Annotated in this window: 46 protein-coding genes, 1 tRNA gene and 4 pseudogenes; 23 read left to right on the top strand and 28 right to left on the bottom strand. The window is 68.6% G+C overall.

Annotation, left to right across the window (positions count from 1 at the left end):
• Positions 1-1,225, bottom strand: a 1,225-nt coding sequence (locus tag JAO81_RS31505; RefSeq protein ID WP_307813916.1) for a BTAD domain-containing putative transcriptional regulator, incomplete at its 3' end; no start/stop codon positions are given.
• A gap of 218 nt (positions 1,226-1,443) precedes the next feature.
• Here JAO81_RS31505 and JAO81_RS31510 point away from each other — a divergent pair.
• Positions 1,444-2,085: a hemerythrin domain-containing protein gene (locus JAO81_RS31510; RefSeq protein WP_199551376.1), complete on the top strand. Its 642-nt coding sequence runs from the start codon at positions 1,444-1,446 to the stop codon at positions 2,083-2,085.
• 59 nt (positions 2,086-2,144) lie between these two features.
• Complete coding sequence (locus tag JAO81_RS31515) at positions 2,145-2,585, top strand: DUF4267 domain-containing protein (RefSeq protein WP_199551377.1); 441 nt, start codon at positions 2,145-2,147, stop codon at positions 2,583-2,585.
• 145 nt (positions 2,586-2,730) lie between these two features.
• On the opposite strand, the gene JAO81_RS31520 is transcribed toward JAO81_RS31515, so the two are convergent.
• Positions 2,731-2,988 carry a hypothetical protein gene (locus JAO81_RS31520; protein ID WP_199551378.1) on the bottom strand — a complete coding sequence of 86 codons (258 nt, stop codon included), beginning with the start codon at positions 2,986-2,988 and terminating at the stop codon, positions 2,731-2,733.
• Between the two features lie 57 nt (positions 2,989-3,045).
• On the opposite strand from JAO81_RS31520, the pseudogene JAO81_RS31525 reads away from it, so the two are divergent.
• Positions 3,046-3,405: pseudogene (locus tag JAO81_RS31525) on the top strand (hypothetical protein); the annotation flags it as partial.
• A gap of 286 nt (positions 3,406-3,691) precedes the next feature.
• A complete protein-coding gene (locus JAO81_RS42940; protein WP_307813918.1) occupies positions 3,692-4,165 on the top strand; it encodes a hypothetical protein in 474 nt (157 codons plus the stop codon).
• 15 nt (positions 4,166-4,180) lie between these two features.
• Here the strand turns inward: JAO81_RS42940 and JAO81_RS44110 are convergent.
• The 13 genes and pseudogenes from JAO81_RS44110 to JAO81_RS31585 all read right to left on the bottom strand — a co-directional run.
• A pseudogene (locus JAO81_RS44110) lies at positions 4,181-4,276 on the bottom strand (AAA family ATPase); the annotation flags it as partial.
• 138 nt (positions 4,277-4,414) lie between these two features.
• On the bottom strand, positions 4,415-4,723 hold the full coding sequence (locus JAO81_RS31530) for a hypothetical protein (protein WP_199551380.1): 309 nt from the start codon (positions 4,721-4,723) through the stop codon (positions 4,415-4,417).
• Between the two features lie 647 nt (positions 4,724-5,370).
• The gene (locus tag JAO81_RS31535) at positions 5,371-5,655 is read right to left on the bottom strand and encodes a hypothetical protein (protein WP_199551381.1); all 285 of its coding nucleotides are present in this window, start codon (positions 5,653-5,655) and stop codon (positions 5,371-5,373) included.
• A gap of 177 nt (positions 5,656-5,832) precedes the next feature.
• Positions 5,833-6,144 carry a hypothetical protein gene (locus tag JAO81_RS42945; RefSeq protein ID WP_233416197.1) on the bottom strand — a complete coding sequence of 104 codons (312 nt, stop codon included), beginning with the start codon at positions 6,142-6,144 and terminating at the stop codon, positions 5,833-5,835.
• A gap of 178 nt (positions 6,145-6,322) precedes the next feature.
• Positions 6,323-7,588 (bottom strand): M48 family metallopeptidase, encoded by a 1,266-nt coding sequence (locus JAO81_RS31545; RefSeq protein ID WP_199551382.1) that lies wholly within the window; start codon positions 7,586-7,588, stop codon positions 6,323-6,325.
• Positions 7,589-7,906: 318 nt separating this feature from the next.
• Positions 7,907-8,443: a GNAT family N-acetyltransferase gene (locus JAO81_RS31550; RefSeq protein WP_199551383.1), complete on the bottom strand. Its 537-nt coding sequence runs from the start codon at positions 8,441-8,443 to the stop codon at positions 7,907-7,909.
• A 158-nt stretch (positions 8,444-8,601) separates the two neighbouring features.
• A tRNA-Tyr gene (locus JAO81_RS31555) sits at positions 8,602-8,681 on the bottom strand.
• Between the two features lie 153 nt (positions 8,682-8,834).
• On the bottom strand, positions 8,835-9,674 hold the full coding sequence (locus tag JAO81_RS31560) for an alpha/beta fold hydrolase (protein ID WP_199551384.1): 840 nt from the start codon (positions 9,672-9,674) through the stop codon (positions 8,835-8,837).
• A 102-nt stretch (positions 9,675-9,776) separates the two neighbouring features.
• Positions 9,777-10,295 (bottom strand): hypothetical protein, encoded by a 519-nt coding sequence (locus tag JAO81_RS31565; protein WP_199551385.1) that lies wholly within the window; start codon positions 10,293-10,295, stop codon positions 9,777-9,779.
• A 327-nt stretch (positions 10,296-10,622) separates the two neighbouring features.
• Positions 10,623-10,895 (bottom strand): annotated as a pseudogene (gvpJ, locus tag JAO81_RS31570) (gas vesicle protein GvpJ); the annotation flags it as partial.
• Positions 10,896-11,157: 262 nt separating this feature from the next.
• Positions 11,158-11,526 carry a low affinity iron permease family protein gene (locus JAO81_RS31575; protein WP_199551387.1) on the bottom strand — a complete coding sequence of 123 codons (369 nt, stop codon included), beginning with the start codon at positions 11,524-11,526 and terminating at the stop codon, positions 11,158-11,160.
• Between the two features lie 17 nt (positions 11,527-11,543).
• On the bottom strand, positions 11,544-11,960 hold the full coding sequence (locus JAO81_RS31580) for a hypothetical protein (RefSeq protein WP_199551388.1): 417 nt from the start codon (positions 11,958-11,960) through the stop codon (positions 11,544-11,546).
• 218 nt (positions 11,961-12,178) lie between these two features.
• A complete protein-coding gene (locus JAO81_RS31585; RefSeq protein ID WP_199551389.1) occupies positions 12,179-12,334 on the bottom strand; it encodes a DUF6131 family protein in 156 nt (51 codons plus the stop codon).
• A 288-nt stretch (positions 12,335-12,622) separates the two neighbouring features.
• On the opposite strand from JAO81_RS31585, the gene JAO81_RS31590 reads away from it, so the two are divergent.
• Positions 12,623-13,393, top strand: a complete 771-nt coding sequence (locus JAO81_RS31590) for a hypothetical protein (protein ID WP_199551390.1) — start codon at positions 12,623-12,625, stop codon at positions 13,391-13,393.
• Between the two features lie 121 nt (positions 13,394-13,514).
• Here JAO81_RS31590 and JAO81_RS31595 read toward each other — a convergent pair whose 3' ends face one another.
• Complete coding sequence (locus JAO81_RS31595; protein ID WP_199551391.1) at positions 13,515-13,688, bottom strand: CsbD family protein; 174 nt, start codon at positions 13,686-13,688, stop codon at positions 13,515-13,517.
• Between the two features lie 234 nt (positions 13,689-13,922).
• Here JAO81_RS31595 and JAO81_RS42950 point away from each other — a divergent pair, with 234 nt between their 5' ends.
• From JAO81_RS42950 to JAO81_RS31615, 5 genes are all read left to right on the top strand, one after another.
• Positions 13,923-14,093 carry a hydrophobic protein gene (locus JAO81_RS42950; protein WP_233416198.1) on the top strand — a complete coding sequence of 57 codons (171 nt, stop codon included), beginning with the start codon at positions 13,923-13,925 and terminating at the stop codon, positions 14,091-14,093.
• 230 nt (positions 14,094-14,323) lie between these two features.
• Complete coding sequence (locus tag JAO81_RS31600) at positions 14,324-16,306, top strand: SpoIIE family protein phosphatase (protein ID WP_199551392.1); 1,983 nt, start codon at positions 14,324-14,326, stop codon at positions 16,304-16,306.
• Between the two features lie 190 nt (positions 16,307-16,496).
• Entirely contained in the window at positions 16,497-17,066 is a 570-nt protein-coding gene (locus tag JAO81_RS31605) for a DUF6328 family protein (protein WP_199551393.1), read from the top strand.
• A 109-nt stretch (positions 17,067-17,175) separates the two neighbouring features.
• On the top strand, positions 17,176-17,469 hold the full coding sequence (locus tag JAO81_RS31610) for a DUF5133 domain-containing protein (RefSeq protein WP_199551394.1): 294 nt from the start codon (positions 17,176-17,178) through the stop codon (positions 17,467-17,469).
• 126 nt (positions 17,470-17,595) lie between these two features.
• Positions 17,596-18,165, top strand: coding sequence for an SMI1/KNR4 family protein (locus JAO81_RS31615; protein WP_199551395.1), 570 nt, complete (start codon positions 17,596-17,598; stop codon positions 18,163-18,165).
• 48 nt (positions 18,166-18,213) lie between these two features.
• Here JAO81_RS31615 and JAO81_RS31620 read toward each other — a convergent pair whose 3' ends face one another.
• The 4 genes from JAO81_RS31620 to JAO81_RS31635 all read right to left on the bottom strand — a co-directional run bounded on the left by JAO81_RS31620 (position 18,214) and on the right by JAO81_RS31635 (position 24,950).
• The gene (locus JAO81_RS31620) at positions 18,214-22,713 is read right to left on the bottom strand and encodes a hypothetical protein (RefSeq protein WP_233416199.1); all 4,500 of its coding nucleotides are present in this window, start codon (positions 22,711-22,713) and stop codon (positions 18,214-18,216) included.
• A 17-nt stretch (positions 22,714-22,730) separates the two neighbouring features.
• Entirely contained in the window at positions 22,731-23,675 is a 945-nt protein-coding gene (locus tag JAO81_RS31625; RefSeq protein WP_233416200.1) for a hypothetical protein, read from the bottom strand.
• Positions 23,676-23,879: 204 nt separating this feature from the next.
• Positions 23,880-24,335 (bottom strand): DUF2690 domain-containing protein, encoded by a 456-nt coding sequence (locus JAO81_RS31630; RefSeq protein ID WP_199551396.1) that lies wholly within the window; start codon positions 24,333-24,335, stop codon positions 23,880-23,882.
• A gap of 81 nt (positions 24,336-24,416) precedes the next feature.
• Positions 24,417-24,950 (bottom strand): hypothetical protein, encoded by a 534-nt coding sequence (locus JAO81_RS31635; RefSeq protein WP_199551397.1) that lies wholly within the window; start codon positions 24,948-24,950, stop codon positions 24,417-24,419.
• Positions 24,951-25,388: 438 nt separating this feature from the next.
• On the opposite strand from JAO81_RS31635, the gene JAO81_RS31640 reads away from it, so the two are divergent.
• From JAO81_RS31640 to JAO81_RS31650, 3 genes are all read left to right on the top strand, one after another.
• Positions 25,389-26,006 (top strand): 2Fe-2S iron-sulfur cluster-binding protein, encoded by a 618-nt coding sequence (locus JAO81_RS31640; protein WP_199551398.1) that lies wholly within the window; start codon positions 25,389-25,391, stop codon positions 26,004-26,006.
• Positions 26,003-27,001 carry a xanthine dehydrogenase family protein subunit M gene (locus JAO81_RS31645; RefSeq protein ID WP_199551399.1) on the top strand — a complete coding sequence of 333 codons (999 nt, stop codon included), beginning with the start codon at positions 26,003-26,005 and terminating at the stop codon, positions 26,999-27,001. Before JAO81_RS31640 ends, JAO81_RS31645 begins: the two co-directional genes overlap by 4 nt.
• 77 nt (positions 27,002-27,078) lie before the next feature.
• On the top strand, positions 27,079-29,184 hold the full coding sequence (locus JAO81_RS31650) for a xanthine dehydrogenase family protein molybdopterin-binding subunit (RefSeq protein WP_199551400.1): 2,106 nt from the start codon (positions 27,079-27,081) through the stop codon (positions 29,182-29,184).
• Positions 29,185-29,231: 47 nt separating this feature from the next.
• Here the strand turns inward: JAO81_RS31650 and JAO81_RS31655 are convergent, their stop codons facing one another.
• Positions 29,232-30,260: a PHP domain-containing protein gene (locus tag JAO81_RS31655; protein WP_199551401.1), complete on the bottom strand. Its 1,029-nt coding sequence runs from the start codon at positions 30,258-30,260 to the stop codon at positions 29,232-29,234.
• 370 nt (positions 30,261-30,630) lie between these two features.
• Here JAO81_RS31655 and JAO81_RS31660 point away from each other — a divergent pair, with 370 nt between their 5' ends.
• A complete protein-coding gene (locus JAO81_RS31660) occupies positions 30,631-33,474 on the top strand; it encodes a PQQ-dependent sugar dehydrogenase (RefSeq protein ID WP_199551419.1) in 2,844 nt (947 codons plus the stop codon).
• Positions 33,475-33,496: 22 nt separating this feature from the next.
• Entirely contained in the window at positions 33,497-35,269 is a 1,773-nt protein-coding gene (locus tag JAO81_RS31665) for a ThuA domain-containing protein (RefSeq protein ID WP_199551402.1), read from the top strand.
• 103 nt (positions 35,270-35,372) lie between these two features.
• On the opposite strand, the gene JAO81_RS31670 is transcribed toward JAO81_RS31665, so the two are convergent.
• Together JAO81_RS31670 and JAO81_RS31675 are read right to left on the bottom strand one after the other, a co-directional pair.
• Entirely contained in the window at positions 35,373-35,999 is a 627-nt protein-coding gene (locus tag JAO81_RS31670; protein ID WP_199551403.1) for a LysE family translocator, read from the bottom strand.
• 156 nt (positions 36,000-36,155) lie between these two features.
• Positions 36,156-36,989 (bottom strand): S1 RNA-binding domain-containing protein, encoded by an 834-nt coding sequence (locus JAO81_RS31675; RefSeq protein WP_199551404.1) that lies wholly within the window; start codon positions 36,987-36,989, stop codon positions 36,156-36,158.
• A 170-nt stretch (positions 36,990-37,159) separates the two neighbouring features.
• On the opposite strand from JAO81_RS31675, the gene JAO81_RS31680 reads away from it, so the two are divergent.
• The 5 genes from JAO81_RS31680 to JAO81_RS31700 all read left to right on the top strand — a co-directional run bounded on the left by JAO81_RS31680 (position 37,160) and on the right by JAO81_RS31700 (position 41,163).
• Positions 37,160-37,453, top strand: a complete 294-nt coding sequence (locus JAO81_RS31680) for a hypothetical protein (RefSeq protein WP_233416201.1) — start codon at positions 37,160-37,162, stop codon at positions 37,451-37,453.
• A 318-nt stretch (positions 37,454-37,771) separates the two neighbouring features.
• A complete protein-coding gene (locus JAO81_RS31685; protein WP_199551406.1) occupies positions 37,772-39,340 on the top strand; it encodes a polysaccharide lyase family 1 protein in 1,569 nt (522 codons plus the stop codon).
• A 162-nt stretch (positions 39,341-39,502) separates the two neighbouring features.
• Entirely contained in the window at positions 39,503-40,174 is a 672-nt protein-coding gene (gene lepB / locus JAO81_RS31690; protein WP_199551407.1) for a signal peptidase I, read from the top strand.
• Between the two features lie 208 nt (positions 40,175-40,382).
• Positions 40,383-40,688 carry a hypothetical protein gene (locus tag JAO81_RS31695; protein ID WP_199551408.1) on the top strand — a complete coding sequence of 102 codons (306 nt, stop codon included), beginning with the start codon at positions 40,383-40,385 and terminating at the stop codon, positions 40,686-40,688.
• A gap of 142 nt (positions 40,689-40,830) precedes the next feature.
• Positions 40,831-41,163, top strand: a complete 333-nt coding sequence (locus JAO81_RS31700; RefSeq protein ID WP_199551409.1) for a hypothetical protein — start codon at positions 40,831-40,833, stop codon at positions 41,161-41,163.
• Between the two features lie 93 nt (positions 41,164-41,256).
• Here the strand turns inward: JAO81_RS31700 and JAO81_RS31705 are convergent, their stop codons facing one another.
• The 3 genes from JAO81_RS31705 to JAO81_RS31710 all read right to left on the bottom strand — a co-directional run bounded on the left by JAO81_RS31705 (position 41,257) and on the right by JAO81_RS31710 (position 42,572).
• Positions 41,257-42,108 carry a hypothetical protein gene (locus JAO81_RS31705; protein WP_199551410.1) on the bottom strand — a complete coding sequence of 284 codons (852 nt, stop codon included), beginning with the start codon at positions 42,106-42,108 and terminating at the stop codon, positions 41,257-41,259.
• Between the two features lie 50 nt (positions 42,109-42,158).
• Complete coding sequence (locus tag JAO81_RS43480) at positions 42,159-42,290, bottom strand: hypothetical protein (protein ID WP_267913087.1); 132 nt, start codon at positions 42,288-42,290, stop codon at positions 42,159-42,161.
• An 84-nt stretch (positions 42,291-42,374) separates the two neighbouring features.
• On the bottom strand, positions 42,375-42,572 hold the full coding sequence (locus JAO81_RS31710; protein ID WP_199551411.1) for a hypothetical protein: 198 nt from the start codon (positions 42,570-42,572) through the stop codon (positions 42,375-42,377).
• Positions 42,573-42,763: 191 nt separating this feature from the next.
• Between JAO81_RS31710 and JAO81_RS31715 the strand changes: the two genes are divergently transcribed.
• Entirely contained in the window at positions 42,764-43,252 is a 489-nt protein-coding gene (locus JAO81_RS31715; RefSeq protein WP_307813923.1) for a MarR family transcriptional regulator, read from the top strand.
• On the top strand, positions 43,249-44,529 hold the full coding sequence (locus JAO81_RS31720) for an MFS transporter (RefSeq protein WP_199551412.1): 1,281 nt from the start codon (positions 43,249-43,251) through the stop codon (positions 44,527-44,529). The genes JAO81_RS31715 and JAO81_RS31720 overlap by 4 nt, the downstream gene beginning before the upstream one ends.
• Before the next feature lie 86 nt (positions 44,530-44,615).
• On the opposite strand, the gene JAO81_RS31725 is transcribed toward JAO81_RS31720, so the two are convergent.
• A complete protein-coding gene (locus JAO81_RS31725) occupies positions 44,616-45,020 on the bottom strand; it encodes a hypothetical protein (RefSeq protein WP_199551413.1) in 405 nt (134 codons plus the stop codon).
• A 306-nt stretch (positions 45,021-45,326) separates the two neighbouring features.
• On the opposite strand from JAO81_RS31725, the gene JAO81_RS31730 reads away from it, so the two are divergent.
• Complete coding sequence (locus tag JAO81_RS31730; RefSeq protein ID WP_199551414.1) at positions 45,327-46,160, top strand: PIG-L family deacetylase; 834 nt, start codon at positions 45,327-45,329, stop codon at positions 46,158-46,160.
• Between the two features lie 131 nt (positions 46,161-46,291).
• Here JAO81_RS31730 and JAO81_RS31735 read toward each other — a convergent pair.
• Positions 46,292-46,426 (bottom strand): annotated as a pseudogene (locus tag JAO81_RS31735) (DNA-directed RNA polymerase subunit alpha); the annotation flags it as partial.

Consider the following 46,426-nt stretch of genomic DNA (forward strand, 5'->3'; position numbering starts at 1 on the left):
CGCCGCGCCGCGGCGGGGAGGCGGAGAGCAGCGGCCCCAGCGCGTCCGCGAACTCCCCGGGAGGAACGCTCGCGGCCCCCTGCCGCAGCGCCCCGACCCACGCCCACGCGGGCGGTGCGCTGTCCACCTCGGGACAGCGCCCGGTGGCCACGAGCCACCCGTCCCGCCCGAGCCGCGCGCCGAGCTGGTCGAGGAGCGACGATTTGCCGAGCCCCGCTTCGCCGGTGACAAGCGCGACGCGTATCCCCTTGGTGGCGGCCTCCCCGGCGGCAGCGCACAGTGCCGCGAGCTCGCTTTCGCGGCCCACGAACGTAGGCTCCCGGCCCGCGAACGCCGTAGCGCCCGGCCCGTTGTCCGCGGCCGGCGGCGTGGTTGTGTCGGGCTGGGGCTGGGGCTGGGGCTGGGGCTGGGGCGCGGGCGGCGGGGGGACGGCCGCGCGCAGGACGTCGGTGCGCTGGGTGAGGATCGCCTGCTCCAAGGCCATCAGGTCCGGGCCGGGATCGAGGCCGAGCTCGTCGGCGAACACGGCGCGGGCGCGACGGAGCGTGGCCAGGGCGTCGGGCTGGCGGGCGCCGCCCCCCCCCGCCGGGGGGGGGAGGGGCCCCCCCCCTTCGCGCAGGGGAGCGTCGCGGGTGAGGCTCTCCGCCTCGGGTACCACCGCCGCGGGGTCGCCGAGCCGCAGTCCCGCCGCCGTGCGCAATTCCCGGGCGACCAAGCGGAGTTCGTCCAGCCGTGCGGTCTCGGCGGCGGCCCAGGGCTCATCGGCGACCTCGGCGAACGCGGGGCCCCGCCACAGTGCGAGCGCCTCGTCGAGACGGGCGTGTGCGATACGGGGATCGGCGCACGTACGGGCCTCGTCGAGCAGATCCTCGAAGCGCCAGGCGTCCACCGCCTCCGGCGGCAGCCGCAGTGCGGAGCCCGGCGAGGCGCTGACCAGCAGGCGTGCCGGGGTCCGCGGGGGGCGGCCGGGGTCCAGGGGGCGCCGCAGGTTCGACACATACGCCTGCAACGAGGCCAGGGCGCGCGACGGCGGTTCGCCTCTCCATAGGTCCTCGACCATCCGGTCGACCGGCACCACCTGCCCGCGCGCCGCAACGAGCAGGGCCAGTACGCCGCGCTGCCGGGGGCCGCCGAGCGGCACGGACCCACCGCCGGCCTCGGCGGCGAACGATCCCAACACCCGTACCAAGACCATGAGGTGGCCCATCGTACGCGCGTTCGTCACACGTTTTCGTCACACGCGTTCGTCACACCCGTTCGTCACATGCGTGCACGCGTTCGTCACACGCGTTCGTCACATGCGTGCACGCGTTCGCCACACGCGTTCCAAGTCGACTCCAAGTGCTCTCCAAGACCCCGGGAGCAGTCTTCAACACATCGAGCGGAAGACGGCCCGGAGCAGACCGACGAAGGCCGCACCAGACGGATGAGGGGCAAGAGCAGATGAGCGTCAACACGCAGGACATGGAGATCGTCCACCGCGCCTTCCGCCGTGAGACGCGGCTGCTGATGGAGCTCGTCGCGGCGGTCGCTCCCGGCGACACCGCCCGCGCCAAGGTGATCGCGGATCACTTCCGCGACTACCGGCTGGGGTTGAAGAACCACCACGAGGGCGAGGACGAGTTGCTGTGGCCGCCGCTGCTGGCCCGGGTCGATCTGGAGGCGGACATCGTCCTGCGCATGGAGGCCCAGCACGAGCGCGTCGAGGCCACCATGACCCGCCTCGACAACGCGTTTCCGACGTGGGAGGCCGAGGCCGGAGCCGGCGAGCGAGACACCCTGGTGGCGGCTCTCGCCGATCACCGGGCGGTCCTGCTGGAGCACCTCGACGACGAAGAGGCCACTCTTCTCCCGCTCGCGGCCAAGCACCTCACCGAGCGGGAGTGGGCCTCCCTGGGGGACCACCTGGTAGCCCACACGCCCAAGCTCACGTTGCTCACGCTCTTCGGCCTCGTTCTGGAGGACGCGAACCAGGCCGAGCGCGCCACGCTCCTGTCCGCTCTCCCCGCACCGGTACGCGGCATCTGGCACGTGATCGGCCGCCCCCGCTACGCCCGCCACATCCGCCGCGTCCGCGCGGCCTGAACCGGCCGATTCCTCCCGGCACTTGTCGCATCCCACCCGAACCTCGCAAGGAGACCACCATGACGCTCAAGACCGTCAACACCGCCGTGACCGCTGCCCTCGTCCTCTTCACCTTCTGGTTCGGCGGACAGTTCATCCTGACCCCCGAGACCGTCGCGCCGACCTTCGGCCTGCCGAGCTGGCCCTCGGGCGACGGTGGCGGCTTCCTGATCCTGAAGGGCATCCGCGATGTCGGGAGCGGCCTGGTCATCGGCGCCCTGCTCCTGACCGGTCACCGCCGCGCCATGGCCTGGGCCCTGCTGGCCGAGTCCCTCATCCCCTTCGGCGACATGAGCAACATCCTCGCCCACCAGGGCTCCACCGCCGCGGCGTTCGGCGTCCACGGCCTGACAGCGGTGGCGATGGTCATCCTCGGCCTCCTGCTCCTGCGCGAAACCCGCAAGCCCACTCCGGCCCCGGCGCCCGTCGAGGCGACCACTCCGGTCCCCGCGCTGCGCTGAACGCAGGAAGCGAAACCCGGTGAACGCCTCGGCCAACTCGGTCGAGGCGTTCACTTGTCGGCCCGGTCGAATCCGCCGGCCGGCAGAACTGCTTCGGACGATCGCGTACGTGGGGTGCGCCTGAACGTCACGCGGAGGGCACGCCCTACTCGTATACGCGAGCGGCGCTGAGCGCGCGGGCGAACAGGGTCCAGTCGCCCTGTGGGGACAGCACCTGATCGAAATTGGCGTGCCAGCCAGGGCACGCCTCGACCCAGGCCGTGAGCGCCGCCAGGAAGCGGTCCAGTGTCTGGTTCTCCCACTCGGATCCGTGCCGCGCATGGTCCTCGCGCAGGCGTGCCAGGAACGCGACCATGGCTTCCCGATCCGGCAGTTGCTCGTCGGCTTTGAGGAGGGCTTCCATGCCGGGCACCGTACAGGGCCCGTACGCTGAGCCGCGTGGAGATGCCGCACGTTTCTCACACTCTATGAGTCCGCTTTGAGGGCTGCGGGCGGGCCGATCTTCGAGTACTACCAGGACATCAAGCATGCGGTCGGTGACGACGAGGATGATTTCGTGTCGATCGCCGGTCCCGACGATCTCTGGCAGCACATCCAGCCCGGCGGTGAAGTTTGGGTTGGGCGGGCCGGCCCCGGCGACGAGGGTGTCTACGTCTCGGTGGAGTGCGAGTGTGCCTGGGATCCTGAGCACGGCCTTCAGATCGTCTTCCGCGGCGGCCGTTCCGTGTCGAAGGTCGGTCAGTGTGACGGGCACCTCACCAACGCGAGTGCCTATGACGACAAGACTCTGGCCGGAGTCGTCTATCACCGCCTTGGCTGACCCGAGGCCCGTGGGTTGTGGATCAGTTGGAAACAGAGGTCCGCGCAGTCTCGATGGGGCAGCCCACCTATTGGTGCGGACTCTTTCCACTGTGTTGGTTCTTGGCCGTGTTGCTATGGAGGGGTCTGCGGGAGGCGTTTGTTGCCGACTCCGGATGGCGGTTCACGGGTCGGGAGGCGTGGGATGTCGGTGAGATTTGAAGTCGCTCGCTTGTGCAGGTGCTCGCGTTGGCGGGGAGCCGTGGAGACATAGAGTGGCTCTTCGGCAACGTGGCAGGGGTAAGGCCGTGGAGATCAGCGTCCAGTGGATCCGGACGACCTGGACGAAAGAGTCCCGGGGAGGGGAAGCCGCGACTCGAAGGAACGCGGCTCCAGTCGGCTTCGCTCTTCCGCACGAGCAGGCCTCGTGGGCGCACGTCGTCCGCATGCATGAGCGGGACGGCTTCGAGCCCTATGACAGCCGGGAAGACCTGAGCAAGGTCGATGTCCAGCTCCGTGAAGCCGATGGTCGGCTGAGGGTGTTCCCCCGAGTGCAGCCCTTGTTTGCTTTGCCGCCCCGGCCGCGACGGCCTCCAGCTGTCCGGCTCGTCCCTGGTCAATGGGTCCGTTGGCAGGTCAACTACCGCTTCAGCAGCGCCCTGGGGATCCGGGGGTGGACGTACTGGCTGGACACGTTCAACATCGCATACGGCCCAGTGGACGCTGATGTGTTCTTGTCCGCGCCCACTGTGTTCATCGACGAGCGTGGATCCCTCCGGTAGCTCGAGGGGCCGTGGTTACGCGTTAGATCGTTCTGCCTGGGCTTTGGTCTGCTGGAGGCGGTAGGAGTAGGTGCCAGTCTCGATGATGTTGTCGCCGAAGGTGAGGCGATCGCCACGGAGTTCTTTTTCCTCCCGCACTCGACAACAAACGCCTCCCCGACTCACGTACGTAGCCAGCCGTGGCTGAATGAGACGGAAACTGAGACGGCTGGCTAAAGGCAGGTACACGATGCGGTGGCCCGTGGTTGCTCAGGTTGCTCCGTCAGGCTCCGGCTTCCGCAGCGCATCCCATAAGTAGGTGGTGAAGCGGCAAAGCACTTCGAAGGGCACTTCCTGCTCGCCATCGAAGCAGACGCTTGGTGGCTTCTCCTCGTCAGGGTCGAACGCCAACACCGTTACGGCTGCGATGCCGGGCAGATGCTCGGATGCCGGCCAGTCGACTGGGGCGGGACGGGCTTCGCTCAGCTCGAAATGCCATGCGCTGGGCGTCCCAGTGCATGTGGAGAGAACGTAGAAGTAGTCGCCCCGGAACTCCCAGCACTCAGTGCGGTCCCTCACTACGTAGACCTCCCTCTTCGTCCCGAAGCAACTCACGCAATCAGAAACTCACTGTTCGGTTGGCGCACCTGCCCAGGGATCCCAGCGCTGAAGGGCATCAGCCTCGCTCAGCCCGAGCCTGCTCGCAGCGATCCGCCGTTCTCGAACCTCGGACCAAGTCCTCGGTCGGTAGCCCGGACCCCCGCAGCCGCACGAGTGGAAGGTGATTCCGGCTCGCAGTGTGGCATCCAGGGCGCGCCATGCCCGCGTGTCCCGACGCGGCGGAATCGCTACGTCGAAACCGGCGTTGATCATCGGTGTGCGGCAGTGAGGGCAGAGGTGCTCACTGTCCGGGTGCAGACTCTGCTTGAACGACAATCGGCAGGCCAAGCACACAAAGTGGCGCTTGTAGGTGGTTGCGTACCGACACATGGCCGCAGAGTAGCGAGAACCTCACAGAGTCGGACATCGATTTGTTGAGTGCCCGCTTTCCACTGTGTTGGTGGGACGTCGGCCTGTGCCCGGGGGTACTCGCCTGCGTTCATAGGCGGCCGATGACGGGATCTGCTGGTGCCTTCGGGCCCGCCTGAATGGCGGTGAACGTTGGTGAATGGGACGGAAACTGAGACGGATGGTGGAGCCGATCGACTGGGGGCGCCCAGGCCTCGCTATGCGTCGGGGGCCAGCCGAGCGAAGCCCTGGGGCCACGCATCCGCATCGAGCTCGTAGCCGTCGATCAGGAAACACTGGGGCTCGTCCCGGAACCCTGGAAGCTGACAGGCCAGCGCCATGCGCTGCTCCGCCCGCTCGCGAGTCGAGTAGATCCCGAGCAACTTCACGTCGTCACCCTCTTGTTCGTCCATGACGACAACCCCGCCTTCATGGTGAAGGATGCCTCCGTCCGGACCGGCTTGGTTCTGGTGAGCAACGTGCCAAAGCGGGAAGACGATCACGTCGACAAGGTACGCCGCTGACTGGCCCGTTGGGAGTGGCTTCTTCGTCCCGAAGCACTTCGGGTGAGTGCTCGAGCTGGGGGTGACGACCCCTCACCTGCTGAGATGGTTCACAGGCGTGCGTGGTTGTCCGGTCCCGCGCGCCCGCGTTGCCACGCAGTTGGTCGCTCACTCTGCTCAGACGGCGCGCATGACCTGGGCCAAGCCGTCCGGGGTGTATTGCACTTCTGGCGGCGGGCCAGGGCTGCCTTGATAGGTGACACCCTCGATGGTGACCTTGCCCGTAGCCTGGGGCAGTGGCAGATGCTCAGTCCGACCGTCGGCGGGTCCTCCGATGAAGACCACCAGAACGGTGATCGAGTTCGGGTCCATCGAAGTAGTCGCGTCCACACGTTTACCGCCCTGGGCGGCCGCGTCCCCTTCCGAGCTGCCGCAACCCGCGAGCGCGACAAGCAAGCAGGAGCAGCTCGCCACCTTGAGTATTCGCACCCACGCGTGCTGACAGGGGCAGGCCGTGCTGCCTACGCCAGAGACGATCTTGTGACCTTGTGGGCAGTGTAGTCCAGCACGAGGTAGTCGTTTGGTGGGGGAGCGGGCGACGGGAATCGAACCCGCGTAGCTAGCTCGGAAGCCTGCTCCGGCGACATGCAGGGCGGAGCAGACGCTCTTACCTCCGCCGCATGTGCAAAGGCCCGCGGGCCGCGACCGCCGAGATGGCGTGGGTCAGTTCGCGGTCGATGGCTTCGGCCTGCTGGCGGGTGCATGCGACGCGCGCCTCGTCGTAGGCGCGCTGTTCGGCCAGGGCCAGGCGCAGGTGGGTCGGTGGGTGGGTGTCGTCCTCGTAGTGCCACTTCAACTGGCTGACCCGCAGCAGGCGTTCGCGCTCGTGGTCGGGCAGGTCGAGGGCTGCGCGGGCCGCCTCGCGCCAGGGCTTGCGACGCCAGTCGAGCAGACCGTCCACGAGCAGTTCGTCGAGCGCCTCGACAGCCCTGTCGGCGTGCAGCAGCCGCTCGGCCAGACCGTACGCGGCTTCGCTGGAGGCGGTGCGGGCGGCGAGTTCGTCGGCGAGGAACTCCGCTCGGGTCGCATCGCGCAGGCTGAGCCGGTCGATCAGCCGCAACAGGCCGTCGGCCGCGTACCACGGCCAGCGCAGCACACCGTGCCCGAACCAGTACCGCAACCGCCCGCCGCGCCACCGGCCCGGATCGAGCCAGTGCCGCCACCAGGCCAGCGTCCCGAGCGCGTTGCCGACGACCATGCCGTGCCGGGTGTCGCCGTTGGTGAAGTGACCGAGCTCGTGACCGAGCAGGGCGACCCGCTGCTGCGGTGTGAGCGTCTCCCAGAGAGTGAGCCCCACGCACAGCACCCGCTGCCGGGGCCGGCGCGAGGTCACGTACGCATTGAAGCCGGGCTCGAGGACCACGAGATCCACACCACGCGTGCCCACCTCCCGCGCCACCTTGTCGAGCAGCGCGAACAGGCGGGGCGCGGCACTCCGGTCGAGCGTCGGCAACTCCGGGTGCAACGGCGGCACCCAGGGGCGCAGCACCGCCGAGAAGAACAGCAACACGAGGCCGAGCGAGAGACTGAGCGGGTTCCACCAGCCCGTGACGAGCAGCGCCACCGCACCACCCGCGAGCGCCACGGACGCTCCGACGACGCCGCAGGACAGGGCGTACGCGGCGATCCGCGCAGCCGTCCAGCGCGAGCGGCGCCCGAAGTCCCCGGTCCTGACCAGCTCCCGGTAGATCTCCTCGGCCCGCTGACCGGCGACCTCGGCGCGCCGCTGCGCGGTGCGGTCGAGGCCGAACACGAACAGCTCGGGCGCCACGTTCCAGTCGCAGGCGCGGCACCAGACCACATGGTCCTGGTGCACCGGCATCCCGGCCCCGCACTGCGGACACGGCTCGCTCTCGACGCGCTTGGTCTCCATCGTCGGCCCCCCGCTCTCAAGCTCCCCAGGACAACGACGCGTTGACGGCCCGAGCGGTTCACCTACATCGCGACCTGATCGGTCAGCGCCTGTCCGGCCGGGAATCTGCTGCCGTATGACGGCTGGTGGACCGGGTGTTGTCGACTGAACGCGAGCGGGCTCGCCGCCCGGTGTTCCGGTTGTACGTGAGCGCGCTCGCCGCCCGGTGTTCCGGTTGTACGCGAGCGGGCTCGCCGCCCGATGTTCCGGTTGAACGTGAGCGGGCTAGCCGCCCTGCTACCCAGTTGTACGCGAGCAGGCCACCGCCCAACTCCCCGGTCACATGGGCAGCGACAGCAGCTGTACGGGACCTGAGGGCCAGCGCGCGTCATCGCGCAGTGGCGTCACCATCGTCCGCAGCGGCATGGTCACCAGCCGGCCCTCGGGTTGCTCGACGCGGACCTCCTCGTGGAGCGGGTGCCATCCGAGTCGCTGGTAGAGCGGTACGAGGGGAGGCCGGCAGAACAGGAGCGCGTGCTCGGGCCCCATGGTGCGGGCGTGTTCCAGGGCAGCGGTGACGACGACTCGCGCCAGGCCCCTCCCTTGCATGCCGGGCGCGACGGCCACCCCGCCGACGCCCACCACCTCTGTACGTGTGCCGCTGATCGCGACGGGAAGCCGCAACAGACCGGCGTGCGCCACGAGCCTGCCTTCGAGTCTGATGCCGAAGTGGTCCTTCTTGGGCAGCCAGGTCAGTCCGGTCGAGGCCACCCCGAAGGGATCGTCACCGGTGCCGAGGATCTGCTCCAGGTCCCTCTTCGTGTACTCGGCGAGGCGCACCACGGTCGGTGTGTGCGGGGGTCGGTTCGCAGGCATGACCACATCATGATCGCGCCGACGGCCCTGGGCCAAACGCGATCGAGCCGCCCGCCGGAGTTCCCCCGTGGCGGACGGCTCGCGTCAGCAAGGTGTTCAGAGATCAAAGGCGGTGGCGGCAACGTAAGCGTCTTGGGCCGCTGGACAACACCGGCCGGGGCCGGCGGCGGGATTCGAACCCGCGTTGCTCTCTTTACAGGAGAAGTAGCCGCAACCTGCGCACCTGAACGACGCCCACGGTAGCCGGATCCCGACCACGCGGCACCCGAATTTCGCTCACCTCCCCGCCCTGGCCGCACACACGGCGGCCGGCCAGAGGGTCAGCAGTTGGAGAAGGTGCAGATCTGGAGGAGGTGCAGATGCAGATTGAAAGCCCCCGCCGCGAGCGGACTCAGGACAGGAAGTCCTTCAACAGCCGGTTGACCTCGGCCGGTTGCTCGGTGGGCAAGGAGTGGTGGGACGCCTGCTCGAGCACGGTCACGGTGGCGTGCGGCAGCAGCTTGCGGGCCGTCGCGGCTACTTGGCGCGTGTCGTGGGCTTTGCTGCGGCCGGCGAGGAGAACCAGCGTCTCGACCGCGGAGGCCTTGAGGTCTTCCGCGCGCGGGCGCCGCATGCGGAGGGACTTGGGGCGCGGGGCGTCGGCCGTGGCGGCGAGGAACTCGCGCCAGACCGTGTTCTCGGGAAGGCTCCCGGTCTCCCAGCGGTGGAAGGCGAGCACGCGCCGAGCGGTGGGCCGCGCGAGCATCGGCAGCGCGCGCAGCACGTACCCGCTGCGCAGCCCGGCGAAGCAGCCGGTCGGGTCCAGCAGCGCGAGCCGGCTGACCCGATCCGGGGCGTGCAGAGCGTAGTTGAGAGCTGTCCACGCGCCGTACGAGTGGCCGCACAACTGGACGCTGCCCAACCCCAGTCCGTCGAGCAGCGCGTGGAGCCACGCCGTCAGGTCCTTGCCGCTCCGCAGCGGCTGCCCGTCGTTCCGGCTGTGCCCCAGGTCGCCGAGCAGGTCGACGGCGTATACGCGATGGAGGTCGGCGAGGGCTTCTGCGTTCGCGAACCAGGAGACCGAAGCAGTACCGCCACCCGGCAGGAGGACGAGGGGCGTGCCGCCTTCCGGCCCGCTGACGTGCGTACGCGTGCGGCCGTAAGGGGTGGGGATGTCAACTGCCTCGACCTTTACGGGCCACTGCCCGAGGACCGCGTCGTACGCCGCGAAGAACGCCTCGCTGTCAGCCACCTGTTGCCCTCTCACCGGGATTGTCCGACGGTCGGCAGTCTCGCTGAGGAACGTTTCCGTCCGCTGGGAAAGCGCCCGTACGGCGGCAAGTGAGCTGCCTGGTCAGTGGCCGCCCTTCGGGCGCTCGCACCCGCCTTCCAGGTACACGCCGTGTTCCTCGAGCCGGGCTCCCTGAGGGCCGACGCTGCCGTCGAGGCACACTCCTGATACGGCATCGGACAGGTCGAGCGTGAAGAGCACGAGGCCACCGGATTCGTAGAGGTCGAGCACTCGCGACTGCGGATAATCGAGGGCCCGAAGCGTGTCCTGAATCCCCGCCGCATTCGGGGACTTCTGCTCCGACAGCGCTTCTTGCAGGTGCTCGCGATGTGCCGCACCTTCGCACGCACCACGCGGTGACAACCGGAGCGTCTGCAAATAGCCGTGATTCTCCGCCCACTTGGGGTTCTCTGGCATCGACCCATCGCCCACGCCCGGCGACTTCTCGGCAGAGGGCCGCACCGTGGACTTGTCCGCGCATCGGTCGCGGATGTCCTGCAGGGCGCCCGGAAGTTCAGGCTCGGCCGGGGTTGCGGCAGCAGAGGGCGTCGCGGACTCATCGGCAGCGGGCCCGACTGCCACCGTTGTGTCTCCGTCTCGCCCGTCCGCGACCTGGTCACCGCAGGCGCTGACCCCGAAAGCACCCGCCACCAGGGCGGCAACCGCTATGGCGCGCGGTGTGTGCACAGTTCGTCTCGGCATGCCTGCAGTATCCATGGACCTGTCCGCGGCATGCCTGCGGTATCCATGGACCTGTCCTCGGCAAGCCTGCGGCATCCATGGACCTGCCCTCGGCATGCCTGCGGCATCCATGGACCAGTCTCGGACGGCCCACCTTCCTGCCGACCGGGCGGACGCGGCAGGGGCGTTGGCTCACTCCAGCGACTCGGCCTTGCGGCTGGGGATGCGGCCGGACTCGGTGATGCCGCCGATCAGGTCGGGCAGGCCTGGACTCCGGTTTGGGCCGGCTTCCAGGTCGAGGCGGTTGCAGGCCTCGGCGAAGCGCAGGTACGTGTCGACGCTGGCGACGACGATCCGTATGTCGATCTTGAGGATCTCGATGCCAACCAGGGAGACGCGGATGAACGCGTCGATGACGATGCCCCGGTCGAGGATGAGTTCCAGAACGTCGTAGAGGCCGCTGGTGCCGCCCGATCCACCGCCTTGCCGCGCCACAGTCATCGCGATCGGCCTTCCTGATCAGTCGTGCGTGACGCAGGTCGGTGCCAGGCCTACGCGTTTCGTCTGTGTCAGGCGCCCGGCACGCGGAATCCAACAGAAAGCCGGGCCGCGTGCCGGGCCATGTTCGGCCTGAGGGCGTCGGGTGACCACACTTGCGGGAGGCAAACACAGGCGCGCGTCGTCCCTCCGCGCGGCCTGCCCGGCGGGCGGCCCCTGACGATGGCCGTGGCCGTGGCGATGGCAGCGGCAGACCTGGCGCGCGCTAGCTCTGCTCTTCCATGCTGATGGCGTCGCGGAGTTGATCGGTCGCGGCTCCTGATTCCTCGCGCTGGATCTCCAGGAGCGCGGCAGCGATGGCATCGAGTTTCCGCTGGATGGCGTGCTCGGCGCGCCGTTCGGAGTTCTTCAGCAACGCCAAGAGCAGCAGAGCCACCGCGGACATGGCTTCGCCCACCATCAGCAGCCACTGGGTGGGCAACTTCAGCGTGTGCGCGGTGATCGCACCGGCGACCAGGACGAGGCACACGCCGAAGAAGGCGGGCGAGCTGGTGAAGTTCGACGCGTGTTCTGCCAGGCGTGTGAAGCGTCCCTGCCGGGCGCCATCGCGGTCCGCGGGGTGTTGAGGCGCCATGCGATCACCGGCCGAGTTCACGACGCCGGCCCGTCGCCAGGCGCTCCCAGGGACCAGCCGGACACATCGGAGACTTTCCCGCGCCACAGAGAAGCGGTCGCGTTCCCGGGCACGGACAGGAAAGTGACGTCGACGAGATGGATGAACGCGTGCAGGCCGTCCCCGGAGCTCTCCTCCGCCGTCCCCAGGGAGGATCGGACGAGGTGCGCGAGATGCGCCATGTGATCCGCTCGGTCCTCCTCACCTGTCGCCGCCGCCACCACTTCTTCCCAGCGGTCGGCCCAGGCGCCGGATCCGACCAGGCTGCCTGCGAGGAACCCGCCCGGCGTGGTCAGGCAGATCTTCAGGCTGGCCTCCGGCTGCGCGTCGACCAACCGGAGCAGAATCTCCAGATGGGCGTCGGCTGCCGGAAGAACGGCACTGTTTTCACTCACCACATGTCCTCTCTGGTACGCGCCGGGGGAGCGCGTCTTGTACGTGTCGGGGGAGCGCGCCCCGTGTGCATCGGGCTGACGCGGTTGTGAGCGGTACGTACGAAACCCGGGCCGGGACCGCGCGATGCGGACGGGCCCGGCGGAGGGGATCTCCGCCGGGCCCGCGCTGAACCAGATGTCATCTGTGGATCGCTACGAACCCGCAGGGGTGACACCGCTCAGTAGTAGTGCTTGCGTCCGCCGACCATGCGTCCGGTCGTGCCGAGGATCCACAGAACCGCCCCGACGACCAGGAGCACAGCGCCGACAAGCGTCAGCAGTGAAATACCGAGCAGCAGTCCGAGGATGAGCAGGATGGCACCAATAACGATCATGTCGTTTCCGATCTCGAGGCTCTTCGGCGCGTACGGACCCTCGCGCCGCGAGTATCCGCACGCGCCCTCTCCCTGTCCGCTGCGCAACGCGGACCGGTGACAGCAGGGCCGACCGCACGATCGGCCGCTGTCGGAACGTTGTGTGCCAACTCCAGGTGCCCGGCAATGTGCCGTCCATGCCTGCCAGTGCAGAACCTCCGTCCGCTTCCGGGTACGGACTCGATGCTGTGGAGGCGTACGTGTTGGCAGTTGATCGAGACGACTGAGCCGACCCGCTAGCGTGTTGACGTGCACATCCTCGATGACCCCTGCTTGTCGCCGCGCGTCGCGAGTCTCCTGGCGCGTGCACGGCGCGGCCATGAGATGCCCGCCGACCGCATACGTGCACGGGCCCGCGCGGAAACTCCCGACGGGGAGGAAGCGGCAGCGCCGCCTGGGGCCGTCGAGGCGATGATTCGTTTCGAGGAACGCTACGGCGGGCTGTGGTACCCGCTCCTCGGCCCCAACGGCATGGAACACGGCCTGCACGGCGAGGCCACCGTCTACCTCACCAGCGACGGCTGGACCTTCCCCGGCATCCACGATGGTGACCAGACCTGGTCGGTCGACGTCCTCCCGGACGAGCGCACCGCCATGACGCTCGCGGGACGTCCCCGGATCATCAACAGCAGCATCCTTCAGCGCTTGGAGTCCCACGCCCAGTTGTCACAGGTCCGGGAGTGGCCCCATGCGACCTTCGCTGTCGCCACCGAACCTGGCCGGGAGCCGACGGTCACCGAAGCCGGCCTCCCTGCCCTCGACGCCGAGGCAACCGGGCCCGCCGACAGGTGGTGGGTCGACAGCGGGACCGCGATGCATCTGAAGCTTCACAAGTGGTGGGGCGAGGAAGACATCTGGGTCGCGCGCTGCTTCGCGGAGCGGGCCGAGAACCTGGCGCCCACGGTCGATGCGCTACGGCACGCCGTGACTGATGCCGCGTGGCGGGACGAGGACTGGTGCGGGCTGTGCACCCACTTCAGGCAGCCGGCCCAAGCCTGCCTTCCCGACGCAGGCCGGTGACGTACGTAGGCGGCCGCGGTTCAGCGGTGCGGGTTGCCTTGTTCCGGCAGCGCGCGCCTGCCTCATGTGTGTGGCCGGCCTCCACAAAGGAGACCGGCCACACATGAGGAGCAGGCGCGGGTCAGTGCTTGCCGATGTCCTTGGTCTTCTCCTTGGCCTGGCGTGCGTCACCCTTCATCTGCTGGGCGCGGCCTTCATCGGCGAGACGGTCATTTCCTACCGCGCGGCCGGCGTTCTTCTTCGCGGCACCGACGGCCTGGTCGGTCTTCGCCTTGGCCTTCTCATTGGCGCTCATGCTCACTCACACTTTCTTGGCGTCGACAACAGGTACTTCCCTCCGTCTGGCCCCCGTCGCGCACGCCAAACATGATCGCCACTCAGGCATTTCATACAGCTCATCTGCATGAAGCCGTAAAGACGGGGAATTGCGCGAGCGTGCTCGAATACCCGGAAACCCGCGACGGAAACTGCCCATTCCCGTGTTTGTCGATGTGAGTTCGGAGCACATGATCGCCAGGAGGTAATAACAATGGTTCCCCTGCTTCTGGTTCTTCTTCTGGCTCTGATCCTTTTCGGCGCGGGTTTCGCCTTGAAGGCACTCTGGTGGGTCGCGATCATCCTGCTGGTGGTGTGGCTGCTCGGCTTCGTGATACGTCCCGCTGCGAGCGGCGGCCGTAGGAGTCGTTGGTACCGATGGTGATCCGCACGTGAAGCCTCAGCCGAGGTGACCGAGCCTGCCGAGGGAGGCCGGCGCGCACGCGGGCGGGGCGAGGGACTTTCGGCTGGTCATGACAGTCCCTTCGTCCCGGCCCCGCGTACGCGCGCGGCGAATAGCCTGGCGAGCCGTCCCCCGAACGCGGCTACTGCAGTGGTCAGCAGGCAGCGGACCACGGGGGTGGCGGTACGGGGACTGCGCTGGACCGGGTGGGCATGAACTCTCAGACACATAACGTCGCGCAGGTGGTGCCGGGCCGCGCACGACTGCTGCTGACACGCCAGGACGGCGGAGACGGCACGTTCGTCGTCGCCGACGCGTGTGCCACGGCCTGCGCCTGGCTCGGCCGCCCGCGCGGAGTGCTGCGGGGCACGGATTTCATGGCGTTCATCGGCGACGCCAGCAGGCTCATGACCGAGCGCGTGCTCGAGGAAGCCTGGCGCGGCACCGGCGACGGCGTAGGCGTACCGGCCAATCGCCAGCCCGTGGAACTCGAACTCGCGGCCGCCGAGCCGGTCGTATGCATGCTGTCGGTGCACAGGCCCCCGCAGGCCCGCGGCGCGCTGCTCGTCGAGATCGAGGACGGAGCGCACCTCCGCCACTGGGCGGTACTGCGGGCCTTGGCCGTCCTGTCGGAGGACGCGCTGTGGGCGTACGACGAGGAAGCCGACCTCTTCGGCTGGCTGGACGGCGAGCACTTCCACGGCAACGTCAGCGCCGACGAAGCCATCCCGCTCGAACAACTCCTGAGCCAGTTGCACCCCGAGGACCGCCCACGGGTCGAGGAGACGTTCTGGGACCTGCGTGAAGGCAGGTGCAAGCAGGTGACGGTCGACTACCGGATGACCGGTCGTGACGGCCGCTACCACTGGCTGCGCACGCGATCGCGCGTCATGCGCTTCGGCTTCGGACAGCGGCGCTGGATCATCGGCACGACCAACGACACCACGGCCACCGTCGAACGCCATCAGGCCCTCACCGAGGCGCACGCCCTGGCGCGCAGGCGCGGCGAACTCGTGGAGCACCTCGCGGCGGAGTTCGTCTCGGCCACCACCGAGGACGAGCTCACCGCGGCGATCCTCGACCATGTGGCCCCCGCCTTCGGTGGCGAGGGAACTCTCATGGCCTTCGTGGAGGAGGGACGGCTTCGGGTGACCTTCGGCGCGGGCATCGCCCCGGCTCTCGCCCGCAATCTGCACGGTGTGCCGCTGAACGCTCCCAAGCCCTTGACGCAGGCCATCGTCTCGGGCCGCCCGGAATTCATCGCCGACCGCGCGCACTACCGGGCGCAATGGCCGCACGCACATGACTTCTTGTCGGCCACCCGCGCCGAGTCGTTCGTGATGGTGCCCCTGCTCGCGGCCAGTCATGAGCTGCTCGGCGGCTGGGTCATCACGTTCGCCGAACCGCACCACCCGTCCGAACAGGAACGCACGCTCGTGCAGGTGATCGCGACTCTGGCGGGTCAAGCGTGGGAGCGCATCCGGCTGCAGACGGCCCGCCTCGAACTCGCCGGCGCCCTCCAACGGGACATGCTCCCGCGCAGCCTGCCCGAGGTGGCCGGCTACGAGATCGAGGCCCGCTACGCCTCCGCCCACACCGAACTGGACGTCGGCGGCGACTGGTACGACGTGATCGCCCTGCCGCACGGGGGCGCCGCCTGCATCATCGGCGACGTGCAAGGCCACAGCATCAAGGCCGCCGCGCTGATGGGCCAGGTCCGCACCGCCATGCACGCCTACGCCTGGGAGGATCCGGCGCCGCAGCGGGTTCTCGAGCGCACCAATGCGCTGATGCAGCAGATGGGCACCCCGGGCTTCGCCACCTGCCTGTATCTGCTGATCGAACCCGACGGCCGGATCCTTGCCTCGCGCGCGGGCCACGTGCCCTTCGTCCAGGCGGGGCAGGTGCGGGCAGAGATCCGGGAGATCCCGGGAGGTATGCCGCTGGGGATCGCCGACGATGCCTCGTACCCCCTCACGCAGTTCACCCTGCCCTCGGGCGCCACCCTGGCCCTGGTCACCGACGGACTCGTCGAAGGACCCTGCCGCCCGCTGGACGAGGGCCTTCGCCTGGTGGCGCGGGCGGCGGCGGATCACACCCGGCCGCTGAGCACTCTGGCGGACGAGATCATGGCCCTGGCCGACGCGACGGGCCACACGGACGACTGTGCGGCGCTGGTGATCCGCAGGTCATAGAGTCCCGTAGCCGCGCCGGACAGCCTGGTCCAGGACGGCGAACTGCGCTGCGTCGTGGGGAGGTTCAACATGAACGAGACCTTCGCCGCGGGACATTCGCATCTCCTCATGTGACGTGACGCGCAACGCTGACCTGCATGGAGAGGCCGGGGCGGGGCATTCGGTTTCCCTCAACGTGGGAGGGAACGCAATGGCCATGACAGAGGAGTCGGTTGAGGCGACGGCGGGGGACCGGTCGTGCCGCAACTGCCGGAACTCGGCGAGTCCGGAACTGGACGGCGAGGCGCCGGAGTCGGCACGCGAGCGGGTCAATCGCCGCTGGAACGAGATACTCCAAGAGACCCGAGTCGCCCAGACCGGCGTGCAGATCCTCTTCGGCTTCCTGCTCAGCGTGGCCTTCACCCCGCTGTTCCGGGAGTTGGCCACGTTCGACCGGGTCGTCTACGTCGTCACGGTCGTGCTCGGCGCGTCGGCCACCGGCTCGCTCATAGCGCCCGTCTCCATCCACCGCTTTCTGTCCGGCCAACGTATGAAGGACGAAGTGGTCGAAGCGGCAAGCCGGTTGATGATCTGCGGCATGGTGCTCCTGGCCCTGACCATCGCCTGCACCCTCCTGCTCATCCTTCGCCTCGTGGTCCCCGGCGTGCTCGCCGAAGCACTGGTCGGCGGCGTCATGCTGTGGTTCGGCTTCTGCTGGTACGCGCTGCCGGTGCGCCTGCGACGCCGCGCCGCCCGACGAGGTGAGGCACCCGGAGCGTAGGCGCGTCTTCCTGCCGGCTTGGTGTGACGGGGGAGGGCCGGGGCAAGCGAGAGCGTGGAGAGCGCTCCGGTGGCGATGTCCGGGGCCAGGATGTGTGAGGAGTGTTGCGGTGCTCGTACCTGCTGCCCGGGATCTACGGATTGCTCTTGCCGCGTACGCGGACGCGGTGATCAGGGACGAGCGCTGCCCCACGCCGGCCAGCGCTCGGGCACGCGAGGACGCCACGTTCACGCTGTGCGTGATGACGGGCACCCGTGACCCTCGTGAAGCGGTCGCAAGGACCGACGCGTGGCTCACGGGCAAGGACGTCCCCGGCGGCGGATGCGAAGCCACCACCGCGGAGATCGGACTGATCGGCCAGGCGGTGTCCGACGGCCCGGGTACCGTCGCGCCGGCGGCGTAGAGCCCGCCCGGAACACCTCAATGCGACGCTCGATCTCCCCATCAGGACATTGTCTAAGGTGACGTCTGATGAGGATCGGATGTGGGAGGGGGCGCCAGCCCCATCCGTGCGGAAGGGCAGTGGGGGATGAGCGTGGTGGAGAGCTGGACCCGGGTGATGGATCTCCTACGGGAGCAGGCTCCGGCCGATCACGCGGAGTTGCCCGGGCCGGCCACGGAGCAGATGCTCGAGGCCGCTGAGGGGCGGATGGGTATCTCTCTTCCTCCGGATCTGCGGGCGTGGCTGCTGCGGAACAATCTGGATCTTCCTGAGGAGGATGCGGACGACGACGTGGCCTGCTGCGGTTTCGCCGGGTTCCCGGACGAGGGCAGCTTCTTTCTGGGGATCCGGGCGATGGAGAAGCTCTATGCGAACCACGCGGTTCCCGGCGGGGTCAACCCTCCGGATCAGCCGGACAATCCGTTCTGGCGCAACGAGTGGATCCCGTTCCTGTCGGATCAGGACGGCTGGACGGGAAAGTTCATCGACGTGCGGGACGGACGGATCGGCAGGTGGTTCGTGGGTGAGATCACCACCACGGGGGAGTACGCGTCATTGGCCGACTATTTCGACTCCGTGGCAGAGACGCTGACGAAGATCGCCGAGGGAAACCACCCGGTCTGTTCAGCGGTCGACGGACGACTGGTGTGGTTGTGAAGTAAGAATGCCCCCCGATGGAATCGAGGGGCATTCTTCATTGAGCGGTTACGGGGCGGGCGGGGTGAATCCGTCGAGGTCGAGCCAGTAGTCGTCGTCCTCCATCAAACGCTGTTCCTTGATGAAGTCGCCGAACGGCCGCATCGACTGGGTGTTCTGCCAGTTCGACATCGAGGACCGGCCGCAGGGCTCGTTCCAGGTCGGTGCCGGGGCATCCGGACGCAGGTGCAGCGTCATGGAGTCGTCGGGGTTGCGCTTGACGTAGGTCTGCACGCACTCCTTGCCGCTGTAGCCGACAGGGTTGGGGCCCCTGGAGTTTCCGGCGCTCTGGAAGGCGTTGGCGAAGGCGAATTCATCGCAGCTCTTCGCGTCGGTACGCGTCGCCCCTGCCTCCAGAGTCCACAGGTCGCTGAACAGACCGGTGTCCCTGTAGGTCTTCCACTGCCTGCCGCAGATGAGCTGACGGCTGCGGTCCTGCTGGGTTTTGGTGGGGTCGTCGACGGCCATCTTGTCGGCCACGTAGGTGAGCGGCTTGCCGCCGTTGCGGTTGCCCCAGTCGAGCGTGGTCTTGCGCCACATCATGTCGATATGCGCGGCGGCCCCGGGGAACTTCTTGGAGTTCATGACGTACGTCGGGTCGTATCCGGAGAAGACGCAGCCGGTGCCGGCATTGGGGACGGCGGTGTCGCAGCGGATGTCCAGCTTGGACTTCTCGACCTCGAGCGGGTTGCGGATCGCGTCACCGTTGGTCGAGCCGCCGATGGACCAGTACGGGGTGATCGTGTTCTTGGTCGTGCCGCTGCTGGGCGTCCACTTCATCCGTGTGGTGATGGTCCTCTCGAGGGCGTCGCCCTTCTTGAAGACCTTGGATCCGTCCCAGTTGACGCTGGTGATGGCGCAGTAGCCCCGGCACTTGGCCTCGTAGTCCAAGTCGACGGTGTGCATCGCACCGCTCATCGACTTCAACCGGATATTGGTGACCTGGGAGAACTCCGCACTCTTGGGGTCGAGGTAGATCGTGTTGTAGAAGTCGAACGTCGCGCCCCCGTCCGGTGTGTTGTTCTCGAAATGCGTCATGGGCATCTCGTCGTGGAGACAGGCGTTGGTGCGCTGGCGGGTGATGGACACCGACAGGGTCGAGCACGACGAGGTGCCTCTGGTCGTGAGCGGAGCCGTGGCGGTGCGGCCCGCCGAGGGCTCGGCCTTCGAGGTGCCGGCGATCTTGGGGAAGAGCTCTTCGCTGATGTCCTCGCCGGGCTCGACCGGGGCCGGTTCCGGCGCGGTCGGGTTGGCCGTCATACTGCCGGTGATCTTCTGACCGTCGTACGTGCCGGGCACGAACGCCAGCGCGTCGAAGGCGATGTCGGCGGAACCGTTGCCGCCGTTGAAGTTGTCGAGCTGCACCTCGGGGATCTGGTCACCGAAGTAGTAGGCGCCCAGGTCGACCCACTTGTTGGACTCGTTCGCCGTCTGCGAGATCGACGCTTCCTCTTCCCCTTCGGGTGTCTGGATCCGGTAGACGGCGTTGGAGGTCTGCGCCCCGTGGTCGGGGATGTGCGCGAACACCTTGGCCTGGCGGCTGGTGTTGGTCAGTGCACTGTTGAGCTTCCAGGTGCCGGTGACCTTCATCCGGTTGGCGTTGGCCGGGTGGGGATCCAGGGTGCGGGTGTGGGTGAACCAGAAGTGGTTGCCATAGCCTGCGCCGATCTGGTGCGTGTCGATCTTTCCCGGATACGTGGTGACGGTGGTCGGGTTGTCCGTCCCGTCGTGGGTGAGATCCATCGGGGTGTCCCACGGCACGTACGTGAAGTTGAACGTGCCGCTGGATTGCACCGCCCCGCATCCACGCTTGGCATCCACGCCGGCGGGTGTGGTGCCGTTCGCCAGGTCGTCGACCACCAGGGCGTTCGCGGGCAGGGGCGTGGTGGAGCAGTTCGGCGGGTACGAGCCGGCATCCGGCTGCTCGCCGTAGGACGTGGTGAACCGGTGCACGCCGTTGCCGCACTTGGCCCCCGTGTCACAGTTCTTCCACTGCGCTGCGGTGACCTCCTGATTCCACCAGCAGTGCAGCCAGTGCGCGTTGGTGTCGCTGTTGCCCGCGTCGAGGGTGCAGGCGCCCAGGCCCGGGTCGTTGGAGTCGTTGTCGCCGATCTTGGCCGGGTTGCAGTTGTTCGTCGCGTTGCAGAACAGATCGACCGGCGGCTTGGCGCTCGCGCGGTCCGCATTGCTGGTCCACCATGCGGGGCGGTAGCCCGCCTGGAAGTCACCCGGAGCGAACATCGCCGAGATCGGGCGGGCCGCCCAGCCGATGACCTTCTCCTGGTACGGCCAGTCCTGCGGGTGAGCGGCGTGGCTGTAGTCGTCCTTGGAGGAGTCCGTGGCGTGCTGCAGGAACGGGACGCGGTTGGCCTTCCACAGCGGGTTGGCCGGGTTGTTGGTCCAGCCCACGCCCCAGTGCCCCTGGGAGTCGGCGGTGTCGTAGAAACCGGAGTTGTACGCCCACAGCGCGTAGAACCAGTTCTCGATCCACTTGGGGTGGCCGCCGTTGATCTTCATGCCGGCGTTGTACGTCTGGTTCCACTTCTCCGACAGGATCCGCACGCCGGCCGCGACGTTCGCGGTGTAGTCCAGTGCGACCGCTTCCTGCGCCACCGTGGACAGGGCGGTCTCGCCCGGCTTGGTCTTGCCCGCCAGGCGCATGCCGTCGGTGGCCTGCGTGATGCCGTAACCGCAGTCGGCATCGGCCCAGTTGATACGCCACGGGTCGACCTGTTCGCCGGAGGCGGCGTAGTCGACGCCGTAGTAGTTGCCGATCAGTGAGTTGGACGTGACACCGGGCACGGCGAAGCGGGTGGCCTGCCACATGTTGGATTCCTGCGCGGTGATGCCCAGCATCACCTGCGCGGGAATGTGCCACTTGTCGGTGACGTCGGGGTCCTCGTTGTCGAGCTTGCCGTTGGGGTCGCCCGCCAGGACGGTCGGCGGGAACAGGCCCTGCGGCTGGTAGCCGCCGGCGATGCCGGTGTTCTTCCAGTTGCTGTCGCGGTAGAAGTTCAGCTCACCGACGACGGCCTGGTCCACGGCCCATTCGACCTGGCGCGGTGTGGGCTGGAACGCCTGCTTCTTCACGTCGTTGCGGGCCACCGAGCAGTACCGTTCCCCGGTGCCTTCGCTGGGGTTGTCGGCCTGCGCAGACAGGGCCTGGGTGCGGACGGTCTGCGTGGACGGGCCATCACCGGCCTTGCCCGCCTTGTCAGGACCGGAGTCGACCGGACCGCCGGTGGGCAGTGCGGGGGACAGGGCGTACCCCTGTGCCGCGTTGCCGACGCGGTTCGCGCCGGGACGCAGGTCCAGGGTGACGGCCTTGCCGGACTCCAGCATGCGCAGCGCGGTACGCGCGGGACGGGGAGCAGCGGCATCCTCCGGGTTGACCAGGGTGGTCTTGCCGTCGGACCACGTAGTGGTCAGGGCTGCCCGGGCGTGGCTGGAGATCGCCGAGCTCTTGGGGAGCCTGCCGGGATTGTGCACCCGCTTCGGGAGCGTCCTCGACGTGGCGTCACCGGTGACGAAGACCTCGCCACGCGCCGAACGGGTCAGGTCCCAGGCGTTCAGCTTGCCGGAGGCGACCGTGACGGGCGTGGTCTTCTTGCCCTGTTCGACCTTGGTGTGGTCCAGGTGCTTGGCCCAGCTGGACGGTGTCCTGGACGTGGTCCTGTCGAGCTCGCGGTCGATGAAGGTGATGCCGCCGTCGGCGTCGGCGGTGATCTGGAACGGCACCGTCGTCGTGGCGGCCAGGGTCTTCTCGGCCTTGCCGTTGATCCGTACCAGCTTGTTGCCGTGGGCGGCGACGATGCCGTCGGCCGTGGGGACGGCGGAGGTGAGCTGCCCGCCGAGCGTGACGCGCTCGGCCTCCTTGCCGGTCGCCGCGTCGATGGTGATCAGACGGGTCTGCTGCTTCTTGTCACCGTCGTGCGTGAGCTGGGTGAACACGGCCTGGTCGCCCTGGCCGCAGCCGGGCGAGAAGTAGGCGAGCGACGACTGGAACGGCAGTTTGGTGACCTTGCCCGAGGTCAGGTCGACGACCGCGGTGAAGGCGCCGCGCACCATCAGCTCGGGCTTGTTGGTGAACATACGCGGCGCGTACGAGACCGCCGCGAATTTGCCGGACCCGGTGACGCAGTGGTTGCCGATCCAGGTGTCCGAGGCGAATCCGTCCTCGAACAGGCTGGCTATCGTGCGCAGTTGGTAGCCGTCCTTCTCCTTGCCCGCGAGGAGGTGGAAGCCGGTGCCGTCGCCGGTGGCGGTGACCGCGGTGTCGGCGGAGTCCTGGTAGTCCTCGCCGAGCAGGCCGGTGCGATCCTTCGCGGGGATGGCGGAGGGCTTCAGGGTGGTCTTGCTCTGCTGCTGGGGGGAGTTGCTCCACCCCTGAGCCGCGCCCCGGGGCGGCTTTGATTCCTCGGCCTGCGCGGGCAGGCCCAGGGGTATCGCCAGCGCGGTGGCCACCGCGAGGGTGACCGGCACGCGCAGACGGATACGTCTGTGTCTCAACGTTCTTCCTTCTCTGGTTACTTGACAGCCTTGGCGGCTGCGAGGACCTCGCTCATGCGCGCTTCGACGGCGGCGAGCTGGTCCTTGTTCTCGTTGATCAGTCGCTTCTGGACGGCCGACTCCTCCTTGAACCAGACCTCGATCAGACGGGTCTGCTCCTTGCAGTCGAGGTCGTCCAGTGCGAGTGCGATCGCGTTCTTGGTGGCGCCGTCACCGTCGGCGAGCCCCTGCTCCACGGCCCGGTACGGGTCGGCGGCCTTGTGGCCCTTGGCCTTCATGCAGGCCGACCAGTCCGTGATCGCCTTGCCGACCGGCTTGTCGGGCCGGGACTCGGACAGGCTCCTCGAGGCGAGCTGAGAGACGAAGCCGGCATCCGACTCGTTGATCTGGAGCTGCTGTTCCGACCAGCTGATACAGCCGCCCTTGTGCAGTTTCTTGCCGTTGTGCTCGGCACGAGCGGGCTCGGTCTTCTCGGACGAGCCGAAGTAGGAACCGTCACCGCCCGTGGGCGCGGCGACCGGCGCCGGCTTGGTGTGACCGGTGAGGACCTCGACCTGGACATCAGGCAGGTCGGGCAGCTCCCGCTCGGTGTGCTCGCGCTGTTCGGGCGGCAGCAGATAGCCGTACTTCTTCGCCTGGGCGCGGTCGGTGATGCCGTAACGACGCTCGATGTGGGCGGAGTTGTTGCTGGCCGGCGGGTTCACGCCAGGGCGCGGCAGGTCGACGGTGAATCCGTACGCGGACATGCAGCGCGTCTGGAGGGTGCGCAGGGCCGTATCGACCGTGACCTGATCCGCGTACGCCGGCATGTAGTCCTCGAGCGGCAGCGCCAAGCCCTTGGCCAGTCCGGAAGCAGGCGTCTGCGCCGGCCAGTTGCTGCGGTCGACAGGTACCTGGCCCCTCGCCGAGTCGGAGGGTGATCCGGACGACGAGCACGCACCAAGAAGGATTGTCGCGAGCATGACAGGTATCGCGACACTCGTCGTTCGCTTGGGGATGTGCACAAACTTTCCTTGTCTACGTGAAGCAACACCACCGCGCGGCATCGACGGCTTGCGGTGTGCCGTCCGGCCCGCGCCTGGATCTCTCACGAGGTCGGACGGCGGCAGGCGGGGCCGGTCTGGTTTCTTGCGTGGGTTACTTCCGCGTCATCCTCGGTCGACGGCTCAGAACTTCGTGCTGCACTTCATCGGGTATTCGTTGCCGACAAAGGCGATGCAGACGCGGTAGTAGTAGCTGGCGCCGCCCAGCATGTTCGACCAGTCCGAGCCGCCCTTGTTGTCGGGGACCCGGATGCTGAGCGAGCGGATCAGCTTGCCGGCCGAGTCGTACTTCTCGATGTAGCCGTACGAGTTGTAGAGCGAGTTCGAAGAGTTGTTCGTGACGCGGACCCAGGCCGCGCTGCACCCTGCCGACCAACGCAGTTCAGCCTTGCGGCTGTTGTTGTCGATGGTTTTCTGGGTGGAGACGCTCGCCGTCTCGCAGCCTGTGGCCCGCGGGCCCTGGTTGTCGCAGCCCGCGCCGCTGCAGCTCGCGGCGTAGGAGGTGCCGGCCAGGGGCACCAGACTCATCCCGACGATCGCCGCCGAGACGGTCGCGGTGCGGGCCAGTGCTTTCTTCATGGGGACTCCGAGTTGAGATCGTGTGCATGCGGACGCCGATGGCGGCGCCCGATCGGACATGGCTGACCGCGGGCGCTGCTTCTAGTTGCAGGGGCGGGCGTTCGCCTTGCGGTCGATGAGTGCCGTGGTGGCGGACTTCGACGTCTTCATGACGGCAATGGCCGTGGCGCAGTACGTGGTCACGTTCATGCGGACCGGGCCGGCGTACTGGCTGAAGGTTCCCTCGTCCGTCACACAGGTGGGGGTCGTCTTGTAGTCGCAGACCTTCACCTTCATGTACTTGGCGGAGCCCGTGTTGTTGTCGAAGATGGCGCAGACGCCGTCACCCGAGGTCTGGTTGTAGACGAACAGGGTGCCCAGGCGCGACGCATCGGGCAGGCGCTCGGCGTAGTAGAGCTGGTAGCTGCTGCCGCAGAGGTTGCCCGTCGCCAGGACCGCCGCGGTCTCCTCCTCGGCGATGGCCCGAGTGGTGTCATCCGCCTTCGCGGAGATCTTCAGCTCCGTCTTCGCGGGAACCTCCCCGGCCGAGGCCTGCGGCGCACTCATGCCGAAGGCTGCGAGAGCCACCACGGCGGCTGCGGCGCGGACGGAGTTCTTCTTGGTGATGGCAAACATTGCCGTTCCCCCTCATGTGCCGCGTGGACGACGGTCCGCGCGTGAGGCCCTGACCGCGTCAGGGAACCTCACGCCCAGCGGACGTTCATCCATGCGGAGTTGATGTGATGCGGGGCAATTTGCCCACGCAACGGCCGTAAGCGGCAGGGGTGTTGGAGTCGCCAACTCTTCCCCACCTGGACGGCTCGTGAATTAGATCATCACGACATCGGCAGGAAGCGGACATTGCCCGGGGCGGGTCATCACAAGTAAGCATCAACAAAATGTTGAAAACATTCCGAAGCGCCGAGCCGTACAACCTTGGCGCCCTCTCGGTTGTCGGAGGGCCTCCCGTCGCTGTTCCCGCCCTCGTTCCGGCATGCCGGAATGTGTGTGCTGGCCCAGGCTGGTTACAGGAGGACCGCACGGACCACGTCAGGGATGAGGGAGCAGCGCGCCATGGGAACCGATGTGTTCCATTCGGAAGTGCCCATGACGGTGAACGGCACGGGGCACAGTCCCGTGGTCGATCACCGCTCGACCCTGCTGGACGTACTGCGGGAGCAATTGGGTCTGACGGGTGCCAAGAAGGGCTGCGATCACGGCCAGTGCGGGGCCTGCACCGTCCTCGTCGATGGTCGCCGCATCAACAGCTGTCTGATGCTGGCCGTCTCCCTCGAGGGGTGCGCCATCACCACCGTCGAAGGGCTGCGGGACGCCGACGGCGAGGGCTTGCACCCTCTGCAGCGTGCCTTCATCGAGCGGGACGCCTTCCAGTGCGGCTACTGCACCCCGGGACAGCTGTGCTCCGCCGTCGGCGCGCTGGCGGAGGCCGAGGCGGGTCACCCCTCGCACGTGACGGGTCCGGACACCGCCACCGACGTCCCCGTACGGCTGACCAAGGACGAGATCCGGGAGCGGCTGAGCGGGAACCTGTGCCGCTGCGGCGCGTACCCGCACATCGTCGAAGCCGTCGAGGACGTCACTCGCGCGGAACTCGACGGCCATGACGGGAGCGGCCATGACGGGAGCGGCCATGGCGCGGATGTCACGCACGACGAGGTCGATGCCCGATGAAACCCTTCCGGTACGTACGCGCCCACAGCGTCGAGGAGGCGACCGTCGCCCACGCCGGACGGGCCACTTCCCGCTACCTGGGCGGCGGGACCAACCTCATCGACCTGATGAAACTGGGCGTCGAACGGCCCGAGACCCTGATCGACGTGAGCCGGCTCGACCTGGACCGCGTCGAGGAGCTCAGGGACGGGTCGGTGCGCCTGGGCGCCACCGTCCGCAACAGCGACCTCGCCGCCCACCCGCTGATCCGCGACCGCTACCCCGTACTGTCCCAGGCGCTGCTCTCCGGGGCTTCCGGCCAGCTGCGCAACGCCGCGACCACGGGCGGCAACCTGCTCCAGCGCACGCGCTGTCCCTACTTCCAGGACGTCGGTAAGCCCTGCAACAAGCGGGAGCCCGGCAGCGGCTGCGGCGCGCGCGAGGGCGTCAGCCGGGACCACGCCGTACTCGGCCACTCCGCGCAGTGTGTGGCCACCCACCCTTCCGACATGGCGGCCGCGCTCGCCGCCCTGGATGCCCAGGTCGAGCTGCGCGGGCCGAAGGGTCCGCGGACGCTGCCCGCCGCCGAATTCCACCGGCTGCCCGGCGACCGCCCGGAGCGGGACACCGAGCTTCACCACGGCGAACTCATCACCGGCGTGCTGCTGCCGCCCTCGACCGCAGGCCTGCCCTCCGCCTACCGCAAGGTGCGCGACCGCGCGTCGTACGCGTTCGCGCTGGCATCCGTCGCCGTGGTGCTCGGCGTCGAGGACTCCGTCGTGAGCACGGTGCGGATCGCCTTCGGCGGGCTGGCGCACCGGCCCTGGCGCGCCCTGCGTGCCGAAGCGGCGCTCTTGGGCCAGGCGCCGACCGACGAGGCCTTTCTGCTGGCCATCGACGCCGAGCTGTCCGAGGCCGAGCCGCTGCGCGACAACGCGTTCAAGGTGCCGCTCGCCCGCAATATCGCCTGCGACCTGCTGCGCCGCCTGGCCGCGGCCCCCGCCACGGCGCACTGAGCGGCCCCCGCCACGGCGCGCTGAGCGGCCTCGCCACAACGAACTGAACCGTCCGATCCGTTTCCAGGGAGAACCTCATGCCGGACACCGTCAGTGCTCTCGGGGCGCCTGCCGAGCGCCGAGAAGGGCCCGACAAGGTGACCGGGACCGCCCACTACGCCGCCGAGTATCTGCCCGAAGGCTGCGCCTATGCCTGGCCCGTGCCCGCCGGCGTGGCGCGCGGCAAGGTCACGGCCGTCGACGACCAGGCGGCTCTCGCGGTGCCCGGGGTCATCAAGGTCCTCAGCCACCTGAACGCGCCGCGCCTGGCCGAACCGGAGGACGCGACCCTCGCCGTGCTGCAGGACGAGCGCGTACCGCACCGAGGCTGGTACGTCGCGCTCGTCGTCGCCGACACCCTGGAGGCGGCGCGCGAGGGCGCCGCGGCCGTCCGCATCGACTACGCCGAGGAAGACCACGACGTCACCCTGCGCACCGACCATCCCGATGCGTACGTCCCCGAGGACAAGGACGGCACGTCGGGGGAGCACGTGCGCGGTGACGCGGAGGCGGCGTTCGAGTCCGCGCCGGTGCGCGTCGACGTCGAATACCGCGTGCCGCCCCTGCACAACCACCCGATGGAGCCGCACGCGGCCACCGCGCAATGGCGGGACGGGCAGCTGACCGTGCACGACGCCAGCCAGGGAGCGACCACCGTCCGCGACGTCTTGGCCGGCCTGTTCGAACTGCCCGCGGAGCGGATCACGGTGGTCTCCGAGCACGTCGGCGGCGGCTTCGGTTCCAAGGGCACACCCCGGCCGCATGTCGTGCTGGCAGCCATGGCCGCCCGGGTCACCGGCAGGCCCGTGAAACTCGCCCTGCCCCGGCGGCAGTTGCCCGCTGTCGTCGGACACCGCTCGCCGACCGTGCACCGGCTGCGGCTCGCGGCACGGGACGACGCCACGCTGCTCTCGGTGATCCATGAGGTGACCGGTTACACCTCCCGAGTCAAGGAGTTCGTGGAGACGGGAGCCGCCGCCACCCGCGTCATGTATCCGTCGCCGCACGCTCGCACCACCCACCGCGTGGTGCCCCTCGATGTGCCGAGCCCTTCCTGGATGCGGGCGCCGGGAGAGGCACCCGGCATGTACGCGCTGGAGTCGGCGATGGACGAACTGGCCGTCGAGCTCGGCGTCGACCCGGTTCACCTGCGGCTGCGCAACGACACCGACACCGAGCCCGACAGTTCGAAACCGTTCAGCAGCCGTCATCTCGCCGAGTGCCTGAGGGAGGGCGCCCGCCGCTTCGGCTGGGCCGAGCGCGATCCGCGTCCCCACTCCAGCGTGCGGGGAACCGTCCTGGTGGGGAGCGGAGTGGCCTCGGCCACCTACCCGGTGAACGCCTCGCCGTCCCAGGCCGTCGCCCACGCCTTCCCTGACGGCAGTTACGTGGTGCGGGTCAACGCCACCGACATCGGTACGGGCGCGCGTACGGTGCTCGCGCAGGTCGCCGCTGACGCGCTGGGCGTGCCGGTGGAGCGGGTGCGCACCGAGATCGGGAGCAGCGACCTGCCGGCCGCGCCGCTGGCCGGCGGATCCTCGGGAACGGCGTCCTGGGGCTGGGCGGTGCACGAGGCCTGCGCGCGCCTTGCCGAGCGGCTCACGGGGTCCCCGGACAAGGAGTTGCCCCCGGAGGGGATCAGCGCCAGGGCCGACACGGCGGGTATCGCCGACGCCGACAGCGACTTCGCGCGGCACGCGTTCGGCGCCCACTTCGCCGAGGTCGGCGTCGACACGGTGACCGGCGAAGTCCGGGTGCGCCGCCTCCTCGGGGTCTACGCCGCCGGACGCATTCTCAACGCCCGCACGGCCCGCTCGCAGTTCGTCGGCGGGATGGTCATGGGACTGGGGATGGCGTTGACGGAGGGCAGCACGATGGATGCCGCCTTCGGCGACTTCACGGAGGCCGACCTCGCCGGTTACCACGTGCCCGCGCATGCCGATGTACCGGTGGTCGAGGCGCACTGGATCGACGAGGAGGACCCTCACCTCAATCCCATGGGGAGCAAAGGGATCGGCGAGATCGGCATCGTCGGAACGGCCGCTGCCATCGGCAACGCGGTGTATCACGCGACGGGCGTGCGGCTGCGGGAACTGCCCCTCACACCGGACCGGGTGCTGACGGCACTGGACGGCGGAGCCTGACCACCTGCGTGCCGCGGCCGGACGGCCGTTCCGGCCGCCCGAGGTCGTCAACGGGCGGACCGCGCCCGGCTCTTGCGTGTCCAGGCCAGCACTTCGTCGGCCGTCCAGGTGGTCACGACGCGCTCCGCGGGCACGCCGCACTCCTCGGCCCGTGCGCAGCCGATGATCTGCCAGTCCAACTGGCCGGGCGCGTGGGCGTCGGTGTCGACGGAGAACAGCACCCCGGCCTCAACTGCCTTGCGCAGCAGGCGCCGTGGCGGGTCGAGCCGTTCGGGTCGGCTGTTGATCTCCACCGCCGTGCCCGCTTCCGCGCACGCGGCGAACACCTCATCCGCGTCGAACTCGGACTCGGGACGGCCGCGTCCGGTGACGAGGCGACCGGTGCAGTGCCCGAGGATGTCGGCGCGGGGGTTGCCGACCGCGCGGACCATACGGCGTGTCATCGCAGCCGCGTCCATGCGCAGCTTGGAGTGGACGGAGACGACCACCACATCGAGCCGGTCGAGCAGTTCGGGCTCCTGGTCCAGGGAGCCGTCCTCCAGGATGTCGCACTCGATGCCGCTGAGCAGCCGGAAGGGCGCCCAGCTCTCGTTCAGCCGGGTGATGACCTCCAGTTGCTCGCGCAGCCGCTGCGGGGAGAGGCCACGGGCGATGGTCAGCCGCGGGGAGTGGTCGGTGAGCACCGCCCATTCGTGCCCGATCTCCCGTGCGGCCCGGCCCATTTCCTCGATGGGGCCCCCGCCGTCGGACCAGTCGGAGTGCAGATGACAGTCGCCACGCAGCAGCGCCCGCAGTTCGGCGCCGCCCTCGGCGATCGGTTCGCGTGACTCCTCTTCGAGCCGCTCCAGATAGCCGGGTACGTCGCCGGCCAGGGCCTCACGGATGACACCGGCGGTCTTGGGGCCGATCCCCTTGAGCGACTCCAGCGACCCGTCGGCGGCGCGGCTCGCGGCTTCGCCCTCGGCGAGACCCCGCACGACGGCGGCCGCCGTACGGAAGGCGCGCACCCGGTAGGTGGGTGCGCGGCCCCGTTCCAGCAGAAAGGCGATCCGTTCCAGCGCCTCCACGGGTTCCATCAGCACCTCCGGCCTCCGGGACTGCGAGCGCGTACGGCCGCTCCGGCACTTTCCAGCGTGGCGCAGGTGCGGGTTCGCGGCACGGCGAACGGTGACGCCGAACTTCCCCGCAGACAGCCAGGCCCTCCAGCGCGCATGGCCGGGTGGGACGCCGACTGGATCTCCTCCTTTGTCCTGGCCGTGGGGAAAGTAGTGAGCGTGCGTGCTGAAGGGCTTCCGGGATCAGACCAACGCCGCTAACTTCCTGAAATGGACCGGTCAACTCTCTGGTGGGCCGGCCGACCACGGCGCGACGGCGCGCGCCGAGCTCTCCCCTGCCCGTCCTGTTCAGGCCTTGACCCCCCAACGGGAGGCACCCGTGCGCATACGCATGCCTGGATCCACGAGAGCACCAAGACATCGCAGACGCCGCCTGCCGGCACTGATCGTGTCGGCGCTGCTCGCCGCCGGCGCCCTGAGCCCGGTCGCGGCGGCCGCAGAGCATGAGCCCTCCGCGGCGGCCGAGGAGTTCCAGCAGGTCACGTTGGCCAAGGGAGTCGCCGAAACCGGTGAGCCCATGACCATGGCCGTACTGCCGGACCGCTCGGTGCTGCACACCTCACGCGACGGCACGCTGCGGCTGACGGACGCCGCGGGAACCACCAAGGTGGCCGGCAAGCTCGACGTGTACAGCCATGACGAAGAAGGCCTGCAAGGCATCGGTATCGACCCCGCCTTCGCCTCGAACCGGTTCGTCTTCCTGTACTACGCACCAAAGTTGACCACTCCGGCGGGCGACGCCCCGGCCGAGGGATCGGCGGCGGACTTCGCGCCGTTCGACGGCGTGAACCGGCTGTCGCGCTTCGTCCTCAAACAAGACGGCACGCTCGACCTGGCCAGTGAGAAGAAGATCCTCGACGTGCCCGCCTCGCGCGGCATCTGCTGTCACGTCGGCGGCGACATCGACTTCGACAAGGCCGGCAACCTCTACCTGTCGACGGGCGACGACACCAACCCGTTCGCCTCCGACGGCTACACGCCGATCGACGAACGCGCCAACCGCAACCCCGCCTACGACGCCCAGCGCAGCGCCGGCAACACCAACGACCTGCGCGGCAAGATCCTGCGCATCAAGGTCAACGCGGACGGCACGTACTCCGCGCCGGCCGGCAACCTCTTCGCACCGGGCACCGCGAAGACACGGTCCGAGATCTATGCGATGGGCTTTCGCAACCCGTTCCGGATGAGCGTCGACAAGACCACCGGCATCGTCTACGTCGGGGACTACGGCCCCGACTCGGGAACCGCGAGCGCCACCCGCGGCCCCGCGGGCCAGGTGGAGTTCGCCCGCGTCACCAAGGCCGGCAACTTCGGCTGGCCGTACTGCACCGGCAAGAACGACGCCTACGTGGACTACAACTTCGCCACCGGTACCTCCGGCGCCAAGTTCGAGTGCGCCGCGCCGAAGAACACCTCGCCGCGCAACACCGGCCTGACCGACCTGCCGCCGGCGCAGGCCGCCTGGATTCCGTACGACGGCGGCTCGGTACCCGAGTTCGGTTCCGGATCCGAGTCGCCGATGGGCGGGCCCGTCTACCGCTACGACGCGGCCTCGACCTCGGACGTGAAGTTCCCCGAGAGCTACGACGGGGATTTCTTCGCCGGAGAGTTCGGCCGCCGATGGATCAAGCGGATCGAGCAGGCGGCCGATGGAACCGTGCAGTCCATCAACGCCTTCCCCTGGGCCGGCACGCAGGTGATGGACATGGCCTTCGGGCCTGACGGCGCGCTGTACGTCCTCGACTACGGCACCGGCTACTTCAACGGTGACGCCAACTCGGCCCTGTACCGCATCGAGCACGTCACCGGCGGCCACGCCCCGGTGGCACAGGCCAAGGCGAACGTGACCTCGGGCAAGGCGCCGCTCGCGGTGGCCTTCTCCTCCGCGGGTACGTCCGACGCCGACGGCGACGCGCTGACGTACGCATGGACCTTCGGCGACGGCGCGACCTCCACGGCCGCCAACCCCTCGCACACCTACACCGCCAACGGCCAGTACACGGCGACGCTCAAAGTGACGGACACGACCGGCAAGTCGGCGACCGCGTCGGTGCAGATCACCGTCGGCAACACGGCTCCCACGGTCCGCGTCGACCTGCCCCTGGACGGGGCGATCCACGACTTCGGCGCGGCGATCCCGTTCAAGGTGACGGTGACCGATCCCGAGGACGGCACGATCGACTGCTCCAAGGTCAAGGTCACCTTCATCGTCGGCCACGACAGCCACGGCCACCCGCAGACCTCGACCACCGGCTGCACGGGCACGCTGCAGACCCTGGCCGACGGTGAACACGACCCGAACGCGAACATCTTCGGGGTCATCGACGCCGAATACACCGACAAGGGAGCGAACGGCCAGCCCGCACTGACCACCCACGACCAGCACGTCATCCAGCCCAGTCACCGCCAGGGCGAGCACTACTCGTCGTCCTCGGGCGTCCAGGTCGTCAGCCACACCCCGGCACACGGCGGAAAGACCGTCGGCTACATCGAGAACGGCGACTGGATCTCCTTCACGCCGTACGCGCTGTCCAACGCCACCAAGTTCACGGCGCGGGTGTCCTCGGGCGGCACCGGCGGCACCATCGAGATCCGGGCGGGATCGACCACGGGCACGCTGCTCGGCACGGCGACCGTGCCGGTGACCGGCGGCTGGGAGACCTTCCAGGACGTCACGGCCGATCTGAGCAACCAACCGGCCGCATCCACGAGTCTGTACCTCGTCTTCAAGGGCGCCACCGGCTCCCTGTTCGACGTGGACGAGTTCTCCTTCACCACCGGCACCCCCACCGCGCGCACAGGTCTCGTCAAGGGCGTGAACGGCAAGTGCCTGGATGTGCGGGGCGGGGCGAGTGCGGACGGAACGCAGATACAGATCTACACCTGCAACACCTCTGCCGCGCAGCAGTGGACCGTTGCCACGGACCAGACCCTGCGAGCTCTGGGCAAGTGCCTCGACGTCTCCGGTGGCGGCAGCGCGGACGGAACGAAGATCCAGCTGTACACGTGCAACGGCTCCGGGGCACAGAAGTGGGCCGCGCAGTCCAACGGCACGATCCGCAACCCTCAGTCGGCGAAGTGCCTCGATGCGTCGGGCAGTACGTGGAACGACAGCACACCGGTCCATCTGTGGACCTGCCACACCGGCGCCAACCAGAAGTGGACCCTGCCGTAACGGGATGGAGGTGCAACGCATCATGCGTACAAGACTCTTCACACGCTCAGGCCCGAGAACGCTGCTCGGCCTTCTCGCGGGCGCGGCCCTGCTGCTGAGCCCGCAGGCCGTGGCGCAGACCGCCGAACGGACGGCTCCGGCCGCCCCGCAGCAAGCGCGCATTGCCGCCGACCCGGCGTACAAGGTGCTCGTCTTCTCCAAGACGGCGGGCTTCAGGCACTCCTCGATCGATGAGGGCCTCACGGCCCTGCGCTCACTCGGCGCCGCGAACAACTTCACCGTCGACGCCACGGAGAACGCCGCGGCCTTCACCACGGCCAACCTCGGCCAGTACAAGGCTGTCGTGTTCCTCTCCACGACAGGCGACGTCCTCGACGGCGCGCAGCAGACCGCGTTCGAGGGCTACATCAAGGGCGGCGGCGGTTACGTGGGCATCCACGCGGCCGCCGACACCGAGTACGACTGGCCCTTCTACGCGGGCCTTGCCGGGGCACTGTTCCAGTCACATCCGGCCATTCAGCCGGCGACGGTCAAGGTCGAGGACCGCGCGCACGACGCCACGGCCCATCTGCCGGCGGCCTGGCAGCGCACCGACGAGTGGTACAACTACCGCTCCAATCCCCGGACATCGGCCCGCGTCCTGGCCTCGCTCGACGAGTCCAGCTACTCGGGCGGCAGCATGTCCGGCGACCATCCGATCGCCTGGTGCAAGGACTACCAGGGCGGGCGGGCGTTCTACACCGGAGGCGGCCACACCGAAGGCTCCTATACGGAGGCGGCGTTCACCCGGCACCTCCTCGGCGGCATCCGGTGGGCGGCCGGGATGACCGAGGCGGACTGCCGGCCGGAGACCGGCTACTCGTCCCTGTTCAACGGCTCCTCCACCACCGGCTGGAAGCAGGCGGGACCCGGCGGCTTCACCCTGGCCGACGGAACACTCACCTCGTACGACGGTCTCGGCATGCTCTGGTACAACGCGAAGGAATTCACCGGCGACTACTCGCTCAAGCTCGACTGGCGCATGCCCGGCGACGACAACTCCGGTGTCTTCGTGGGCTTCCCCGCCTCCGACGATCCCTGGTCGGCGGTGAACAACGGCTACGAGATCCAGATCGACGCGACGGACACCGCGGACCGCACCACGGGGTCGGTGTACGGCTTCAAGTCGGCCGACCTCGCGGCACGCGACGCGGCGTTGAACCCGCCGGGGGAGTGGAACACCTACGAACTCCGCGTCACCGGTGAGCGTCTGGAGATCTTCCTCAACGGCCGGAAGATCAACGACTTCACCAACACGGATCCCGCCCGCAGCCTCAAGCAGGGCCACATCGGCCTCCAGAACCACGGCAGCGGTGACGACGTCGCGTTCCGCAACATCCGCATCAAGCAGACAGGAACCCCTGATCCGACGCCGCGTACGGGCGCGGTGAAAGGGGTGAACGGCAAGTGCCTGGATGTGCGGGGCGGGGCGAGTGCGGACGGAACGCAGATCCAGATCTACACCTGCAACACCTCCGCGGCGCAGCAGTGGACGGCAGCCGCGGACCAGACGCTGCGGGCGTTGGGCAAGTGCCTTGATGTGTCGGGTGGTGGCAGCGCGGACGGAACGAAGATCCAGCTGTATACGTGCAATGGCTCGGGTGCGCAGAAGTGGGCGCCGCAGTCCGACGGCACGATCCGCAATCCGCAGTCGGCGAAGTGCCTGGATGCCTCCGGTGGTACGTGGAACGACAGTACGCCCGTCCACCTGTGGAGCTGCCACACCGGCCCCAACCAGAAATGGACCCTGCCCTGACGAAAGGAATGAAACGTGACGGGCGCGCCACAGGGGCACACACCTTGTGGCGCGCTTCGTCGTGGCCCGCTCGCCGGCGGGACGGCGAAGAAGCCGCGCGGGTTCAACTCGACGTCGCTGTTCGAACCCCAAAGGCGACCAGCACGGCTCCCGCCAGACGGCTCATCCCGCGGCGGAACCGAGGTGTGTCGATTGCCGTGCGTGCGGTGGCGACCACGGACGTCCAGAACAGCAGCCACACCAGGACGATGGCGATATGTGCGACCGCAAGCATGACGATCTGCGGTGTGATGGGGCGGCCGGAGGTCAGGAACTGCGGCGCCAGGGTGAGGTACACCGACGCAGCCTTCGGGTTGAGCACGTTGGACCACATCCCCTGGCCGAAGCCCCCGAGTTGGGCCCACGGCAGGCGCCAACGCCTGCGTGTCGTTGCTTCGACGCCTCGACGCGCCGAGCGCCAGGTGGTCCAGCCCAACCAGATGAGATAGATGCCGCCCAGGAACTTCAGCACCGTCAGCGCCCGAGCCGACGAGCTGACGAGGGCAGACAGGCCGACCGCGGCAAACGCCGCGTGAACCAAGAGCCCGCACGCCGAGCCAAACGCCGCGCGCACCCCGTCGGACCGCGACCCGGCGATGACCTGCTGCGTGACCAGCGTGAAGCTCGTGCCGGGAATCAACGTCAGAGGTGTGACCGCGGCCACGAAGCCGAGCACCAAATGCCACTCCACACCACGAGCCTACGCAACGGGAGTGCGCCGAACCTCGGTTTCCTCGCGCCCAGTTCAAGGCAAGCCAGGCCAGAACGAACGCCGCCCCGCAGCAACCTGAAGATCAGGTACGGGACAGGACTCAAGGGTGCCGGCCCTGGAGATCGCTTCCAGTTTTCAGGTAGATCGTTTACCGTTCTGCGGCAGATTTCTGGCGGACAGGGTGAGGCGGCGCCGCACGAGGTCGACCTCGACGATCCGTACGGTGATCTCTTCGCCCTCGCTCACGATCTGGCCGGGGTGCTCGACGGGCTCGTCGCGGAAGGTGTTGTGCACGAGGCCCTCGACACCGTCGGCGATACGGACGAAGGCTCCGAACGGAATCAGCTTGGTGACCTGCCCGGTCGTGACCATGCCTGTCTGGTCCGCGAAGGCAACGAGCGGGTCCTCTTGGAGAGCTTTCAGCGACAGCTGAACCTGTCCACGCCGGGTGTTGATGCCGATGATCTCGCCGACGACCCGCTGTCCAGCTGTGACGGCGTCTGCGGGATGGTCGATGCGCAGCCAGCTCAGTTCGGGGCCCCTGATGAACCCGGTGCACTGATTGGCCGGTTCGCTGTCGAGGTTCACGAAGACACCGAAGTTGTGGACGCTCTGTACTTGCCCCTCGTGTCTTGCACCGCGCCGAAGGCCGAGAAGGAACGCTCGCAGAGACGGGTCCTCACACGCTGAAGCGGAGGCCCAGACGCACTGCTGCTGCCAGTCGACGGCTATCACCTCGAAGGTGAGCCGCTGCCCGACGCTCACGGCTTCGGACGGATGCCCGATGGCCTTGAGAGTCAGATCGCCAAGAGGGATACGTCCCAGCGCATTCCCCGGACCGGAGAACCCGTCCAGTTCGACGAGTGCCTCCTGGTCCTCGACGCTGATGACGCGGCCGGTGCGGACTTCGCCGCCCCGCAGCGTGTTGAGAAAGTTCTTCAGTGCCTCGCTCGATTGGGGTTCGGTCACGCTCGTGACCCTACGACGCAGAGACCGCCCAGCGGTAAGGCCATTGCGGGCGCGAGTAGTTCGTCGGCGAAGGAGTGCGGACGCGAGGCGAGCGAGCGTGGCCGTCTGGGAACACTTGGAGCGACGCAGATCTCGAAGACATGGGGTGGCATGACGCCAACATCCACGGCTTGTCCGTGCAGCCGGCCAACGACATCCGGCCGCGTCTTCTCCTCGACCTCGACTTCAGGGATCTTGCCCTGGACTTGGAGGTCGACAGGGTGCACCGGCTGGTGGCGGACGATGAACGCCCGAACTTTGCACACTGCCCGCTCTGGCACATCGAAGGCCATGCGTTTGACTTGAAGTTCCGGGCCTCGGGCTTCCATCAGTACTTCCGGCAGACTCCGAAGCTCGTATCCCGGCAGGCATTGCCCCATGCCGCCCGCGGGGGTTGCGCCTTCACCGAACTCGGCTTCAGCTGACCGGTGACCTTCTGAGGCATGTGCCGACCGAGGTGGGCCAGGTCACCGATCGCCACCGCCCCGCTGCCGCCAGCGCGAGGTGCGCGATTCCATGGTGAGCCACACCCTTCAGCGTTCAAGGATGTGAGTGGCGTTTACGTCACGGCACTTGACGCGTCCGCGACAGGCCCTTAACTTCCCGAACGGTAAGCGCTTTCCCCTGCTGCTGCGGCGCACGGTCGGCCCGTCGGCGCGTTCCCGCGTGTTCACGTGCCCGAACAGCGACCCCGCAGCCAGGACCCGCAACATCCGGCATTCGACGGCGAATTGGGGAGAGACATGGCACGAGCAAGAACGCGGGGCATCAGAGCGGTTTGGGCGACGACGGCGGTCGCGGCCGTCGCCGCCGGCGCGCTGGCGGTGATGCCGCAGGCGTCAGCCGCGGCCACCGGCGGGGTCACCGGATTCGCGACCCAGAACGGCGGGACCACGGGTGGCGCCGGCGGCCAGACCGTACGGGCGACCACCGGGACCCAGATCCACGCCGCGCTGTGCGGTCGGGCGAGCAGCAGTACGCCGATCACGATCCAGGTCGAGGGCACCATCGACCACGCCAACACCGCCAAGGTGTCCGGCACGAGCTGCAACACCGCCGACGGCGTGATCGAACTCAAGCAGATCAGCAACGTCACGCTCGTCGGGGTCGGCAGCGGAGCCGTCTTCGACCAACTGGGCATTCACATCCGCGAGTCCAGCAACATCATCATCCAGAACGTGACGGTCAAGAACGTCAAGAAGTCCGGCTCGCCCACCTCCAACGGCGGCGACGCCATCGGCATGGAGAGCGGCGTACGCAACGTCTGGGTCGACCACGTGACCCTGGAGGCCTCGGGCGGCGAATCCGAGGGCTACGACGGTCTGTTCGACATGAAGGACAACACCCAGTACGTGACCCTGTCGTACAGCATCCTGCGCAACTCGGGCCGCGGCGGCCTCATCGGGTCCAGCGAGACCGAGGTCTCCAACAGCTACATCACGTACCACCACAACCGGTACGAGAACCTCGACTCCCGCGTCCCCCTGCTCCGCGGCGGCACCGCCCACATCTACAACAACCACTACGCGGGCGTGAACGACTCCGGTATCAACTCCCGCGCCGGCGGCAAGGCCAAGGTGGACAGCAACTACTTCGAGGACTCCAAGGACGTCCTCGGCACCTTCTACACCACCACGACCGGCTACTGGCAGGTCAGCGGCAACATCTTCGACAACGTGACCTGGTCGCCCGCGAGTTCGGACTACAAGCCGGCCGGCCCGAACCCGCAGTCCAACACCAGCATCAGCATCCCGTACGCCTACACCCTCGACAACGCGAGCTGCGTCCCCGACGTCGTCAGCCGCACCGCGGGCGCCGGCAAGGGCCTGCAGGTCTCGGACGGCAGCTGCACGCCGACCACGCCGTCCCCCGACCCGACGACCCCGCCGACCGGCCCGGACCCGACGACCCCGCCGCCGAGCCCGGACCCGACGACCCCGCCGAGCGGCACGAACCTCAGCATCGGTGCCGGCTCCGACGGAACCAGCAAGGGCGACGGGACCAGCTACGGCAACGTGCGCGACGGCAATATGAGTACGTACTGGTCGCCGGCCGGCGCCACCGGATCCATCTCCATCAAGTGGGGCTCGCCCACCGCCGTCGCGAAACTCAACATCCGCGAGGCGGCCGGAGCGACCGGACGCATCGGGTCCTGGCGGGTCCTCAACGCCGACACCGGCGCCGTGCTGGCCACCGGAACCGGTGCGGGCGTCATCACCGTCCCCAAGACCACCCTCGGCAAAATCACCTTCGAGATCACAGGCTCCATCGCCACACCCAGGATCGCCGAGTTCGAGACGTACGCCGGGTAGTTCCGGCGCGGGGTATGCGGGGGAGCACCAGTGAGACGCGCGCCCGGGCATCTCCGGTGATTCGCCCGAGATGTCCGCGCCCGTGCGCCCACACCCCTCGATCTCTTGTCCTGCGCCGCCCCGTCCGTCCGGACGCCGGGCGGCGCAGGAAGGAAACGAGTGATGCGGCAAGGGGCGGTCAAGCACGGGCACAGGGCGGGCCGGGGGCTGCGTATGGCGGCCTGGGTGCTGGTGCCGATCGGATTGGTGCTGATCGCGGGACTCGCGTACGCGCGCATGCAGTTCCAAGGCGTGACCGTCAACAGCGATGCCATGAACCCGACCTACCGTCAGGGCGACACCCTCGTCGTCGAGGAGGTCGACCCACACGACATCCGCAGAGGCGACGTCCTGCTGATCGACGTGCCCGGACGCGGCTACGGAGGACGGACGCTGCAGCGGGTGGTCGGCGTCGGCGGTGACCACGTGACCTGCCGCGAGGGCGGCCAGGTCGTCTTGAACGGCAAGCCCGTCGACGAGCCGTACGTGAACCTGGGCGAGCCGTGCATGGGGCCGCCCTTCGAGGCCACAGTTCCGCAAGGGCGGCTGTTTCTGCTCGGTGACAACCGGGGCAATGCGCGCGACTCGCGGGAGTTCCTCGACGAGCAGGCGGGCAGCGTCGCCTTCGAGGCGGTGCGCGGGCGGGCGACCGACAGCCGCGTCGCCGCGGCCGGCCCGGTCGCGGCGGGCATCGGCGGGATCGTGACCTTGCTGGTCGGGATCGGGCTGGGAATCGGCGGGTACGTGACGGGCCGACGCGCCCAGACACCCGCGCCGACGTGGCACACCCACTGAGCCGGACACGTGCGGGCTGCAGCCCTGATCCGGCTCTGCGCGCGGGCCGCAGCGTCGTCCCGGCTCTGCGCGCGGGCCGCAGCCCCATCCCGGCTCTGCGTACGGCTTCCTGAGCGAAGCCGGCGTCGGCGTCCGCGAGCAAGGGACGCGCCGACCATGCTGGTGGGGGCGCCAGTTGAGGCGTGACCGCGGGACGTACTGTTGCCGCATGTCGATATCCGTTGGTCTCACTCTCGATGTTTCCGGACTGCAGCCCGGAGAGCAGACCGCCCGTGTCACACAGGCGTTGACCGAGTTCCTCGTCGAGCACGACCTGGACAGGGACGTGTCGGTGGACACGAAGCCGGATCCGGGCTGCGTCTCCGCATGGACCGAATTCCCCATCATCGTGACGCGCTTCGGCGCCTGGTCCGACAAGCTCGAGCAGTCCTGGCGGGACACGCTGCACGCGATCGCGCCCAGCGCCCAGTTCGACCTGCGGTGGAGCTTCGAGGACGACGACGAGGAGTACTAGCCCCCACCGTGAGGAGTACTAGCCCCCACCGTCCACCACGCCGACCCGTTCACCCCGCAGATCCGGCACGCCGCCTCCACCGGGAGGGACTGCGACCGGATCCCTGTCCTCGGCGGCACACAGGACGGTAGCGTGCCCGGCAATGGACGAAGATCAGCGCAGCGCCGCGTGGGCCATGTACCTCGCTCTGCATCACCTGGCCTCCGGGGCGATCTTGGCCATGCCCCTGGACACGATGGTGACGCGGGACCGCATGGTCGCGGGCGATCTCGACCACGCACTGAGCATCCTGAACCAAGTCGGCCCCACAGCCGCCGAGCTCGCGCCCGCGCTTGTCGAACGAGTCCGTCGGCAGGTGACCGGCTGGGAGACGGCCGGCCCCGATCGGCTGCGCGAGTTGCTCGATGCACTGCAGGAGCTGTCCGAACTGACGGGCGCGAGCCTGCCGTTGCCGCTTCCGCCGGGCCTGAGCTGACGGCGAGGAACTTGCCGACCGAGTCGGGCGGCTGCCTGCCGGTGATGGTGCGCCGTGGCGCGAGGCCCATCACCGACGAGTGGGATGGGCGCGTCAGTCGCCGCCGCATCCGCCGCAACTGCTGCAGGAATCCACGTCGACGCTGTCGGCCCAGGAGCCGCCCTGGCTCCGACTGCGCGCGCGGCCCCGTGGTTGAGGGGGCGGTGGCTTCGGCCGCTCCCTGGCTCGGGTTATCGCCCGTCGCGTGTCATCGGGCAGGGCCGCACGTGTGCTCTCCGCCCTGTCCTTGCAGAACGCGTCGAGAGCCTTCCAGCGGCGGCGCTTCTCCGACGGCCACAGGCAGGCCGGCCCCCACTGAACCGCCCAGGCCGCCATGCAGACGTAGAGCCAGACCGTTCTGTCGGCCTCGGGATGGAACGGCACGGGCGCTTCGGCCGCAGTGGCGCTGACACCCATGCCGATCGCGGTCACCATCGTGGTGGCCAGCATCAGGGTCTGACTCTTGCCGGATGCCGTCATACGCAGCCGGGGTGCCCCGGACTCGACCAGTTCCCGGAACCGGGCGTAGCGGGCCTCGTCCACGATCTCGTACAGCTTGGTCGTTGTGCTGGCCGGCGTCCTGTGGATCTCCTCGGCCAGGGCGCGCAGGGCAGGGTCCCTCTGCTCCCTGCCGCGACGGGTGGGCCGCAACTCGCCGCCGTAGGAAGTCCTCACCACATCGTCGTCGAGGAGTATGCAGACCGCGGTCTCCGCGGCCTCGGCCATGCCGCCGAGCAGGAACGAGGCCCGCACCGGGTGGAGTTCGCCGGCGATGAGGCTCGCCACGGTCCGGCGCGCCTCCCTGTCGCGGAACCAGCAGTACGCTCCGCGCAGCGCGTTGCACGCGGCGAAGACCAGCAGCCAGAAGGCCACGATCCCCTCGCTGTCGGTCAGCCACCAGCCCACCGTCCGCCCCCCCCCGCCCCTTGGGATCGGTTCTTCGGTCCTCGTGAGCCTCAGGGTGCGAGGCGTTGCATCACATCGCAGCCGAGGGTGAGTGTTTCGGCCAGCTGCTGTGTGCTGGTGCCGGGCACGGCGCTCATGCTGAGCCGTACCGGCCACGCCTTCTCCAGCCAGTACTTCGCCACGGCCTTGCCGTCCGCTCCGTAGGCCGTGAGCGTGCAGCCTTTGCGTCCGACAGGACTGCCGCTGATCGCCGCCTGGTGCCACGATCACAACTCGAGCGATGGGCTCCACCCGCGCAGCAGCACCACCCGTGGCCGCGGAGAGCCGGCTACCGGCTTTCCGGTGGCGTCGAGCATGGCCTCGGCCGAACTCAGCTCGCTCAACTGCCCGAACGACGCGACCTCCACGCCGTCGATGGCGAGCGTGAACCGGCTCGCGGTCAGCGCCCCGTCGAAAGCCCCCATGCCGCCCCCTCCCACAGGCCGCCGACCAGGAACCGGCAGCTCGCCCAGGAGGCTAGGACCGCCTGCGACGGCTGTCGAGTGCCCACGGAAGCTCAGAAGAACGAATCACGGGTTCCGCTGCTGTCGCATCCGCGGCGGCGGGTCTCGGCCGCGACCGCTCCCATTTATGTGAGCGCTGTTATATTAGCGCTGTGACATCTTCAGATCCCACAGCGGTCCCCGATCCCTGGCACGCCCTGCACGAGCTGCTGGCAGCCATGGACGCCGAGATCGAGAAGGTCTACGTCGAGCGCGGAATCGAGGGCGTACGTCCTCGATTCGCCTATCCGCTGATCCGGCTCGCCCATACCGGACCGCTGACCATCCGCGAGCTGGCGAAATCCCTGGGCCGTACACACTCCGCGATCAGCCAGACCATCGCCGCCATGCGCAAGGAGGGCCTGGTCACCTCCGAGCCGGGGCCCGATGCCCGAACCCGGCGCATCGACCTGTCCGAGCGCGGCCGGTCACTGGTGCCGTTTCTGGAAGCCGAGTGGCGTGCCACCCACGAGACGGTCGCCGGATTGGACAGTGAGATCCCGTATGCCATGACCGCCGTCGTCGAGGAGGTGCGGCGGGCACTGGAACGCCGGTCGATGCGGCAGCGGATCCTTGACCACCTGGTGGAGCCGCCGCGATGACCGGGCGGATACGGTTCCTCGACACCCGCCCCTTGCGGCGCAGCCGACCGTTTCGCGACCTCTGGATCGGCACCTCCGCCTCTCAACTCGGCGGACAGATAGCCACCGTGGCAGTGCTGGCCCAGGTCTGGGACCTGACCGGCAGCCCGGTCGGTACGGGCGCCATCGGTCTCGCCACCGGCCTGCCCATGGTGCTGTTCGGGCTGCTCGGCGGCACGTTGGCCGACACCTTCGACCGCCGTGCGGTGGTGCGGGTCACCACAGCCGGCCAATTGGTGGCCGCCGCAGGACTGTGTGCCCAGGCCATGGCGGGCAACCGCAGTGTGATCCTGCTGCTCACCCTGGTTGCCGTGGCAACGAGCTGCAGCGCGCTCGGCGCCCCTGCCCGGCGCATCCTCCCCGTCCGGTTGTTGCCGAGCGATCAGGTCGCGGCCGGTCTCGCGCTGATGAACGTCTCCTTCCAGGCAGCGATGCTGGCCGGACCCGCGATGGCCGGCCTGATCATTGCCCGCTGGGAGCTCCCGGCCGCATACGCCGCCCAAGCCATAGCCACCGCGGTCGCGGCGCTCTCGTTGATTCGCCTGCCCGCCATGCGGCCGGAAGGCGCCGATACGGGTGTCAGGCGCCGGGCGGAGCGTGGCGGTTGGCGGGTCCTGCGCCGCCCGACGCTGTGGGGCTCGATGGCCACCGACCTGTCCGCAACGCTCCTCGCCATGCCGATCGCGCTCTTCCCGCTCATCAACGAGCTCCGCTTCGGCGGGAACCCGCAGACCCTCGGCCTCTTCCTCTCGGCCGTCGCGGTCGGGGGAATCACGGCCGGTCTGCTCTCCGGCACGGTCACACGCTGGCGCCGCAGCGGCCTGGTCCAGCTGTCCGCTGCCGCCGTCTGGGGCCTGGCGCTGGCCTGCTTCGGCTTGGCGGGACCCTTGTGGCTGGCGCTCGTCTGCCTGGCCGTTGCGGGCGCTGCCGACACCGTTTCAGTGATCACCCGTGGCGCCCTGATTCAACTGGAGACCCCGGACGCCTTTCGGGGGCGGGTCTCTTCGGCGGAACACGTCATCGGTGTCGCGGGCCCCGAACTCGGCAACTTCCGAGGCGGCCTGTTGGCTTCGGCCACCTCCGCCTCCTTCTCGCTCGTCTTCGGCGGACTGTCCGCCGTCCTTGCCATCGCCGCCGTCGCCGTGACCAACGCCCCCCTTCGTGCCTACCGCACACCATCTCCTGCCGCGAAGCCGACCACCCCTCAAGTCGCCGAAGCGGCAGCGGCCCCGGGCTAGGCCCCGGGCTAGGGGGCGCCGCCTTGTTTGGGGTCATTCCTCATGGGTCCAAAGCCCCGTCTTGTGGCGGCTTGTGTCACTCGTGGTCAGCGGTCAGTCTCTTCGCCTGGGGCGACGAGCCGCACGAAGTTCTCGATCTCCGTGGGGTCCTCGGGCATCCCTCCGCGTTCCATGACAATGGGCTTCATGAAGCCGCTGGCAAAGACGTGCCAGGCGAGGACGGGTTCGGTGTTGCTGCCGGCTGCGTCCTCTGCGAAGAGCGCGGTCCAGCCTCCGCCGGGCAGGGCGGCGATGACGGGCGCTTCCTCATCCAGCTGGAGTCCCGCGAAGTTGCTGTCCTTGTTGGCTCGCACGAGCCGGCCCTTCTTGGTGTCGGCCACGAGGGCGTACCCCGTGTCGTCCCACGCCACGATGGGCCTCGTCTCGTAGTGGGTGCCCTGTTCGGTCTCGACCTTGTATCGGGCGATGTAGACCTCGGTGGCGGGGATCACTGGCGCTCCTTCGTCTGATGCCGGCTGAGGAGCGTACTGGTGTGCCTGGGCTCCCGGCACGGGAACAGTCCCATCGGCTGGATCACGCCGCATTTGTTCGGCGAGCGTGCCGAGATCTGGCAGGTCGAGCGGCTTGCCGGGAACACCAGCTCCTGCCGGTGCTGTTGCATGAGCCGAGGGGCCGGTGCGGCTTGGGCGGGAACACGGAGACCGGACGGTCGCCGTCCGCCGGGACCCGGACATCGGGATCGGTACGCCCGCCGCACCCTCCCACCAAGACGTAACAACTGCTGGAGGACTTGTTTCATGACTGGCCGGCCTTTGACGCTCATGGCAGTGCACGCCCACCCCGACGACGAGGCCACCGGAACGGGAGGAATCCTCGCGCGGTACGCGGCGGAAGGCATCCGCACGGTTCTCGTCACCTGTACCGACGGCGGTTGCGGCGACGGACCGGGAGGGGTCAAGCCGGGCGATCCCGGGCACGATCCGGCCGCCGTCGCCTCGATGCGCCGTCAAGAACTCGAGGCAAGCTGCGAGGTCCTGAAGGTCAGCGATCTCGAGATGCTCGACTATGCGGACTCCGGAATGGTGGGCTGGCCCAGCAACGACGCGCCCGGATCCTTCTGGCAGACCCCCGTGGAGGAAGGCGCCGCGCGACTCGCGGAACTCATGCGGCACTACCAGCCCGATGTGGTCGTCACCTACGACGAGAACGGCTTCTACGGTCACCCCGACCACATCCAGGCCCACCGCATCACGATGGCGGCGCTGGAGATGACCCCGCTGACACCGAAGGTGTACTGGACGACGATGCCCCGCTCCGGGATGCAGCGGTTCGGCGAGATCATGCGCGAGCTGGACCCCGACATGCCCGAGCCGGATCCGGCCGAGGCCGCCGCGATGGCCGAGATCGGGCTGCCCGACGATGAGATCACCACGTGGGTGGACACGACCGCCTACAGCGGTCAGAAGTTCGATGCACTGGCCGCACACGCCAGTCAGGGCGAGAACATCTTCTTCCTCAAGATGGGCAAGGAGAAGTTCGGCGACTTGATGGGCATGGAGACCTTCGTCCGCGTCAAGGACGCCACGGGCGCGAGCGCACCCGAGGACGACCTCTTCGCCGGTCTGCGCTGATCGGCCCGGCCGTGGGCCGGGCCGGATACCTTGCCTGCCTCGCCAGCGGTCCGGTCACGTGCGGAAGAGCGGGGTGAACGCGGACGGCGTGGCGTGCGGCCGTCCGCGTGGTCGGGTCCCTCGGCAGCCGCTCAGTACTGCTCGGTTTCGACGAATCCGGCGTCCGCGTCATCGGCGGCGCCGAAGGCATCGGCTGCGGTGGTGGGGTCGAATCCGGGCGGGCTGTCCTTGAGGCCCATGCCCATGCCGGCGAGCTTGGCCTTGAC

It is taken from the genome of Streptomyces sp. N35, from assembly GCF_016464295.1.
GTDB lineage: Bacteria > Actinomycetota > Actinomycetes > Streptomycetales > Streptomycetaceae > Streptomyces.

Coding starts and splice junctions, on each gene's coding strand:
- JAO81_RS31510 (WP_199551376.1), top strand. CDS start 1,444: ATGAGCGTCAACACGCAGGACATGGAGATCGTCCACCGCGCCTTCCGC.
- JAO81_RS31515 (WP_199551377.1), top strand. CDS start 2,145: ATGACGCTCAAGACCGTCAACACCGCCGTGACCGCTGCCCTCGTCCTC.
- JAO81_RS31520 (WP_199551378.1), bottom strand. CDS start 2,988: ATGGAAGCCCTCCTCAAAGCCGACGAGCAACTGCCGGATCGGGAAGCC.
- JAO81_RS31545 (WP_199551382.1), bottom strand. CDS start 7,588: ATGGAGACCAAGCGCGTCGAGAGCGAGCCGTGTCCGCAGTGCGGGGCC.
- JAO81_RS31550 (WP_199551383.1), bottom strand. CDS start 8,443: ATGCCTGCGAACCGACCCCCGCACACACCGACCGTGGTGCGCCTCGCC.
- JAO81_RS31575 (WP_199551387.1), bottom strand. CDS start 11,526: ATGGCGCCTCAACACCCCGCGGACCGCGATGGCGCCCGGCAGGGACGC.
- JAO81_RS31585 (WP_199551389.1), bottom strand. CDS start 12,334: ATGATCGTTATTGGTGCCATCCTGCTCATCCTCGGACTGCTGCTCGGT.
- JAO81_RS31595 (WP_199551391.1), bottom strand. CDS start 13,688: ATGAGCGCCAATGAGAAGGCCAAGGCGAAGACCGACCAGGCCGTCGGT.
- JAO81_RS42950 (WP_233416198.1), top strand. CDS start 13,923: ATGGTTCCCCTGCTTCTGGTTCTTCTTCTGGCTCTGATCCTTTTCGGC.
- JAO81_RS31600 (WP_199551392.1), top strand. CDS start 14,324: ATGAACTCTCAGACACATAACGTCGCGCAGGTGGTGCCGGGCCGCGCA.
- JAO81_RS31605 (WP_199551393.1), top strand. CDS start 16,497: ATGGCCATGACAGAGGAGTCGGTTGAGGCGACGGCGGGGGACCGGTCG.
- JAO81_RS31615 (WP_199551395.1), top strand. CDS start 17,596: ATGAGCGTGGTGGAGAGCTGGACCCGGGTGATGGATCTCCTACGGGAG.
- JAO81_RS31625 (WP_233416200.1), bottom strand. CDS start 23,675: ATGCTCGCGACAATCCTTCTTGGTGCGTGCTCGTCGTCCGGATCACCC.
- JAO81_RS31630 (WP_199551396.1), bottom strand. CDS start 24,335: ATGAAGAAAGCACTGGCCCGCACCGCGACCGTCTCGGCGGCGATCGTC.
- JAO81_RS31635 (WP_199551397.1), bottom strand. CDS start 24,950: ATGTTTGCCATCACCAAGAAGAACTCCGTCCGCGCCGCAGCCGCCGTG.
- JAO81_RS31640 (WP_199551398.1), top strand. CDS start 25,389: ATGGGAACCGATGTGTTCCATTCGGAAGTGCCCATGACGGTGAACGGC.
- JAO81_RS31645 (WP_199551399.1), top strand. CDS start 26,003: ATGAAACCCTTCCGGTACGTACGCGCCCACAGCGTCGAGGAGGCGACC.
- JAO81_RS31650 (WP_199551400.1), top strand. CDS start 27,079: ATGCCGGACACCGTCAGTGCTCTCGGGGCGCCTGCCGAGCGCCGAGAA.
- JAO81_RS31655 (WP_199551401.1), bottom strand. CDS start 30,260: ATGGAACCCGTGGAGGCGCTGGAACGGATCGCCTTTCTGCTGGAACGG.
- JAO81_RS31660 (WP_199551419.1), top strand. CDS start 30,631: ATGCCTGGATCCACGAGAGCACCAAGACATCGCAGACGCCGCCTGCCG.
- JAO81_RS31665 (WP_199551402.1), top strand. CDS start 33,497: ATGCGTACAAGACTCTTCACACGCTCAGGCCCGAGAACGCTGCTCGGC.
- JAO81_RS31685 (WP_199551406.1), top strand. CDS start 37,772: ATGGCACGAGCAAGAACGCGGGGCATCAGAGCGGTTTGGGCGACGACG.
- lepB (WP_199551407.1), top strand. CDS start 39,503: ATGCGGCAAGGGGCGGTCAAGCACGGGCACAGGGCGGGCCGGGGGCTG.
- JAO81_RS31695 (WP_199551408.1), top strand. CDS start 40,383: ATGTCGATATCCGTTGGTCTCACTCTCGATGTTTCCGGACTGCAGCCC.
- JAO81_RS31700 (WP_199551409.1), top strand. CDS start 40,831: ATGGACGAAGATCAGCGCAGCGCCGCGTGGGCCATGTACCTCGCTCTG.
- JAO81_RS31710 (WP_199551411.1), bottom strand. CDS start 42,572: ATGGGGGCTTTCGACGGGGCGCTGACCGCGAGCCGGTTCACGCTCGCC.
- JAO81_RS31720 (WP_199551412.1), top strand. CDS start 43,249: ATGACCGGGCGGATACGGTTCCTCGACACCCGCCCCTTGCGGCGCAGC.
- JAO81_RS31730 (WP_199551414.1), top strand. CDS start 45,327: ATGACTGGCCGGCCTTTGACGCTCATGGCAGTGCACGCCCACCCCGAC.